The organism is Mycobacterium sp. E183 (genome assembly GCF_001667735.1).
Lineage (GTDB): Bacteria > Actinomycetota > Actinomycetes > Mycobacteriales > Mycobacteriaceae > Mycobacterium.
The window spans coordinates 1-57,671 of sequence record NZ_LZJN01000052.1; the positions used below are offsets into that span (position 1 = coordinate 1).

Sequence of the window (57,671 nt, forward strand, 5' to 3'; positions counted from 1 at the left end):
CGCAGACCGCCGCCACGCTCAACGGCACGCTGGGCACCACCCGGTGGCGGCGCCCCACCGTCCGCGGGCGGCGGGGCCTGCGGCGGCGCTCCGGCGTCCGCGGGTGGTGGCGCCTGGGGGGCCGGCGAGTTGGTCTCGGGCGCCTGGGGCGTCACCACCGGCTGCTGGCCCGGAAGGTGCTGATTGTTCGGCGGGATCTCCGGGGTGGGGCTGGCCTGGCTTTGCGGGGCCTGAGCCGGTACCTGGAGCGGTATCGGCGGGAGGGTGAGCCGCTCTTCGGGAATGTCGGGGGGCGGGACCGGCGCCTGCCCGTTGATCAGCAGCTGCCCCTTGGCGCTGTTGACCAGGGTGGCCCAGCCGCCGTTGCCCAACGTCGCGCCGATGCTGCAGGCGACCTCCCGGCTGCCGGCCGTCCAGCTGGCCAGCGGCACGGTGGGGTAGATCAGCGTCAGGGTGGTGGTGCGCAACTTGACCGGCGCCAGATAGGCGTCCGTCATCTTGGTGCACAGGTCCTTGATGTACCCGTCCTGGTCGGCCTCGGCCGGCAGCGCGCCGGGGAACTTCTCGGCCAGGTTGACCGTGCCGGTCACCTCCATCGCGTGCGGTGCCGCACACTCGACCGGAGCGTCGATCGGCTGATTGGTGGTCGGGTCGATGCCCAGGCAGGTGCCCGCCGGCCAGACCTTGGACTGGTCGACTTCGGCCACCTTGCCCTTGTAGGCCTGCTGCTGATTGTTGGGGCCGGGCAGTTGCAGGCCGCACAGCATGCGGCGCTCGCCGGACTGGCGCCAGGCCCGGTCACCGGGCCACAGCAGGCTGACGATGAACTTGCTGTTGGGATCGAACTTGGGGCCCAGGTAGTTCCGGGCGGCGGACTCGCACTGCTCCTGGGTGATCTGCTGGATCCGGGCGGGCGACGGCGGAGCGGCGTTGGGCCCGTATTCGGAACCGGGGAACGTCCGCATGTCGACGGACTCGGCGACTTCGAACTTGTGGTCGTCGGCGCAGCTGACGATCTTCGCCGACTCCGGGGTGGTGTCCGGCCACATCAGGCAATCACCGCTCGCGGCCTTGTTGAAGGCGGCGTCGCTCTTGTTCCCGGTGGTGGGCACCGGGTTGCCGTCGAGATAGCCGGACAATCGGCCGGGACCGGTGCCGCCGACCGGCAGCGCGGTGACAACCCCGGCGATCAGCAGGCCGCCCAGCGCGGTCAAGAGCAGGGCGCGCCGGGTGGCCTGGGCCTGCAGGCTGCGAGGCCACCGGAAGCCCGCCGGGAACCGTTGCGGCCTGGCGGCAGGGGCGTCGGCCTCCGGGGCTTCAGGGAGGTCCGTCTCGGGCGCTTGCGACATCGGCTCCCATTCTGACAGCAGCGCCTGTGCGGTGTGACAATCGTTACTGATGTGAGTCCTGGGGTGGTCATAGGTGGGATGCTCTGCCAGCCGACCGGAGCCGAAAAAGTAGTCTCAGGGCCGTGATCGACCTCAAATTGCTCCGGGAAGACCCTGACGCCGTGCGCCGCTCCCAACTCGACCGCGGCGAGGACCCGGCGCTGGTCGACGCCCTGCTGGCGGCCGACGCCGCCCGCCGGACCGCGATCTCGTCGGCCGATGCGCTGCGGGCGGAACAGAAGTCTGCCAGCAAGAGCGTGGGCGCGGCGTCCCCCGAGGAGCGGCCGGCCAGGTTGGCGCGCGCCAAGGAATTGGCCGAGCAGGTCAAGGCCGCCGAGACCGAGCAGGCCGAGGCCGAGGCGGCGTTCACCGCGGCGCACATGGCGATCTCCAACGTCGTGATCGAGGGGGTGCCCGCCGGCGGGGAAGACGACTACCGGGTCCTGGACCTGGTCGGCGAACCGGCTGCGCTCGAGAACCCGAAGGACCACCTGGAGCTTGGCGAGTCGCTGGGCCTCATCGACATGCAGCGCGGCGCGAAGGTGTCCGGCTCGCGCTTCTACTTTCTGACCGGGCGCGGCGCGCTGCTGCAGCTCGGGCTGCTGCAGCTGGCCCTGGGCCTGGCCGTCGAGAACGGCTTCATCCCGATGATCCCGCCGGTGCTGGTGCGCCCCGAGGTGATGGCCGGAACCGGATTCCTCGGCGCGCACGCCGACGAGATCTATCGGGTCGAAGCCGACGATCTCTATTTGGTCGGCACCTCCGAGGTGCCGCTGGCCGGCTATCACGCCGACGAGATCCTGGACCTGTCCGGCGGGCCCCTGCGGTACGCGGGCTGGTCGTCGTGTTTCCGCCGTGAGGCCGGCAGCTATGGCAAAGACACCCGCGGCATCATCCGGGTGCACCAGTTCGACAAGGTCGAGGGGTTCGTCTACTGCATGCCGGGCGACGCGGAGGCCGAACACCAGCGGCTGCTGGGCTGGCAGCGCGAGATGCTCGCCCGCATCGAGGTGCCGTATCGCGTAATCGACGTCGCCGCGGGTGATCTCGGGTCGTCGGCCGCTCGCAAATTCGACTGCGAGGCATGGGTTCCCACGCAGGGCGCCTACCGGGAACTGACGTCGACGTCGAACTGCACCACGTTTCAGGCGCGCCGCCTTTCCACGCGCTATCGCGACGACAACGGCAAGCCGCAGACCGCCGCCACGCTCAACGGCACGCTGGGCACCACCCGGTGGCTGGTGGCGATCCTGGAGAACCACCAGCGGCCCGACGGCAGCGTGCGGGTGCCCGACGCGCTGGTGCCCTTCGTGGGCACCGAGCTGCTCGAGCCCACCGGTTAACGGGTGCTGCGGTTCGCCACCATTTGCTAGGGCGCCTTCGCGATCGCCCGGCCCGGCGTGTGTCCGAAGGCCCGCCGGTAGGTGTCGATGAAGGCACTCGCTGTGGCCCAACCACATTCGGATGCCACCGATGTGACGTCACGGCGCTCGGCGAGCAACACCAGGGCGCGCTGCAGGCGGAGCTGGGTGCGCCATTGCAGGAAGGTCATCGAAAGCTCGTCGCGGAACAGGCGGCTCAGGGTGCGTTGGCTGATTCCGATCCGCCGGGCGAGCTGTTGCAACGTCAACGGCGCGGATAGGTTGGCGGCGATCAACGCGCACGCCTCGCGGAGCCGGGCGTCGACCGGTGTCGGAATCCACAGCGGCTCACCGGGACCGGCCGCCTGCACCTGGTCATGCAGCACCCCCAACATTCGATGGTGCTCGCCGGTGTCGGTTCCGGCGGCCCGTGAACACGCGATGATGAGTTCGCGCATCAAGGGGTTGACCGCCAGCACCGCCGGCCCCGCGGGACCACGACGGTAGCGGCGTGGGTCCAGCGCCACACCGTGAAATTGCGTGTGGTCGTGGAACGTATGTTCATGCCAGCAGCCCGCCGGTATCCAGATCGCCCGATTCGCCGGCGTGATCCAGGTGCCCGCCGGGGTGGTGACCGAGACCGCGCCCGAGGACGGGTAGACGATCTGGTGCAGGGGGTGTCGGTGCCGCTCGATGCGGGTCCCCGGCGCCAGCGCCTGCGACGAGGTCGCGGGCCCGTGGTGGCCGATTTCCGACATAACACGGCAGAATATCGGAAGCACGCAGTGTGTGCGACCGCCTAGCGTGGCCGTCATGGCGATGAATCTCTTGCACCGGCGGCGCTGCAGCTCGGTGGGCTGGGAGAAGGCGGTGGCCGATCAGCTGCTGCCGTGGGCGTTGGACGGCGTCGAATTGGGCTCTCGCACTTTGGAAATCGGCCCGGGATACGGCGCGACGACGCTCGCCCTGCTGGATAGGGCGAATTCGCTCACCGCCATCGAGGTCGATGCCGCAATGGCCGAGCGTTTGCAGCGCCGCTACGGCGACCGAGCCCGCATCATCCACGGCGACGGCACCGCCACCGGGCTTCCCGCCGACCACTTCAGCTCGGTGGTGTGCTTCACGATGCTGCACCACGTTCCCGGCATCGAATTGCAGGACCGGCTTTTCGCCGAAGCCTTCCGGGTGCTGCAGCCGGGCGGGACCTTCGCCGGTAGCGACGGCGTCCCGTCCCTGACCTTCCGGCTGCTCCACGTCGCCGACACCTACAACCCGATCGCGCCGAAGGATCTGCGCGCGCGGCTGCTCAAGGCGGGCTTCGCGGACGTGCAGGTCGACCCGTCGGGGCGGCGGCAACGGTGGCGCGCCAGCAAACCGACCTGAGCGCGGACTGCCGCTCGGGGACCGATCAGTCACCGATGCTGGCGAAGGTGGGGCTGCCCGGCTCGAGCGGCACCCGGGCGGCACGCGCGGTGAAGCTGATCGCGTGGTACCACCCGCACAGCATCGTGAGGTCGAGAATCTCGCACTCGTCGAACTCGCCGCGCAGCGCCGTCCACAGGGCGTCGTCGATGTCGCGACGGTCGCAGAGCGAGTCCACGGCCCGCACGAGAAGGCGATCTCGTTCGGCCGTCCAGCACGAATCGTCGGCGCCGCCCTGGGTCAAAGAGCGGACCTGCTCGCGATCGAGGCGCGCCTTCTCTGCGAAAAACGCGACGTGCACGCCCCATTCGTACTCACAGCCGCAGCGAGCGCAGGTGCGGTCGATCACGATTTCACGATCACGAAGGGACAGCGACAACGCGCGGCTGAGTTCGTAACCGCCCCAGAGCGTCATTGCCTCTGCCATGGGCATGTTGTGCACCAGGGTGCGAAACAGGGCGATCGGCGGCACGTTCGGCGGCATCATCTTCTGAAGTTGTGCCGCCACTGCGTCCTCGTACGGCGGGTCGAGGACACCGATGCGAGGCGTTACTATTTCCGTAACCATGGACAAGAAAGCTACGTTACGGAATCCGAAACGTCAATCGGTGGCTCGGCCGGGGCGGCCGGTGCGGGGGTCGACAACCGGGCGCCCGCTCATGGCGGCCCTGGATCTCCTGGGGCGGCGCTGGTCGTTGCGGATCCTGTGGGAGCTTCGCGACGGTCCGCTGGGAGCGCGGGCTTTGCGGGAGCGCTGCGACGGCATGTCCCCCAGCGTTTTGTATGACCGGCTCGGCGAACTGACGGACGCGGGCCTGGTGGTCCAGCGCGCCGACCAGTGTTACGAGCTCGGCGAGGCCGGCCTGTCGCTGGGCGAGGCCCTCGATCCGCTGGACCGGTGGGCCCGCCGCTGGGCGGAGGGGACCTAGGCGTCCACCGTCTCGCGGGCCTGCTCGTGCCGGCGCTGCCGCTCCATGGTGGCGAAGTAGAAGGCGAACGCGAACGCAAAGCTGGTGAACAGGCTGGAGACGAAGTACAGCCACGGGTGCTTGAACCCACGGCGATAGCCGTCCACGATCGTAAACAGCGGCAGCAGAACCACATTCGCGATCGTGTAGTCCTGGCTGGCGGAGGACGCGGCCGGGTTGGTGAACATCAGCCTGATGTACTCGGCCCAGCTGCCGTGCTCGCCCCACAGCGGGTTGGTGGACCCGTGCGAATACTGCGAGACGTAGGTGATGTTGAAGTACCAGCCCAGCGCGACCGACGCGATCCCGACCAGGTAGTAGACGCACTCCAGCGGGGAGAACAACGGACCCCCGGCCGGCCGGGCGAAGACCTTCGAGTTCGCGGCGACGATCCAGCCGATGACAGTGAGCCCGAGAACTGCATGCACAAGAAGCGAGACCATGGCCGCAGTCTCACCCGGCACCCAAAGTTTTGTCAATACTGACAAAAGGCGGTTTGGGGTAACTTACTTGCATGGTCAGGCCGGCACAGACGGCGCGCAGCGAACGCACTCGTGAGGCGTTGCGCCAGGCCGCCATGGTGCGCTTCCTGGCGCAGGGGGTCGAGGACACGTCGGCCGAACAGATCGCGGCCGACGCCGGAGTCTCCCTGCGCACCTTCTATCGGCACTTCAGCTCCAAGCACGATCTGCTGTTTGCCGACTACACCGGGCTGAACTGGTTTCGCGCGGCGCTGGACGCCAGACCCGCTGACGAACCGCTCATCGATTCCGTTCAGTCGGCTATCTTCGCGTTTCCCTATGACGTTGAGGCCGTGGCGAAGATCGCCGCGATGCGAGGCGGGGAGCTCGACCAGGACCGCATCCATCGCCACATTCGCGACGTCCAGGCCGACCTCGCCGACGCCATCGAGGCGCAACTGGATCGGCGTAGCTGCACGGCCCCGCGCAAGCCCGATGCGCGGCTGCGCATCACCGTGACGGCCCGCTGCATCGCCGCCGCGGTGTTCGGTGCGATGGAGGCCTGGATGGTTGGCGAGGAGCGGTCGCTCGGAGAGCTGGCGCGGATGTCGCACGTCGCGCTGGAATCGCTGAGGGAGGGTATCTCCGGTACCTGGGTCAGCACAGTTTCGTCATAATTGACAAAACTTTGACCGCATGCCAGCCTGCTGTGCGGGAGGTCAGGACATGTCTGATTACGACGCGATAGTTATCGGTGCCGGGCACAACGGCCTGGCGGCCGCGGTGCTGCTGCAGAAGGCGGGATTGCGCACGGTGTGCCTGGATTCCAAGCTGTACGCCGGTGGCATGGCGTCCACGGTGGAGCTCTTCGACGGGTACCGCTTCGAGATCGCCGGCTCGGTCCAGTTCCCCACCTCGACGGTGGTCGTCGAGGAGCTCGGCCTGGACACCCTGCCGACGATCGACCTCGACGTGATGTCGGTGGCGGTGCGCGGCGTCGGGGACGACCCGCTGATCCAGTACAGCGACCCGATCAAGTTGTTCACCCACCTCAACGAGGTGCACGGGGCGGACGCCGTCAACGGGATGGCGGGGATGATGGCCTGGGCTCAGGCCCCCACGCGGGCGCTGGGCAGGTTCGAGGCGGGAACCGAGCCCAAGACGTTCGACGAGATGTATGCCTGCGCCACAAACGAATTCGAGCGCTCAGCCATCGATGACATGCTCTTCGGTTCGGTCACCGACGTGCTGGACCGTTACCTTCCCGACCGCGAAAAGCACGGCGCGCTGCGCGGATCGATGACCGTGCTGGCCGTCAACACCTTGTATCGCGGGCCGGCCACCCCGGGCAGCGCGGCCGCGCTCGCCTTCGGCTTGGGTGTCCCGGACGGCGACACCATGCAGATGAAGAAACTGCGCGGCGGTATCGGGGCGCTCACCTCGCACCTGGGCGAGCTGCTGGAAAGCCACGGCGGGGAAGTCCGGCTGCGCTCCAAGGTGACCGAGATCCTGGTCGCCGACGGGCGGGTGCGCGGGGTGCGCACCGAGGCCGGCGAGGAGTTGACCGCCCCGATTGTCGTCTCCGGCATCGCGCCCGACGTCACCGTCAACGACCTGATCGACCCGGCCCTGCTGCCCGCCGACATTCGGGAGCGATTTGCCCGGACCGACCATCGGGGCAGCTACCTGCAGATGCACTTCGCGCTGGAGGAGGCGCCGGAGTTCGCCGCGCCCTACGAGGCGCTCAACGACCCGGCGATGCAGGCATCCATCGGCCTGTTCTGCACGCCGGAGGAGGTTCAGCAGCAGTGGGAGGACTGCCGCCGCGGAATCGTGCCGGCCGACCCCACCGTGGTGTTGCAGATTCCGACGCAGAACGACCCGGACCTGGCCCCCGAGGGCAAGCACGCCGCCTCGGCGTTCGCGCTGTGGTTCCCGATCGAGGGTGGCGCCGACTATGGCGACGCGAAGGTCGAGATGGGCCAGCGCGTGATCGACAAGATCACCCGATTGGCGCCGAACTTCGAGCGCAGCATCATCCGGCACACCACCTTCACCCCCAAGCACATGGGCGTGATGTTCGGCGCCCCGGGAGGCGATTACTGCCATGGACTGCTGAGCTCGGATCAGATCGGGCCGAACCGCCCCGGCCCCAAGGGCTTTCGCGGTCAGCCGATCCCCATCGAAGGGCTGTACCTGGGCAGCGCCGGCTGCCACGGGGGGCCGGGCATCACCTTCACGCCCGGCTACAACGCGGCGCGCCGGGCGCTCGAAGAGCGCACGGCCTGACCTTCGGGACGCCGGCCGGGCGGCACGTCGTTCCGAGCGGCGCACGGCAGCGGGGGCTACGCTACCGGGGAACCTCGGCACCACCGGTGTTTGGCGGATCCCCCGGGTGAGCAGTCACTGCCTTCTCCACGCACCGCCGTCGGTGCTACGTACGGGAGGCAGCGGTGCGGATCGGGCCATTGGAAGTCTCAACGGTCAAGGAATGGGCGCCCGCGCCCGGCGCATTGTTCGCGTGGCACCCGTCACCGTCTGCCCGCACCAAGGCCCTCGCGGCGCCGGTCAGCCCGGTGCCCCCCAGCTACGTCCAGGCCCGGCACCTTCGCAGCCTGCGCGAACAGGCCGCCCGCGGCCTGGATCACTCCCGGTTGCTGATCGCTTCGGTCGAGGTGTCGGGCCGCTGCGACCTGCGCGCCATGACCTACGTCATCAATGCGCACCTGCGCCGGCACGACACCTACCGCAGCTGGTTCGAGTACTTCGACGCCGACCACATCGTTCGGCACACCATCGCCGACCCGGTCGACATCGAGCTGGTGCTCACCGAACACGGCGACCTGACCAGCGCCCAGCTGCAGGACCATGTCGTGGCCACCCCCGACTCGCTGCAGTGGGATTGCTTCGGCTTCGGGGTGATTCAGCGCCCCGACCGCTTCACCTTCTACGCCAGCATCGACCACCTGCACGCCGACGGCCAATTCGTCGGAATGGGACTCATGGAATTCCAGACGATGTACGCGGAGCTCACCGGGGGCAACCCGCCGGTCGAACTTCCGCCGGCCGGCAGCTACGCCGACCACTGCGTCCGGCAGCGGGAGTACACCTCGGCGCTGACCGCCGGCTCCGCGGAGGTGCGCGCCTGGGTCGACTTCGCCGAACGCAACGACGGGACGTTCCCGGCGTTCCCGCTCCCCCTCGGCGATCAATCCGTGCCCTATGAAGGCGACTTAGGGGGCCTGACACTGCTGGATGAGGGACAAACCCATCGATTCGAGACCGCCTGCGTCGGTGCGGGCGCCCGTTTCGTCGGGGGGATGTTCGCGTGCCTCGCCCTGGCGAGTCACGAATTGACCAGCGCCGAAACCTATTTCGGCATCACCCCGAAGGACACGCGCAGCACGCAGGACGACTTCACGACGCAGGGCTGGTTCACCGGCCAGATCCCGATCGCCGTGCCCGTCGCCGGGCTGTCCTTCAACGACATCGCCCGGAGCGCGCAGGAGTCCTTCGACGCGGGGGCGGACCTCGCGCGGGTGCCCTTCGAGCGCGTCGTCGAACTGGTGCCGTCACTGCGCAGGCCGCCGCCGCTGTTCAACCTGGTGAATTTCTTTGACGCGCAAGCCAATCCGCTGTCGATGATGACAAAATTCTTCGAGGGACTGACCGTGGGTGCACACAGCGACGGCAGGGTCACCTACCCGTTGAGCACCATGGTGGGGCGGTTCGACGAGACCGCAGCCAGCGTGTTGTTCCCCGACCACCCGGTGGCCCGAAATTCCGTGACCCGATACCTCGATGCCCTAAAATCCGTGTGCGTCCGCATCGCCGACGGCGGGGCGGCCGAGCGTGCACGTAACGCTGCCCACCGGTATCGGCAGGCCGCGTACTAACGCCGGAAAGAATGCGGTTCTCGAATGTCACTAGCGAAGGCCGGCCGGGACGACTCCCCGGGCATCTTCCCCCGGCTCGGACGCCTGATAGTGCGCCGGCCGTGGCTGGTGATCGGCGTCTGGATCGCGATCGCGGGCGTCCTATCGCTGACCGCGCCGTCGCTGGAACAGATCTCTCAGCAACACCCGGTGGCCATCCTGCCCTCGGACGCCCCGGTGTTGGCCGCAACCCGAAACATGAACGCCGCGTTCGGGGAAGCCGGGTTGCAGAGCATCGCGGTGGTGGTGCTCAGCGACGGTAAGGGGCTGACCCCCGCCGACGAAGGCACCTACCGGAACCTCGTCGAGGCCCTCCGCCGGGACAGCCGAGACGTCGCGATGGTGCAGGATTTTCTGACCACCCCGCCGCTGCGTGAGCTGATGACCAGTAAGGACCACCAGGCGTGGATGCTGCCCGTCGGCCTGCCCGGCGACCTCGGCTCGCCGCAATCCAAACAGGCGTACGCGCGGGTGGCCGACACCGTGAAGCAGACCGTGGCCGGATCCACGCTGAGGGCCAACCTGACCGGGCCCGCGTCGACGGTCGCCGACCTGAACCTCACCGGCCAGCGCGACCGCGCGCGAATCGAATTAGCGATCGTCGTGCTGTTGTTCGTCATTCTGCTGGTGATCTACCGGAACCCGGTCACCATGGTGCTGCCGCTGTTGACGATCGGGACGTCCGCGGTGGTGGCCCAGCGGCTGGTGGCCGTCGTCGGATCGGCGGGCCTGGGCATCGCCAACCAGACCGTCATCTTCATGAGCGGGATGATGGTCGGCGCCGGAACCGATTACGCGGTGTTCCTGATCAGCCGATATCACGACTACGTGCGTCAGGGCGTGGCTTCGGATGAGGCGGTGGTCAAGGCGCTGGCGTCCATCGGCAAAGTGATCGCGGCGTCGGCCGCCACCGTCGCGATCACCTTCCTCGGGATGGTCTTCACCCGGTTGGGAATCTTGCGGACGGTCGGGCCGGTGCTCGGCATCTCGGTGGCCGTCGTGTTCTTTGCGGCGATCACCCTGCTGCCGGCACTGCTGGTGCTCGCCGGGCGCTGCGGCTGGATCGCGCCGCGCAGCGACCTCAGCCGGCGCTTCTGGCGGCGTTCGGGCATCAACATCGTGCGCCGGCCCAAGACCCACCTGCTGGCCAGCGCGCTGGTGCTGGTGATCCTGGCCGGGTGCGCGGGTCTGGCCCGCTACAACTACGACGACCGCAAGGCCCTGCCCGGCACCGTCGAAAGCTCGATCGGATACGCCGCGCTGGACAAGCACTTCTCGACCAACCTGATCATCCCCGAGTACCTGTTCATCTCCTCGCCGCAGGATCTGAGGACGGCGAGGGCCCTCGCCGACCTCGAACAGATGGCACAGCGAGTCAGCCAGGTGCCGGGCGTCGCGATGGTCCGGGGCATCACCCGGCCCACCGGGCAGTCCCTGGAGCAGGCCAAGACCTCATGGCAGGCCGGTGAAGTCGGCGACAAACTGGACGCGGGCTCCAAGCAAATCGTCGACCACACCGGTGATCTCGACCGGTTGGCGGGCGGCGCCAACACGATGGCGGGCAAGCTCGGCGACGTGCGCACCCAGGTGAATCAGGCGGTGTCCGCCGTCGGGGGCCTGGTCGACGCGCTGGCGACGCTGCAGAACGTCTTCGGCGGGAACCGGGCGCTGGCCGAACTCGAGGGCGCCGAACGGCTCGTCAACGGGATGCGTTCGCTCGGCGACGCCATCGGCGCCAACGCCAATTTCGTTGCGAACAACTCCGATTGGGCCAACCCAGTGCTGGGTGCACTGGACAACAGCCCGATGTGCAGCGCCGAGCCCGCCTGCGTGAACGCGCGCGAGGAACTGCAGCGGTTGGTGACCGCGCGCGACGACGGGACGCTGGGCAAGATATCGGAGTTGGCGCGCCAACTGCGGGCGACCGAGGCCGTACACACCCTCGCGGCAACGGTTTCCGGGTTGCGCCGGGCGCTGTCCACCGTCATCGGTGCGATGGGCTCCCTGGGGATGGGCAGCCCGGGCGGCATGCGGGCGAAGATCACCTTCCTGCAGCAGGGGACCAACACGCTGGCGGACGGCAGCAGGCAATTGGCCGACGGAGTGCAGCAACTGGTCGATCAGGTCAAGAAGATGGGTTTCGGGCTGGGGGAGGCGTCCGCGTTCCTGCTGTCGATGAAGAAGGAAGCCACGACGCCGGCGATGGCGGGCTTCTACATTCCCGCACAAGCCTTGTCGTACGCCACCGGTGAGGGCGGGAAGCCGGCCGAGTTGCCGGGCGGGGTGCAGGACCTGATGGGCGGAATGACGGCCGATCAGTTGAAACGACTTGCCGGCGCGTTCGTTTCACCCGACGGACACGCGATGCGGTACCTGATCCAGACCGATCTCGATCCGTTCAGCACCGCGGCGATGGATCAGGTCAACGCGATCGGGGCGGCTGCGCAGGGCGCCCAGCCGAACACCACGCTGGCCGACGCCAAGGTCTCGGTGGTGGGGCTGCCGGTGGTGCTCAAGGAGACGCGCGACTACTCCGATCACGATCTGCGGTTCATCATCGCGATGACGATCTGCGTGGTGCTGCTCATTCTCATTGCATTGCTGCGGGCGGTCGTTGCGCCGTTGTACCTGATCGGCACGGTGATCGTGTCGTACATGTCGGCCCTCGGCATCGGCGTCATCGTGTTCCAGTTCCTACTCGGCGCGCAAATGCATTGGAGCGTCCCGGGATTGACCTTCGTCATCTTGGTCGCGGTGGGCGCTGACTACAACATGCTGCTCATTTCCCGGCTACGGGACGAGTCGGCGTCGGGAATCCGAACCGGTGTCGTCCGAACCGTCTCCTCGACGGGCGGGGTGATCACCGCGGCGGGCCTGATCATGGCAGCGTCGATGTACGGCCTGGTATTCGCCAGCCTGTCGACGGTGATTCAGGCCGGCTTCGTCCTGGGGACGGGCCTGCTGCTGGATACGTTCCTGCTGCGGACGGTGACGGTGCCCGCCATCGCCGTGCTGGTCGGGCGGGCGAACTGGTGGTGGCCGTCGGGCTGGGCGTCCTTGAGCCGGCCGCTGGGGCGCCGTCGCCCGGTCGGACGTAAGCCGCTGCTGCCCGAAGAAGAGAAGTCACCGGCGCCGATAGCCGAACAGCTGATTGGCTTTTCGCCCCGCGACGGGCTGCGGCTCTAGCGGTTACTTCTTGGCTTTGACGACCGCGCGGACGACCTTGCGCACCACGCCGCCTTTGCCGAGCCCGGGACCCGGGGTGAGGATCCGGGCCAGGTTGGCGACGGCCAGGGAGTTGGTGGCCAGGTTGATCCCGGCGCGGGCGCCGCGGATGGGCCAGGAGACCGCAGAGAAAATCGTCGGGATGTGGGTGATGCCGTTGATGATCTGGACCGGGTTGTGCGCCGGGCCCGGGTCGTAGGCGCGGTCCACCATCGGGCGCAGCACCGCGTCGATCGGCCCCACCGCCTCGGGGGGCATCCCCGCCCCGTCGACCAGCGCCCGGGCCAGCGGCAGCTCGGAGTTCCGGATGAAATAGGTCGTCGACGTGCCGCCCAGGTCGTTGGTGGTCCTCCTGATGTCCCACGGTGCGACCCGCGACGGGTCCGAGAATGCGGTGGCGCTGTGACCGTAATACCCGCCCGCCGCAATCGCGTTCAGGTCGGCCAGCAGGTTTCCGGGATGGTTGGGCGGGTCGGAAAAGGGGTCGTACTGCCCCACGATGTTGACCGTGTCGTATTGGCTCTCCACCGGAGCGGGGACGGTGTAGTCGATGATCGGCACGTGCGTCCCGGGCCCGAACACCTTGTAGAGCAGGTTGTCGGGGTTACCGGCCTTGATGAAGGTGAGCTGACCGGGCGGCGGCGCCGTCGGGTCGTGTGCCAGGCGCGCCTGCTCGCGGTCCAGCGCCAGCGAACCCTGGGACAGTCCGGCCACCGAGATGGGTCCGTCGGTGTTGCGGATCGCGGCATCGAGATTGTTCGCCCCGGTGGTCACGGAGCTGTTGACGGTCGGCGAACTCAGCCCGGTGACCGGCCAGAAGCTGCCCGGGTAGGGCACCACGCGGCGCACGGCCGCCGGACTGTAGTAGTTCGCGTCGATCTGCGGCTGCATCGCGGGATCGAAGTGATACAGCGACCGCAGCGGCCCGTAGGGGGACGGGGCCGTGCCGGGCACTATCAAAGCGGTGTCGGCGGCGGCGCCACCGGAATCGAAAACTATTGCGCACGCCAATGTTCCAACGGTGATGGCCGAGGTGAGCAGTTTGTTCACGAACTCTCCTCACGGCCTACCGAAAGAGCTACAGCAGGGATGCTACCGCGCACTGATGCTGGTCAGCCCGAGGACGAGCATGAAACAACCCGCGAAGGCCAGCAATACCGCGATGTCGCGGTGACCGCGGGACAGCAACCAGTTCCGCAGCCCGGCCATGACGGCACGCGTCTTGCGCGGCGCCGTGAGATACCCGATCAGTGGGAGCTCCGCCACGGTGAAGGCCACCAGGTTGAAGGCCACCAGCGCCTGAACCTGCGCGAGGGGCGCGGCGTGCGAGGCGAGGATGGCGGCCATCGAGCCCAGGTAGTTCGCCGACGGCAAAGCGGCGCCCATACCGCTAACCGCTGCGACACAGAGCGAGTCGCCCCGCAAGAAGACGCGTGCGCGGTCAGCCAGTTGCCGGCGGCCGCTCGGTGCCGGCCGCTCCAGCAGCGCAACGCCGCCAGTTCCGACCCTGACGGGCGCCTCGGCGGGGCGGGCGCGGCTGCGCGCCGAATCGCGCGTGGCCACCACAACGGCGATCAGCAAAGCCACGAGCCCGGAAGCGATTTGCACTTGCGCCACACTGACGTGGCCGACCACCGGCGCGGTCCGTAGCAGGAATAGCACCGTCAGCCCCACGCCCACGCCCATCGCGAAGCCACCACACAGAAACGCGAGCAACTGCCTGAGCGGGCTCCGCCGGCTGAGCAGCAGGATCACCAGACCGAGCCGGATCGGTTCGAAAATCACCGAGCCGGCCAATACCAGCACGGTGATCCACATGCTGGGCAACGTACCGCACGCGGCCAGGTCCAGCGCCCAAACTCGCCCGCACAAGCCGGTCTCGGCTGATCATGCCAGGGGTAGCGAATTTCGTCAGGCTGGGTTCAGACGGGTGTAACCCAAACGTCACGCGCACACGGGATGTCGCGGGGCGGACCCCGCCCAAAGCGGATATGCTGGGGGCTCCCGCAGCACCACTTGCGGCTGGAGAAATCCTGGGGGCGGCTGGGCCTGCCGGTCCGGTGCCGTCATTGTTGGTGCCCACCAGAGGGTTTCGTGGAGCAGCGTGAAACACGCCTGGCCGCGGGATGGCTGCGGGTGCCCCGGCGGGCTCGGCTCCGCGGCGACAGCGCGGACGGCAGGTCGCCTGAGCATCGCCCGGCGGGCGCGCAGCTGCGCCCCGCCGAGCCCAATAGCGCGGAGGTGCAGGGTATTCAGTGTTCGGCATAACCACTCTTCAAGACTGGACACCGCAGGCGCGCTCCGTCATCTGTTGGCACGCCTCACCGGCGGCGAGGGCCAAAGCGGCAGCGGCGCCGCCCAGTCCGGTTCCCCCCAGCTACCAGCAAACCCAACACCTTCGGCGCTACAGCGATCACGCCGCGCGGGGCCTGGACATGTCGCGCCTGATGATCTTCACCTGGGAGGTCCCCGGCCGCTGCGACGTCCGCGCCATGAACTACGCGGTCAATGCGCACATCCGCCGGCATGACACCTACCACAGCTGGTTCGACTACCGCGACGCCCAACAGATCGTTCGCCACACCATCGCCGACCCCGATGACATCGAACTCGTCCCGGTCGAGCACGGGGGGCTCACGCCCACGGAGTTGCGCGAACACATATCGACCCCGCAGCCGCTGCAGTGGGATTGTTTTCTGTTCGGAGTGGTGCAAAGCGACAACCATTTCACCTTCTACGCGAGCATCGCCCACCTCTGCGTCGACCCCATGATCGTCGGCGTTCTCTTCACGGAGATCCACCTGATGTACGCCACCCTGGTCGGTGGCGGCGCGCCCGTCGAACTCCCGGAGGCCGGGCGTTACGGCGAGTACTGCGTTCGGCAGCGGGAGGAGATGGCCGCGTTGACGGCCGACTCCCCCAAGGTGCGCGCGTGGACCGCCTTCGCCGCCGAAAACGGGGGGACGCTACCGCACTTTCCGCTGCGACTCGGCGACCTCTCGGTGCCCTATGCCGGCAAGCTCGTCACCGAGACGCTGATGGACGAACGGCAGACGGAACGGTTCGAGCGGGCCTGCGTGGCTGCGGATGCCCGCTTCAGCGGCGGTGTGTTCGCCTGCGCGGGCCTCACGCACCGTGAATTGACCGGTGCGGAAACGTTTTCCGCGGTAACGACTACCGATACCCGCAGGACGCCAACGGAATTGATGACGACTGGCTGGTTCACCGGCCTGGTTCCGGTCACGGTCGACATCGACGCCGGGCTTTTCGGGGACGCGGCGCACTCCGCGCAGACGTCCTTCGATTCGGGCATCGACTTGGCCACCATTCCGTTCGACCGGGTGCTGGAGTTGGCGCCCCCGGGGGCGGGTTTGGCCAGGCCGCGGCCCGGCAACTTCGTGATGTCGTTCCTGGACGCCAGCATCGCCCCGCTGTCCTCGGTCGCGAACTCCGACTTGAACTTTCGGATCTACGACGAGGGCAGGGTGTCCCATCAAGTCTCGCTGTGGGTCATCCGGCTACAACACGAGACCAAGGTGACGGTGTTGTTTCCCGACAACCCGGTCGCCCGCGAATCGGTGCGCCGGTACATCGACGCCTTGAAGTCGGCGTATGTCCGGGTGGCCGACGGCAGGCGCAGCCAGGTGTTCGCGCACTCGCCCGCGCGGCTAACCGCGCTGACTTAGCAGCTCGTCCAGGAGTGCGGTGAACTCCTCGGGTCGCGCCGGCGTGAAGGCGGGGCTGGGCTGAATGCCCGGCACGTCAAGCGTGATCAGCGTCGACTTGAACGGCCGGCTCACGTCCAGCGGGAGCCAGCGGCGCAAGTCCGAGCTGCCCCAGATCCGGAATCGATGCGTCAGCAGGCCCAACCCCTCGGCCTTGTACCCACGAACCGCGCCGAGTGCGATCACTTTCGACGTGCCGGAGGGAAAGTGGTAGCGGCGCAGGGTGATCGCCGCGCGGTCCAGCTGGACCAGGCCGTCGTCGTAACACTGGCCGTGGGTGGCGCTCATGCCCGCGAACTTCTCAGTTCGTGACCCCGCGCGGTCAGGCAGCGACCGTCGTCCAATCGCCATTGCCAGCCATGCAGGTTGCAGGTCAGCGTGTTGCCCTCGACCACACCGAATTTCGACAGGTCGGCCTTCAGGTGTGGGCAGCGGCGCTGAATTTCCCAGCCGTCCAGCGTGACCGACGAAGAATCGTCATGAGTCTCGGCGAACCAGCCGTCGGCGTAGGCAATCCGCTCGTCGGTGAGGCATTTGAAGAAGGTGTACAGGTATTCGTTATAACCGCCGACACGCCACGCCCTGAACCGGGTGGACAAGAAGATGGTGTTGACCCAATCGGGCTCCCGGTCGCGCAATACGGTGCGCACCAACTCCGGCGCTATGACGAAACCGTAACGGACCTTCTCGTCGGGAATGCGTTCGCGCACAGTACGTTTCGGGAAGTCCAGGATGACGGTTTCCGGGCCGATCACGAGTTCGACGGGATAGCCGATGCCGTCACAGATCTCGTCGCTCTGCGACATGATCGGTTCGAACAGCGCACGCAGCTGCTCCAGCAGCGGCTCGCCCGTGGCGGGCGCCCATCGCGCCTTCTCGGCGGCCAGGACGGGCGCCATCCGCTCGGCGTAGTCGGCGATGTAGGCCTGCTTGCCGGTGGTGAAGATCGCCTCGACCTGGTCGTCGGGCATCGGGTGGCTCAGCGAGTTCAGGGCGGTGCCGGTGAAGTCCGCGGTCGAGCCGGGGATCATCAGCAGGCCGCCGTTGTTGCCGTGGGCCCGCATCTGGTCGAGGAACACGATTTGGTCGGGGAAGATGTTGGCCGGATCGCCGTGGTCGTCGTTGAGATGGCGCAGTTCGGTGTCCAGGAAGCACGGCGGACCGGCCGACGGGATGACCCATGTGGCGCCCACCTGGGCGATGTACTGGCGGGCACGGTCCATCTGCCGCTGCCGCTTCTGGACGCCGAAGGACTCCTTGGCACGGGCGGGCATGTCGTAGACCATCGGGTACCAGATGGCGCCGGAGTACTGCAGCATGTGCACGTCGATGTGGCCGAACGCCGACGCCAACACGTCGAGATCGACCGGCCGGGCGTCGTTCATGTTGAAAGCCGTTGTGACGCCGTCGGAAACCACCAGCGCCGAGTCACCGAGCGGCCCGTCGGCCGGCGCGCGCAGCGCGATGATCATCACGTCGAGCTCGCCCTTCGGACCGCTGACGCGGTGTTTGACCGAGTTGCCGGTCTCGAAGAACCGGTAGAAACCCAACTCCTGCAACGCATTTCGCAAGTCCGGGACCGGGAAGTCCGGCAGCAGCACCACCGCGTCCTTATTGACGTGCTCGGCCAGGTTCTTGGCGTCGAAGTGGTCCTTGTGCAGGTGCGACAGGTACAGGTAGTCGCAGTCACCCAACTTGTCCCAGTCCAGTTGGCTGTTGTCCGGGAAGGGGAACCAGGACGCGAAGTACGCGGGGTTGACCCACGGGTCGCACAGGATGCTGCCCGCTGGGGTCTCGATCAGAAATCCGGCGTGACCTACGCTGGTGACCTGCACAAACACCTTCCTGGGGGCCGTACTCGCCCACGGCCCGGTAACGGGTTTTCAGCCCCCGAGCTTAGCGCGAGGCGGCATCGTCGGCCTCCCACAGCCGTCGGTAGAAGTCGATGCGAGCGGCGTCGGGCTCGACGCCGTAGGCCGCGAAGAATTCTCCGTCCCACACCCGGTCGGGGAAATTCCAGCCCAACGACAGCGTCGCGACCGCGAGGTCGGCCCACCGGTCGGCCACACCGAGGTCGCCCAGGTCGACATGCCCGCGGTACCGGCCGCGCCCGTCGACCAGGGTGTTGGGCGAGCAGGCGTCGCCGTGGCACACCACCAGGCGGTCGATGGGCGGCGGGCTGCCCAGCCGTGCACGCGCGACGGGTGTCAGGGCCGCCAGCCGGCCCTCGACCGACCAGTCGAACGGGCAGGACGACACCGGTAGCCGGTCATGCAGCCTGCGCAGGCCGAGGGCGATCGCGCGCACGGCCACCTCGGGTGTGGCCCGCAGGCGCGGATGTACGGCCGAGACGCCGGGCAGTGCCCGGGTATGCAGCCAGGCGCAGCCCCCGTCGACGCCGGCGCCCAGCACCGGCGGCACCAGCACGTACCGGGCGGCCCAACGCAGGCGCTCCGCTTCACGGGCAAAGTCGGTCACGCCGGCTTCCGCGACCTTGATGAACTCGGCGCCGCCGGCGTCGGGGCCGATCCGGAAGGTCACCCCACCGATCTCGTTGACCCACACGGCGCGAACCACCCTGCCGCCGGCAAACCGGCGAACCACTTCGGGCGGCGGAACGGGTGCCGCGGGGAAGCTCAAGCGATGGCCTCCTTTTCGCCACCTCGGGTGACTCACAGCCAGGAGCATTAGGCTGATCAGCTGTGGAACCGGTATACGGGACTGTCATTCAACTTGCCCGCCTGGTTTGGCGCCTACAGGGCCTCAAGATCACCGTGGCGGGGGTCGAAAACCTGCCCAAAACCGGCGGTGCCGTGATCGCCATCAACCACACCGGCTACCTCGACTTCACGTTCGCGGGTCTGCCCGCCTACCAGCAGGGACTGGGACGCAAGGTGCGGTTCATGGCCAAGCAGGAGGTGTTCGACAACAAGATCACCGGCCCGATCATGCGCAGCCTGCGGCACATCTCGGTGAATCGGCAGGACGGCGCCGCCTCCTACGAGGAGGCGGTCAGGAACCTCAAGGACGGTGAGCTGGTCGGCGTCTACCCCGAAGCCACCATCAGCCGCAGCTTCGAGATCAAGGAATTCAAGTCGGGCGCCGCCCGGATGGCCGTCGAGGCCGGGGTGCCGATCGTTCCGGTGATCGTCTGGGGCGCGCAGCGCATCTGGACCAAGGGGCACCCGAAAAAGTTGATGCGGCCGAAGGTGCCCGTCACGGTGCTGGTCGGCGAGCCGATCGAACCGACGTTGGGCGTCGAGGAGCTCAAGGGGCTGTTGCACTCGCGGATGCAACACCTGCTGGAGCGGGCCCAGGAGATGTACGGGCCGCACCCGGCGGGTGAGTTCTGGGTGCCGCGGCGGTTGGGCGGCAGCGCCCCTTCGCTGGCCGAAGCCGCCCGGATGGACGCCGAGGAGGCCGCCGCTCGCGCTGCCCGCCGGGCCGGACCCACGGGAGCTCCGGAGTAGCGATCAATGGTGGAGCCCGTCTTCCGCACGCTCGAGATTCTGGCTCGGCTGGTGGTCGTCGCCACCAACACCGAGATCTCCTACGGAGGCGAGGAGCACATCCCCGACACCGGCGGCGCCGTGATCGCGATCAACCACACCAGCTATGTCGACTTCCTGCCCGCCGCGCTGGCCGTGCACCGGCGGAGACGGCGGCTCAGGTTCATGATCAAGGCCGAAATGCAGCAGGTGCGGATCGTCAACTTCCTGATCAAGCACACCCGGACTATTCCGGTGGACCGCGGCGCCGGGGCCGGCGCCTACGCCGTGGCCGTGCAACGGCTCCGCGAGGGCGAGCTGGTGGGGGTTTATCCGGAGGCCACCATCAGCCGCAGCTTCGAGCTCAAGGAATTCAAGACGGGCGCCGCGCGCATGGCCATCGAAGCCGACGTTCCCATCGTCCCGGTGATCGTCTGGGGCGCCCACCGGATCTGGACCAAAGACCACCCACGCAACCTGAGCCGCGCCAAGGTACCGATTAAAGTGCAGGCAGGCGCGCCAGTGCCGGCGGCCGAAGACATCGCGCAGACCGACGCCGCACTGCGCGAGTCGATGACCGCACTGCTGCACCGGGTCCAAGCGGACTATCCGCACGAGCCGGGGGCGTACTGGACGCCGCGCCGGCTGGGCGGTGGGGCACCGACCATGGCGGAGGCGGCCCGGATGGAGGCGGACGAGGCGGCGGCGCGGGCCGCGGGCCGAGGCGGACGGCCGTCCCGGTAGACGAAGGAGAAGACATGCCCGAGGGGTTCTACCGGTTGTGCGAGTGGGTCGTACCGCCGATGGTTGCGATGCAGGGAACCAAGTTCACCTATCGCGGGCTGGAAAACATCCCCGAGCGGGGCGGCGCGCTGCTGGCCCAGAACCACACCAGCTACCTGGACTGGTTGCCAACGCTGCTCGCGGTGCGCGAGCGCCACCGGCGGGCGTACTTCATGATCAAAGCCGAGATGGCCGACGTGAAGGCGGTCAACTATGTGATCAACCACGCCAGGCTGATCCCGGTGGACCGCACCAACGGGAACGGCGCGCTCGAGCTGGCCACGCAGCGCCTGCGGCAGGGCGAGCTCATCGGGATGCACCCCGAAGCCACGATCAGCCGCAGTTTCGAGCTGCGCGAGTTCAAGAGCGGTGCGGCCCGGATGGCGCTGGACGCCCAGGTGCCGATCGTTCCGGTGATCGTCTGGGGTGCCCATCGGATTTGGCCCAAGGACCATCCAAAGAAGGTGTGGCGCAACAAGGTTCCGATCACCGTCGCCGCAGGCCGGCCGCTGCCGCCGCACGGCACGCCCGAACAGCTCAACGCGGCGCTGCGCCAGTCGATGAATGCGTTGCTGTATCAGGTACAGGAGGAATACCCCCACCCGGAGGGTGAATTCTGGGTCCCGAGGCGGCTCGGCGGCGCCGCGCCCACCCAGGACGATTCCCGGGCGATCCGCTTGTCGGAGTTGCAGGCGCGGATGCAGAAATACGGCACGGACGGCGTGACCCGACCCGGACAGGACCAGAGCGGAGTGCATTGACCAGATGACGTCAACGTGACCCAGCCGGCGCTAATAGCCTGCGACGTCGACGGCACCCTGTTCGACGACAACGAAACCATCACCCCGCGTACCCGCGATGCCGTGCGCGCCGCCGTCGATGCCGGCGCGACGTTCGTCGTGGCGACCGGCCGGCCGCCACGGTGGATACGCCCCGTCGTCGACGCGCTGGGCTTCGCGCCAATCGCGGTGTGCGCCAACGGCGCCGTCGTCTACGACCCCGCCACGGACCGGGTGGTCTCGACGCGGACGCTGCCCGTCGACACGCTGGCCGAGCTTGCGGAGCTGGCGACGCGCGTCATCCCGGGCGCGGGCCTGGCCGTCGAGCGAATCGGCGAACGCGCCCACGACACGGCGACCCCCCAGTTCATCAGCTCACCGGGCTACGAGCACGCGTGGCTGAACCCGGACAACACCGAGGTGTCGATCGAGGACCTGCTCAGTGCGCCCGCGATCAAGCTGCTCATCCGCCGAAGCGGGGCACGCAGCGCCGATATGGCCGCCGAGCTGGCCAAGCACGTCGGCATCGAGGGCGATATCACCTACTCCACCAACAACGGTCTCGTGGAGATCGTGCCGCTGGGCACCAGCAAGGCCACCGGCGTGGACGAGATCGCCAGGCCCCTGCAGATCGGCAGCGAGGAGGTACTGGCGTTCGGCGACATGCCCAACGACTTGCCCATGCTGCGCTGGGCGGGTCATGGCGTGGCGATGGGCAACGCCCATCCCGACGTGCTGGCCGCCGCCGACGAGGTCACCGCTGTCAACAACGACGACGGGGTGGGGCGGGTGCTCGAGCGCTGGTGGCTCTAGCGACTGCCGGGACCGGCTAGGTGGCAGACGGGTGCGCCGGTAACGAGAAGTGTTCGGGCGGCACGGTGGGGCCGCTCGGTGATTGCGTCGAGAGCGGCGTGATGATCCCCTCCGCGACCTCGGTGACGTTGCCGGTGAGCCGCTCGTAGTTCAGCGTTCCGTGTTGGAAATTCTGCGTAATCTGCAGCGGCTCTTGAAGTTCGGCGCTGGTCGGCAACCCGAGCGGTCCGCGTTCGTAGCTCAGCGACGCCCAGGCGTCGTAAATCGCGCCGGTGACCGGCTGGGCGCCGGTTTCCGGCGACCAATACATCGCGCCCCGGGCGAAGGTGACGTACCGCGCGTCACCCTCCGCGCTGTCCTCGGGGGACGTGGGCGCGCCCAGTACGCTGTTCATGCCGCCCATCGCCTGCCAGTGGTCATAGATCGCGCCGCCCTGCAGGGCCTTGATCAGTTCCTCCGGCGGATCGTTGAAATGCGAAGCGACGTCGCGTACTTCGTCCATCAGCGCGTAGGCGGCGTTGCCCGGGCAATCGGTGTTGCCGACGTCGCGGTGCGTGAAGATCGTGGGCAGCGTCGCGACGGAACCGGCCGGGAAGGTGGTGTAGTGGCTACCCGCCGACTCCAGCGACACGGTGCCCTTGGGGTCGACGTTGTCCAGGCCCAGGCGCCAGCCCAGCAGCCGGCCCAGGGTGCGCAGCTGGATCGGCGTGGGGGGTACGTCGTCGAAGTTGCCGATCATCGCCACGCCCCAGGTGTTGCGGTTGAATCCGCCGGTGTGGAAGGCCTCGACCGCTTTGGTCAGCCCCCCGGCGCTGCCCTCGAACACCTGGCCGTACTTGTCGACCAGGGCGTTGTAGGCGATGTCGCACCAGCCCAAGGTCTTGCTGTGATAGGTGTAGATGGCCTTGACGATCCCGGCCGATTCCAGCGGCGAGTAGTCGTTGCTGCCCGCCGTGTGGTGTACGACGGCGGCACGAACGCCGTTGTCGTACTGCGGACTACCGCAACGCAGCGACTCGTCGGCACCCCATTCCGCCCGGCTGATGATGGCGGGGGCCTGGCCGGGCATCAGCACGCCCGAGGGTGGCGTCCACTGGGCTTTGGCCGGTGCTTGCGGCGGGGAGATGAGGATGGCGGAGATGTTCTGCCCGAAGGGTTGTTCCCGGGACGCCGGTTTGTAGCCCAGATCGGTCTCGCGGGGGGGCGCGGGTGATGGTCCCCCGCCGACGGGTGGGGCCCCCAGGGTCGGCGGCGCATCCATCGGACGCGTGACCGCGATCTCGACGGTGGTGGTGGTGCCGACGAACACCGGGTCGGTTCCGCGCGGCCCCTCGAGCGATCCGGCTGCCGTCGCCCCGTCGGGCGCCGCCGTCTCGTACTCGGTCTGGTACCAGGGCCCCCACGAACCGTCCGGCCGCCGCGCCCGCACCCTGGTCGAGGTGCCTGTCAGGTCGCCCGTGAGCGCGACGAGAGAGAACGGGGTGTCCTGGCTGATCTGGCGAACCGTGACACCGCCGCCCAACCCGACCAGCGGCTGTTCGGTCAGCTGGGTGTCGTGGGTCGGCGGCGGACTGGCAGTGCCGCGATCGCGCGTGGTGTCGGCCACCCAGGAGACGATGACGACGGTCGCCGCGATGGCGGTGAGCAATGTCGTCGGCCCACGACTAGGAGACACCAGCCGATGTTACTTGTGTTTCTAATGTTAATGATGAGACGACACGACCTGGGCGCGACGAAACTGCGCCAAATTCGACGGCACCGCAGAAGAATCTGCGGTGCCGTCTGGTTGGAGGGTTTCCTGAAGGTCTAGACGGGTGGCAGGACCGGTGCCGCGCCGGCGGCAGCCGGCAAAGCCCCGGCAGCGCCCGCGGCGGCCGGCAGGGCACCCGCGGCACCCGGGAGGGCGCCCGCGGCACCCGGCAGCGCACCGGCAGCGGCCGGCAAGGCGCCGGCGGCACCCGGGAGGGCGCCCGCGGCGCCCGGCAGCGCACCGGCGGCGCCCGGAAGCGCACCGGCTGCACCCGCCCCGCCGTGCAGACCCTGCGTGATCGCCGGCATGACCAAGCCCTTGAGCAGGTCGATCGCCTGACCGGCGCCGAGCTGGTTGGCGGCCTGCATCACGTCGTTGACCAGGCCACCGCCGCCGCTGCTGGAGCTTCCGCCGCCGCCGCCGAGGCCGGTGCCACCACCAATCGGTGAACCGTTACCGAAGGACGACGGGTCGCCCAGGATCGGGTAGGTACCGTCGGCGCCCGGGTCCAGGCTGGCCGGGGCCGTGATTGGCACCTCACCGGCAGCCGTCGGGCTCGTCAGCCCGGGCGTGACCCCGGCCGGGCTGGTCAGCCCGGGGTTGGACAGCGCGGGGTTGAGCCCCGCACCCGGGGTCGCCACTCCGGCGCCCGGGGTGGTCGGCAGCGCGCCGGGCGCGGTGAGACCCGGCGTCGCGGTCGGCGCCAGGCCCGGGCTGGTCAGAGCCGGGCTGGTCAAACCGGGGCTCGTCAAACCGGGGCTGGTCAGGCCGGGGCTGGTGAGGCCGGGGCTGGTCAGGCCCGGACTGGTCAGACCAGGGCTCGTGAGCCCTGGAGTCCCGAGGCCCGGAGTGCCCAGGCCGGGGCTGGCCAGGCCCGGAGTGCTGGTCGCGCCCCCGCTCAGCGCGGGCACCGGGGGCAGGTTGATCCCGAATTGCGACAGCCCCTGCGACAAGGCGCCCATCAGCTCGCCCGGCAGGTCGGTCATTACCGCCGCCTGCTTGAAGTCGTGGTGCTCGGCCGGTTTGTTGCCCGCCGTCGATTCGTAGACAAGGAAGTATGCGCAAGGACTCGCCACTGCCAGGGCGGCGACCGCGCTCATGGCTGTCGAAAGCTTGCGTCGGCGTCGGTTCGGCACGGAAGTCTCCTCAATCTGGACAACTCAATGTTCAACTGTGTTGTGTCAGTGCGGCCTTGCCGGTTTCTAGCCGCCGACAACCACACAGAGTCGATGGTACGAGTGAGAATGCTGTGACTAGAGTGGCGATATTGAATCGTGAGGTAATTGCGACCCGGACCGTGATCGCCGGGTTCGACAGTCCCGAATCGTCGCCACACGACCGATCGCGGACTCCCTGGCCTCGCCAAATGGGTTAGGCCGACGCCGTCGGATACCCTAAGCAACCGATGACCGCTCGCTTTGACCTCCTCGTCGTCGGCTCTGGATTCTTCGGCCTGACCATTGCCGAGCGCGTGGCTACCCAACTCGGGAAGCGCGTGCTCGTCGTGGAGCGCCGCCCGCACATCGGGGGGAACGCCTATTCGGAAGCCGAGCCGCAGACCGGTATCGAGGTCCACAAATACGGCGCCCACCTGTTCCACACCTCTAATAAGAGGGTCTGGGACTACGTGCGTCAGTTCACCGACTTCACCAACTATCAACACCGCGTGTTCGCCATGCACAACGGGCAGGCCTACCAATTCCCGATGGGTCTGGGCCTGGTGTCACAGTTCTTCGGCAGGTACTTCACCCCGGACGAAGCCCGCCGCCTGATCGCCGACCAGGCCGCCGAGATCAAGACCGAGGACGCGCAGAACCTCGAGGAGAAGGCGATCTCGCTGATCGGGCGCCCGCTGTACGAGGCGTTCGTCAAGGGCTACACCGCCAAGCAGTGGCAGACCGATCCCAAGGAATTGCCGGCCGCCAACATCACCCGGCTGCCCGTGCGCTACACCTTCGACAACCGATACTTCAGCGACACCTACGAGGGGCTGCCGGCCGACGGGTACACGGCGTGGCTGCAGAACATGGCCGCCGACGACCGCATCGAGGTCCGGCTGGACATCGACTGGTTCGACGTCCGCGACCAGTTGCGCGCGGACAGTCCCGATGCACCGGTCGTCTACACCGGCCCGCTGGACCGCTACTTCGACTACGCCGAAGGCCGGTTGGGCTGGCGCACCTTGGATTTCGAGCTCGAGGTGCTGACCGAGTGCGGCGACTTCCAAGGCACGCCGGTGATGAACTACAACGATCTCGAGATCCCCTACACTCGCATTCACGAGTTCCGCCACTTCCACCCCGAGCGTGACTATCCGACCGACAAGACGGTCATCATGCGGGAGTTCTCGAGGTTCGCCGAAGACGACGACGAGCCCTACTATCCGATCAACACCGAGGCCGACCGTGCGCTGCTGGCCGCCTACCGGGCGCGGGCGAAGGCCGAGACCGCGTCATCGAAGGTGCTGTTCGGTGGCCGGCTGGGGACCTACCAATACCTGGACATGCACATGGCGATCGCCAGCGCACTGAACATGTACGACAACGTCCTCGCGCCACACCTGCGCGACGGCACAGCACTAGTGGAGGAAGGCGCGGGGGGATGACCGCTGTAAGCCTGCTTTCCAGAATCATCCTGCCGCGTCCGGGTGAGCCCCTCGACGTGCGCAAGCTGTATCTGGAGGAATCGACCACCAACGCGCGGCGTGCCCACGCGACCAGCCGAACCTCGCTCGAGATCGGCAAAGAGTCCGAAGTGTCGTTCGCCACGTACTTCAACGCGTTCCCGGCCAGTTACTGGCGCCGCTGGTCGATCTGCACGTCGGTGGTGTTGCGAGTCGAGCTCACCGGAACCGGGCGCGTCGACCTGTACCGCACCAAGGCCACCGGGGTACGAATTTCCGTGGAGGGCCGCCAATTCGTCGGCACCGACGATCAACCGGCCGTCGTCGAGATCGAGGTGCCGCTCAAGCCGTTCGAGGACGGCGGCTGGATCTGGTTCGACATCACCACCGACACCGCGGTGAACCTGGTGAGCGGTGGCTGGTATGCGACCGAGCCCGCGCCGGGCACGGCCAACGTCGCCGTCGGCATCCCGACGTTCAACCGGCCCGCCGACTGCGTCAACGCGCTGGCCGACCTGACCGCAGATCCGTTGGTGGACGCGGTGATCGGGGCGGTGATCGTCCCCGACCAGGGCACCCGAAAGGTGCGCGACCACCCGGACTTCCCCGCCGCGGCCGCGGGGCTGGGCAATCGGCTGTCCATCCACAACCAGCCCAACCTCGGCGGCTCGGGCGGTTACAGCCGGGTGATGTACGAGGCGCTGAAAAACACGGACTGCCAACAGATTCTGTTCATGGACGACGACATCCGCATCGAGCCCGACTCGATCCTGCGGGTGTTGGCCCTGCACCGCTTCGCCAAGACGCCGATGCTGATCGGCGGTCAGATGCTCAACCTGCAGGAGCCCTCGCACCTGCACATCATGGGCGAGGTCGTCAACCAGTCGAACTTCATGTGGACCGCCGCCCCGCACGCCGAGTACGACCACGACTTCGCCGAATATCCGTTGAACGACAAGAATGTTCGAAGCGCCCTGCTGCACCGGCGCATCGACGTCGACTTCAACGGCTGGTGGACGTGCATGATCCCCCGGCAGGTCGCCGAGGAACTGGGCCAGCCGCTACCGCTGTTCATCAAATGGGACGACGCCGAATACGGTCTGCGCGCCGGCGAGCACGGGTACCCGACCGTCACCTTGCCCGGCGCGGCGATCTGGCACATGGCCTGGAGTGACAAGGACGACGCCATCGACTGGCAGGCCTACTACCACCTGCGCAATCGCCTGGTGGTCGCCGCGATGCACTGGGACGGCGACATCACCGGACTGGTCCGCAGCCACCTGAAGGCAACGCTGAAACACCTTGCCTGCCTTGAATATTCGACGGTAGCTATCCAGAACCGGGCCATCGACGACTTCCTCGCGGGCCCGGAGCACATCTTCTCGATCCTGGAATCCGCCCTGCCCGAGGTGCATCGGTTGCGCAAGGAGTACCCGGACGCGGTGGTGCTGCCGGCCGCGAGCCAACTCCCGGCGCCGTCGCACAAGACCAAGGCGATGAAGCCGCCAGTGAACCCGCTGTCGATCGGTTACCGGCTGGCCCGCGGCATCCTGCACAACGCGACCAAGGCCGACCCCGAGGCCCACCGGCGCCCCGAATTCAACGTGCCGACCCAGGACGCCCGCTGGTTCCGGCTGTGCACGGTCGACGGCGTCACCGTGACGACGGCCGACGGGTGCGGCGTCGTCTACCGGCAACGCGACCGGCGCAAGATGTTCCAACTGCTGTTCGCCTCGCTGCGCCGGCAGCGCCTCCTGGCGAGCCGCTTCGACGAGATGCGCAAAACGTACCGGGACGCGCTGCCGGTGCTGTCCAGCAAGCAGAAATGGGAGATGGCGCTGCTGCCCGCGCACGCCGAGCGAGAGCATGGCTGAATCGGCCACCCCGCGCGGCGAGGTCGCCGCTCTGGTGGCCGTGCAAGCCGCGCTCGCCGACCGCCCCGGTGCGTTGACGACGGCGCGCGGCCTGTCCCATTTCGGCGAGCACAGCCTCGGCTGGCTGGCCGTGGCGGCGGTCGGCGCGCTGCTGGCGCCGAGGCGGCGTCGGGACTGGCTGGTCGCCGGCGCGGGGGCGTTCGCCGCGCACGCCGCCGCCGTGCTGGTCAAGCGGGTGGTGCGGCGCCAGCGGCCGCACGATCCGGCCGTCGTCGTGAACGTCGGCACCCCCAGCCGGCTGAGTTTCCCCTCGGCCCACGCCACCTCGACCACGGCCGCGGCCATCCTGATGGGCCGGATCACCGGCCTGCCGCTGCCCGCCCTCCTGGTTCCCCCGATGGCATTGTCGCGGATGCTGCTCGGGGTGCACTATCCCAGCGACGTGGCCTGCGGCATCGTCCTCGGCGCCACCGTCGCGCGAATCACCGTTCGGCTAGAGGGCCGGGCGCGGAAGGTCTGGGCGAATGAGTGAGGACGTGGTGACCGGGCCCCCGGGCAACGTGGTGGTCGGGGTCGTCAAGGCGATCCGCCCGCGGCAGTGGGTGAAGAACGTCCTGGTGCTGGCGGCACCGGTGGCCGCGTTGGGCGGCCCGGTGCACTACAACTACGCCGACGTGCTGACCAAGGTCTCGGTGGCTTTCGTGGTGTTCTGCCTGGCGGCCTCGTCGATCTATCTGGTCAACGACGTGCGCGACGTCGACGCCGACCGCGAGCACCCCACCAAGAGATTCCGCCCGATCGCCGCGGGTGTGGTGCCGGAGTGGCTGGCGTACACCCTGGCGCTGGTTCTCGGGGCGGGCTCGCTGGGGCTCGCGTGGTGGCTGACGCCGGACCTGGCGGTCGTGATGGCCGTCTACCTCGGCATGCAGCTTGCCTATTGTTTCGGTCTGAAGCACCAAGCGGTGATGGACATCTGCATCGTGTCGTCGGCGTACCTGCTGCGCGCCATAGCCGGTGGCGCCGCCACCGGCATCCCGCTGTCGCAATGGTTCTTGCTGACCGCGGCGTTCGCGTCGCTGTTCATGGTGGCGGGCAAGCGGTACGCCGAGCTGCAGGTCGCCGAGCGCACCGGCGCCGCGATCCGCAAGTCCCTGGAGAGCTACACCAGCACCTATCTGCGGTTCGTCTGGACGATGTCGGCCACCGCCGTGGTGCTCTGCTACGGGTTGTGGGCGTTCGAGCGCGACCGCCACTCGGGATCGTGGTTCGCGGTGTCCATGGTGCCGTTCACCATCGCGATCCTGCGCTACGCCGTCGACGTCGACGGCGGGCTGGCCGGCGAGCCCGAAGACATCGCGCTGCGCGACCGGGTGTTGCAGCTGCTTTTCCTCGCGTGGATCGCGACGCTTGGAGCCGCCGTTGCCTTCGGTTAGCCCCGAACTGCAGGCCCTCAAAGCGCGCATGATGCGCAGCCGGCCGGCCATCAGGCGGTTGGGCTGGCCGGTGTTCCCTTACACGACCCTGGTGCGGGTCACCCTGTGGATCAGCGTGACGGTGGTCTCCGTCCTGTTCGCCTGCGGTGCTTGGCAGCGGCGCTGGATCGCCGACGACGGGCTCATCGTGTTGCGCACGGTGCGCAACCTGCTCGCCGGCAACGGGCCGGTCTTCAACCAGGGTGAGCGGGTGGAGGCCAACACCTCCACGGCCTGGACCTACCTGATGTACGCCGGCAGTTGGGTGGGCGGGCCGATGCGGATGGAATACGTGGCGCTCGCGCTGGCCCTGACGCTCTCGGTGCTGGGCGTCGCCCTGCTCATGCTGGGAGCCGCCCGGTTGTACGCACCCAGCCTGCGCGGCCGCAGGGCCGTCATGCTGCCCGCCGGCGCGTTGGTCTACGTCGCGCTTCCGCCCGCACGTGACTTCGCCACCTCCGGTCTGGAGAGCGGGCTGACGCTGGCTTACCTCGGGCTGCTGTGGTGGATGATGGTCTGCTGGGGCCAGCCGGTGCGGAACCGCCCGGATCACAAACTCTTCATCGGTGCGCTGGCGTTCGTGGCTGGTTTCAGCGTCTTGGTCCGGCCCGACCTGGCCCTGATGGGCGGGTTGGCCCTGATCATGATGCTGATCGCGGCGCGGACCTGGCGGCGCCGGGTGCTGATCGTGCTGGCCGGTGGGCTGCTGCCCGTCGGCTACGAGATCTTCCGGATGGGCTATTACGGCCTGCTGGTGCCCGGAACCGCGCTGGCCAAGGACGCGGCGGGCGACAAGTGGTCCCAGGGCATGATCTACCTGTCGAACTTCGACGCACCCTACGCGGTGTGGGTGCCGGTGGTGCTCCTCGTGCCGCTGGGGCTGCTGCTTCTCGCGGCGCGCCGCCGGCCGTCGTTTTTGCGGCCCGCCTTCGCCCCGAACTACGGGCGGGTGGCCCGGGCGGTTCAAAGCCCGCCCGCCGTCGTGGCTTTCGTTGTGGTGAGCGGCCTGCTGCAAGCGCTCTACTGGATCCGGCAGGGCGGCGACTTCATGCACGGGCGGGTGCTGTTGGCGCCGTTGTTCTGCTTGCTGGCCCCGGTCGCCGTGATCCCGCTGGCCATTCCGGATGGACAGGACTATTCGCGGGAGACGGGCTACTGGGTGGCCGGTGCGGCCGGCGCGCTCTGGCTGGGTGTGGCCGGTTGGTCGCTGTGGGCGGCGAATTCGCCGGGGATGGGCGACGACGCCACCCACGTCAGCTACTCCGGAATCGTCGACGAGCGGCGCTTCTACGCGCAGGCCACCGGGCACGCGCATCCGCTCACCGCCGCCGACTACCTGGGGTATCCCAGGATGGCGGCCATCCTGACGGCGCTCGAAAACACTCCCGACGGGGCGTTACTGCTGCCGTCGGGAAATTACATCCAGTGGGACCTCGTGCCGATGGCGCAACCGGGGCCCGACAAGCAACCCCAAAAACCGCAGCACGCAGTGTTTTTCACCAACCTCGGCATGGTCGGCATGAATGTCGGGCTCGATGTCAGGGTGATCGACCAGATCGGACTGGCGAATCCGCTTGCGCAACACACGGAACGGTTGCAGCACGGCCGCATCGGGCACGACAAGAACCTCTTCCCGGACTGGGTGATCGCCGACGGTCCGTGGGTGAAGTTGTATCCCGGCATTCCGGGTTATCTGGACCAGCAGTGGGTCGCCGAGGCGGTGACCGCCCTCAAATGTCCCGAGACCGAGGCGGTGCTGAGTTCGGTGCGCGCACCGATGACCCCGCACAGGTTCCTGTCGAACCTGCTGCATTCCTATGAATTCACCAAATACCGGATAGACCGTGTGCCGCGCTACGAGCTGGCCAGATGCGGGCTGCCGGTGCCCGAAGAGGCCCCGCCGCCACCTCGCGAGTAAGCCCAGGGCAGAAGAATTTTCGACCAATCTCAAAATTGTCTTCAAGCCGGCCCCGTGAAAAATTGCCAGCAACATCACATTTGGGCCGTTACCAGCTGGCAATAAGGCTCAAGCACATGCGAAAACCCGGATTCCGGGGCGGGCGTTTCGCCTGGAAAGCGCCGGGTAAAGCGGGCCCAGTGAGGCTTTCGGTGGCCGCCTCGATGCGACCGGGCGCCGGAAGGTGTGGTTGACTACACGAGCACTGCTGCGCGGAGATCGTATGCAGTACGACCCAAAACATGACGCGCCCGGTTGACGGGCGCGCCGAGAAGGATGAGGAAGCAAGGATGACGCTTGTCGACAGGTTTCGCGGCGCCGTGGCAGGTATGCCGCGGCGGCTCGTGGTGGCGGCCGCTGGCGCGGCGCTGCTCTCGGGCCTGATTGGCGCCGTGGGGGGCTCGGCGACCGCTGGTGCCTTCTCGCGCCCCGGTCTGCCGGTGGAATACCTGCAGGTTCCTTCCGCGGGGATGGGCCGCGATATCAAGGTTCAGTTCCAAAGCGGTGGGGCCAACTCGCCCGCGCTGTACCTGCTCGACGGTATGCGCGCGCAGGACGACTTCAACGGCTGGGACATCAACACCCCGGCGTTCGAGTGGTACAACCAGTCCGGAATCTCGGTCGTCATGCCCGTCGGTGGCCAGTCCAGCTTCTACTCCGACTGGTACAAGCCCGCCTGCGGCAAGGCCGGCTGCACCACCTACAAGTGGGAGACCTTCCTGACCAGCGAGCTGCCCGCGTACCTGTCGGCGCAGAAGCAGGTCAGGTCGACCAACAACGCCGCCGTCGGTCTGTCGATGGCCGGGTCGTCGGCGCTGATCCTCGCCGCCTACCACCCGAACCAGTTCACCTACGCCGGCTCGCTGTCCGCGCTCCTGGACCCGTCGCAGGGCATGGGCCCGTCGCTGATCGGCCTGGCCATGGGTGACGCCGGTGGTTACAAGGCAGCCGACATGTGGGGTCCCAAGGAGGACCCGGCCTGGGCCCGCAACGACCCGTCGCTCCAGGTCGGCAAGCTGGTCGCCAACAACACCCGCATCTGGGTGTACTGCGGTAACGGCAAGCCGTCGGACCTCGGTGGCGACAACCTGCCCGCCAAGTTCCTCGAGGGTTTCGTGCGGACTTCCAACCTGAAGTTCCAGGACGCCTACAAAGCCGCCGGCGGCAACAACGCGGTGTGGAACTTCGACGCCAACGGCACCCACGACTGGCCCTACTGGGGCGCGCAGCTGCAGGCGATGAAGCCTGACCTGCAGTCGGCGCTGGGCGCCACCCCGGGCGCCGGGCCGGCCACGGCCGCCGCGGCTGCCGGGAACGGAACGAACGGCCAGGGCACCTAAGCCCACGAACAACGCGACTAACGGCGGAAACCCTTCGGGGTTTCCGCCGTTAGTTGTTTTGGTGTGTGATTTGTTTCACTACCCCGTGGGCGGGGGAACTACGGCGCTGGCTAATGTGCTCGTCAGCGACTAGACGATGGAGGGTGACATGAGGGTCGTGCGGGGTGCGTCAGCGCTTCTTCGGGTGTTCTCCGTAGCCGCGCTGGCGATCGGGCTGATCGGTGTGACCGTGGCGGGCGGACCGGCCGGCAAGGCGAGGGCGGCCGGTTACGAGAGCCTGATGGTGCCGTCGGCGGCGATGGGCCGCGACATCCCGGTGGCCTTCCTGGCCGGCGGACCGCACGCGGTGTATCTGCTGGACGCGTTCAACGCGGCCCCCGACGTGAGCAACTGGGTCACCGCGGGCAACGCGATGAACACGCTTGGCGGCAAGGGCATCTCGGTGGTGGCGCCCGCGGGCGGGGCCTGGAGCATGTACACGAACTGGGAGCAGGACGGCAGCAAGCAGTGGGACACCTTCCTGTCCAGCGAGCTGCCCAACTGGCTGGCCGCCAACAAAGGCCTGGCGCCGGGCGGCCACGCGGCCGTCGGCGCCTCGCAGGGCGGCTACGGCGCGATGGCGCTCGCCGCCTTCCACCCCGACCGCTTCGGCTTCGCCGGTTCGCTGTCCGGGTTCCTGTACCCGTCGAGCACCAACTACAACGGCGCGATCCTGGCCGGCCTGCAACAGTTCGGCGGTGTGGACGGTAACGGGATGTGGGGGGCCCCGCAGCTGGGCCGGTGGAAGTGGCACGACCCATACGTCCACGCGTCGCTGCTGGCGCAGAACAACACCCGCGTGTGGGTCTACAGCCCGACGAACATGGGTGGCGACGACGCCGCCATGATCGGCCAGGCGGGGGCGGCCATGGGCAGCTCCCGCGAGTTCTACCAGCAGTACCGCAGCAACGGCGGGCACAACGGTCACTTCGACTTCCCGGGCGGCGGCGACAACGGCTGGGGCTCCTGGTCGGGGCAGCTGGGCGCGATGTCGGGCGACATCGTCGGCGCGATTCGCTAAGCGGGTCGGCGCCGGGAGACGCGGGTCGCCGCCCGGCTGAGGTGGCCCTGCGAGCCGGTACCGTGTAGGGGGTGCAGCCGGGGGTCGGGAGGACCGCTTGGCTGCGATCCACCGACCTGCTAGCGGGAGACCATGGCCACCAACGCGCGGCGTAAGCGCCACCGAGCCCTCGCCTGGACCGCCGCCTTGGCGATGGCAGGGGTGGTGTTGTTGGTCATCGTGCTAGTGGTCGTCATGCTACGAGGCCGCGAATCCGCGCCCAGCGCGGTGCCGCCGGGCGTCTTGCCGTCGCCGTCCACGACCACCCACCCGCACAAACCCCGGCCCGCTTCGCAAGATGCGTCGTGCCCCGACGTCCAGCTGGTCAACGTCCCCGGCACCTGGGAGTCCGCGCCGCAGGACGATCCGCTCAACCCGATGCAATTCCCCAACGCGCTGCTGCACAGGGTGACCACGGCGATCACCCAGCAGTTCCCCGCGTCCCGGGTGCAGGAGTACACCACCCCTTACACCGCGCAGTTCCACAACCCGCTCAGCGGCGACACTCAGATGTCGTACAACGAAAGCCGCGCCGAGGGCACCCGCGCCACGGTCCAGGCGATGACGGACATGAACGCGAAGTGCCCGCTGACCAGTTACGTGCTGATGGGCTTCTCGCAGGGCGCGGTGATCGCCGGTGACATCGCCAGCGACATCGGCAACGGCCGCGGACCCGTCGACGACGACCTGGTGCTCGGTGTGACGTTGATCGCTGACGGTCGCCGCCAGCCCGGCGTGGGCAACGACATCGGGCCCAATCCGCCCGGGCAGGGCGCCGAGGTCACGCTGCACGAAGTGCCCGTGCTCTCCGGGCTGGGCTTGACGATGACCGGCGCGCGGCCCGGCGGGTTCGGCGCGCTCAACGACAAGACCAACGAAATCTGCGCTCCGGGTGACCTCATCTGCGCCGCGCCGGACGAGGCGTTCAGCGTGGCCAACCTGCCCAATACCCTTAACACCCTGGCCGGCGGTGCCGGGCAGCCCATCCACGCGTTGTACGCGACCACGCAGTTCTGGAACCTGGACGGGCAGCCGGCCACCGATTGGACGTTGAACTGGGTTCAAGGACTGATCGCCAACGCGCCGCACCCCAAACATGGATGACCCGGCCGCGGGACACAGCCATCAGGAGCCCGTTGCCGGTGCAGATCAGCGGTACCTTGTGATTTGGTGTGCTGCGGCCCGCCCCTTAACATTAAGAGGAATTTAAGAGCTATAACACTTTGTTGCGGACCCGATCCTGGTGGAAGCCGGCCTGGGATGAACAGGGGGCCGGCGCCCGCGGCGCCGCGCGAGGACTGGCCCGCGTAGAAATGGAAGCCGTCGGCCTGGCCGACCGAAGGACAGCTAGCCGGCGTACCGCCGGCCTGAAACAGGTGTGACAGGAGAGCGGAATGCCGTACCACAACCCGTTCATCGTGAATGGAAAGATCAGGTTCCCGGACAACACCAACCTGGTCAAGCACGTTGAGAAGTGGGCGAGGGTGCGCGGCGACAAGCTGGCCTACCGTTTCATCGACTACTCCACCGAGCGCGACGGGGTGTATCGCGACATCGTCTGGAGCGACTTCAGCGCCCGCAACCGGGCGGTGGGCGCCCGGCTGCAGCAGGTCACCCAGCCCGGTGACCGCATCGCCATCCTGTGCCCCCAGAACCTGGACTACCTCATCGCCTTCTTCGGCGCGCTGTACGCCGGCCGGATCGCGGTGCCGCTGTTCGACCCGGGCGAGCCGGGCCACGTGGGCCGGCTGCACGCCGTGCTCGACGACTGCACGCCGTCGACCATCCTGACCACCACCGAGGCCGCGGAAGGCGTCCGCAAATTCATCCGCGCACGCGCCGCCAAGGAACGGCCCCGCGTGATCGCCGTCGACGCGGTGCCCAACGAGGTCGCGTCCACCTGGGTCGAGCCCGAGGCCGACGAGAACACGATCGCCTACCTGCAGTACACCTCCGGCTCCACCCGTACCCCGACCGGCGTGCAGATCACGCACCTGAACCTGCCCACCAACGTGCTGCAGGTGCTCAACGGCCTCGAAGGCAAGGAAGGGGACCGCGGCCTGTCCTGGCTGCCCTTCTTCCACGACATGGGCCTGATCACTGCGCTGCTGTCGCCGGTGCTCGGTTACAACTTCACGTTCATGACCCCGGCCGCGTTCGTGCGCCGGCCCGGCCGGTGGATCCGGGAGATGGCCCGCAAGCCCGAAGACGCCCCGGACAGCGAGGTCATCACCGTCGCGCCGAACTTCGCGTTCGAGCACGCCGCGGTGCGCGGCGTGCCCAAGGACGGCGAGCCGCCTCTGGACCTGAGCAACGTCAAGGCGATCCTCAACGGCAGCGAGCCGGTGTCCCCGGCGTCGATGCGCAAGTTCTACGACGCGTTCAAGCCTTATGGCCTGCGCGAGACCGCGATCAAGCCTTCCTACGGTCTGGCCGAGGCCACGCTGTTCGTGTCCACCACGCCTATGGACGAGGCGCCCACGGTCATCCACGTCGACCGCGACGAGCTGAACAAGCAGCGCTTCGTCGAGGTGGCCTCCGATTCGCCCAAGGCCGTCGCACAGGTTTCCGCCGGCATCATCGGCGTCGACGAGTGGGCCGTCATCGTCGATCCCGACACCGCCAGTGAGCTGCCCGACGGGCAGATCGGCGAGATCTGGTTGCACGGTAACAACATGGGCACCGGCTACTGGGGCAGGGAAGACGAGACCACCGAGACCTTCCGCAACATCCTCAAGTCGCGCATCAGCCAGTCGCACGCCGAGGGCGCCCCGGACGACGGCATGTGGGTGCGCACCGGCGATTACGGCACCTACCACAAGGGCCACCTCTATATCGCGGGCCGGATCAAGGACCTCGTCATCATCGACGGCCGCAACCACTACCCGCAGGACCTCGAGTACTCGGCCCAGGAGGCCAGCCGCGCCCTGCGCACCGGCTACGTGGCCGCGTTCTCCGTGCCGGCCAACCAGCTGCCGCAGGTGGTGTTCGACAACCCGCACACCGGCCTCAAGCACGACCCCGACGACAGCTCCGAGCAGCTGGTGATCGTGGCCGAGCGTGCCCCCGGCACGCACAAGCTGGACTACCAGCCGATCGCGGACGAAATCCGGGCGGCCATCGCCGTCCGCCACGGGGTCACCATCCGCGACCTGCTGCTGGTGCAGGCGGGAACGATCCCGCGTACCTCGAGCGGCAAGATCGGGCGCCGCGCGTGCCGCGCCGCCTACCTCGACGGCAGCCTGCGTAGCGGCGTCGGATCGCCGACGGCCTTCGCCGGGGCTAACGACTGAATTCAGGAACCATGGCTGACACAGACGAACCTCAGGAGAACTCGCCCGCCAAGAAGACCGAGCTCACAGTCCCCGAGATGCGCGCGTGGCTGCGCAACTGGGTGGGCCGGGCCGTCGGCAAGTCGCCGGACGACATCGACGAGTCGGTGCCCATGGTCGAGCTCGGCCTGTCGTCGCGCGACGCCGTAGCGATGGCCGCCGACATCGAGGACATGACCGGTGTCACCCTGTCGGTCGCGGTGGCCTTCCAGCACCCGACCATCGAGTCGCTGGCCACCCGGATCATCGAGGGCGAGCCGGAGCTCGACACCTCGGGTGACGACGTTTCCGACTGGACGCGCAACGGCCCGGCCGAGCGCGTCGACATCGCGATCGTGGGCCTGTCGACCCGGCTGCCGGGGGACATGAACAGCCCCGACGAGACGTGGCAGGCGCTCATGGAGGGCCGCGACGCCATCACCGACCTGCCGGAGGGCCGCTGGGCGGAGTTCCTCGAAGAGCCGCGGCTCGCCGAGCGGATGGCCAAGGCCCGCACCCGTGGCGGCTACCTGAAGGACATCAAGGGCTTCGACTCCGAGTTCTTCGCGGTGGCCAAGACCGAAGCCGACAACATCGACCCGCAGCAGCGGATGGCGCTGGAGCTGACCTGGGAAGCGCTCGAACACGCCCGCATCCCGGCGTCGAGCCTGCGCGGCGGGTCCGTCGGCGTGTACGTCGGTGTCTCCAACAACGACTACAGCTTCCTGGCGGTGTCCGACCCGACCGTCGCGCACCCCTACGCCATCACCGGCACCGCGACGTCGATCATCGCCAACCGGGTCTCCTACTTTTACGACTTCCGCGGTCCGTCCGTGGCCGTCGACACCGCCTGCTCGAGCTCGCTGGTGGCCGCCCACCAAGCGGTCCAGGCGCTGCGCAACGGCGAGTGCGACGTGGCCGTCGCCGGCGGCGTCAACGCGCTGATCACGCCGGTGGTCACCCTCGGCTTCGACGAGATCGGCCAGGTCCTTTCGCCCGACGGCCGGATCAAGTCGTTCTCCTCCGACGCCGACGGCTACACCCGGTCCGAGGGCGGCGGCATGCTGGTGCTCAAGCGCGTCGACGACGCCCGCCGCGACGGCGACCAGATCCTCGCCGTGATCGCGGGCAGCGCGGTCAACCACGACGGCCGGTCCAACGGCCTGATCGCCCCCAACCAGGACGCGCAGGCCGACGTGCTGCGCCGGGCCTACAAGGACGCCGGCATCGATCCCCGCAACGTCGACTACATCGAGGCGCACGGCACCGGCACCGTCCTCGGCGACCCGATCGAGGCCGAGGCGCTGGGCCGCGTCGTCGGCCGGGGCCGCCCCGCCGATCGCCCGGCGCTGCTGGGCGCGGTGAAAACCAATGTGGGCCACCTGGAGTCGGCGGCCGGCGCGGCCAGCATGGCAAAGGTGGTGCTGGCGCTGCAGCACGACAAGCTGCCGCCGTCGATCAACTTCGCCGGCCCCAGCCCCTACATCGACTTCGACGCGATGCGCCTGAAGGTGGTCGACCAGCCCACCGACTGGCCGCGCTACGGCGGCTACGCCCTGGCCGGGGTGTCCAGCTTCGGCTTCGGTGGCGCCAACGCCCACTTGGTGGTGCGCGAGGTCTTGCCCCGTGACGTCATCGAGCGGGAGCCGGAGCCGGCGCCCGAACCGCAGGCGGCCGCGGAAACCGCCGAGGCCCCCACCATGGAAAGCCACGCGCTGCGGTTCGACGATTTCGGCAACATCATCCCGGATGCCGAGGCGCCCGAGGAGGACGAGTACGAGCTGCCGGGCGTCACCGACGAGGCGCTGCGGCTCAAGGAGATCGCGCTCGAAGAGCTCGCGGCGAAAGAAGCGGCGGAGCCGACCAAGCCCCTGATCCCGCTCGCCGTGTCGGCGTTCCTGACCTCGCGCAAGAAGGCCGCGGCCGCCGAGCTCGCGGACTGGCTGGAAAGCCCGGAGGGCCAGGCGTCGTCCCTGGAATCGGTCGGCCGGGCGCTGTCGCGGCGCAACCACGGCCGTTCCCGCGCGGTCGTGCTGGCCCACGACCACGAGGAGGCCATCAAGGGTCTGCGCGCCGTCGCCGAGGGCAAGCAGCGGCCGGGCGTGTTCAGCGTCGACGGGCCCGTGACCAACGGACCGGTCTGGGCGATGGCCGGCTTCGGCGCGCAGCACCGCAAGATGGGGAAGAACCTCTACCTGCGCAACGAGGTCTTCGCGGAGTGGATCGAGAAGGTCGACGCGCTGATCCAGGATGAGCGCGGTTACTCGGTGCTCGAGCTGATCTTGGACGACTCGCACGAGTACGGCATCGAGACGTCCAATGTGGTGATCTTCGCGATCCAGATCGCGCTCGGCGAATTGCTCAAGCACCACGGTGCCAAGCCCGCCGCGGTGATCGGGCAGTCCCTCGGCGAACCCGCGTCCGCCTACTTCGCCGGCGGGCTGTCGCTGGCCGACGCCGCCCGGGTCATCGCGTCGCGCTCGCACCTGATGGGTGAGGGCGAGGCGATGCTGTTCGGCGAGTACATCCGGTTCATGGCGCTCGTCGAGTACTCCGCCGACGAGCTCAAGACGGTGTTCGCCGACTTCCCGGGCCTGGAGGTGTGCGTCTACGCGGCGCCCACCCAGACCGTCATCGGCGGCCCGCCCGAACAGATCGACGCGATTGTCGCCCGGGCCGAGGCCGAGGGCCGCTTCGCCCGCAAGCTGCAGACCAAGGGCGCCGGTCACACCTCGCAGATGGACCCGCTGCTCGGCGAGTTCTCCGCGGAGTTGCAGGGCATCGAGCCGATGACGCCCACCGTGGGGATCTTCTCGACGGTGCACGAGGGGACCTACGTCAAACCCGACGGCGAGCCGCTCCACGACGTCGCCTACTGGGTCAAGGGGATGCGGCACTCGGTGTACTTCACGCACGGCGTCCGCAACGCCGTGGACAGCGGGTTCACCACCTTTTTGGAGCTGGCGCCCAACCCGGTGGCGCTGATGCAGATCGGCTTGACCACCGCCGCGGCCGGGTTGCACGACGCGCAGCTGATCCCGACGCTGGCCAAGAAGCAGGACGACGTCGAGGCGATGATCGCGGCCATGGCCCAGCTCTACGTCTACGGCCACGACCTGGACATCTGGACGCTGTTCAGCCGGGCGTCCGGTCCCGAGGACTACGCCAACATTCCGCCGACCCGGTTCAAGCGCAAGGAGCACTGGCTGGACGTGCACTTCGCGCACGGCAGCAGCTCGGTGCTCATGCCGGGCAACCACGTCGCGCTGCCTGACGGCCGCCACGTCTGGGAGTACAACCCCCGCGGCCTGACGGACCTGCCCGCGTTGGTGAAAGCCGCTGCGGCAGAGGTCCTTCCGGACGCGCAGCTGGCGGCCGCCGAGCAGCGTGCGGTGCCCGGCGAGGGCGCCCGGCTGGTGACGACGCTGACCCGGCATCCGGGCGGCGCCTCGGTCCAGGTACACGCCCGCATCGACGAGTCCTTCACGCTGGTCTACGACGCGCTGGTGACCCGCGCCGGGGAGGCCGGTGTCGCCTTGCCGGCCGCGGTCGGCGCGGGCGCGGCCATCACGGCTGCGTCCAACGGGGCCGCCGTCGCGCCGGCGGAGTCCGGCGGTGAGGCCGAAGCCGAGACCCTGACCGACAGCCTGACCAACCGGTATTTCTCGGCGAGCATGGGCAAGTGGTCGCCGGACTCGGGCGAGACGGTCGCGGAGCGCCTGGGGCTGATCGTCGGCTCCGCCATGGGTTACGAGCCCGAGGACCTGCCGTGGGAGGTGCCCCTGATCGAGCTCGGGCTGGACTCGCTGATGGCGGTGCGGATCAAGAACCGCGTCGAGTACGACTTCGACCTGCCGCCGATCCAACTGACGGCCGTTCGGGACGCCAACCTCTACAACATCGAGGAGCTGATCAAGTACGCGGTCGAGCACCGCGACGAGGTCGAGCAGCTGCACGAGTACCAGCAGAGCCACTCGCCCGAGGAGATCGCCAAGGCCCAGGCGCAATTGATGAGCGGCGCCTCGCCCGCGACGATCGCCGCGCCCGCGCCCGACCCGCAGGCGGAGCCCGAGACCCAGCCGGCGCCGCCGCCGGCCTCGGACGTGCCGATCCCGCCGCCGCCCACCGACCCGACCGGGCCGAAGGCGAACGGCGGGCAGCCCGCACCCAACCTGGCCGGCGCCGCACAGGCGCTCAACCAGGAGGCGGTCACCAAGGCGCTGAACTCCGACGTGCCGCCGCGCGACGCCGCCGAACGGGTCACCTTCGCGACGTGGGCGATCGTCACGGGTAAGTCCCCGGGCGGCATCTTCAACCCGCTGCCCAAGCTGGACGACGCGCAGGCCGAGAAGATGGCGCAGCGCCTCTCCGAGCGGGCCGAAGGTCCGATCACCGCCGAGGACGTGGTGACGTCGGAGAACATCGAGGCCCTGGCCGAGAAGGTTCGCGGATACCTCGAGGCCGGTGAACTCGACGGATTCGTCCGCACCATCCGGGCGCCGCAAAACGATTCGCAGATACCGGTTTTCGTGTTCCACCCGGCCGGCGGTTCGACGGTGGTCTACGAGCCACTGCTCAACCGGTTGCCGCCGGACACCCCGATGTACGGGCTCGAGCGCGTCGAGGGCACCGTCCAGGAACGGGCCGCCCAATACGTGCCCAAACTGCTGGAGATGAACGGCGACAAGCCGTTCATCCTGGTCGGCTGGTCGCTGGGCGGTGCGTTGGCCTACGCCTGCGCGATCGGGCTCAAGCGGATGGGCGCCGACGTGGCGTTCGTCGGCATGATCGACACGGTCCGGGCCGGCGAAGAAATCCCGCAGACCAGGGAAGAGACCCGCAAGCGGTGGGACCGGTACGCGAGATTCGCCGAGCGCACCTTCAACGTCGAGATCCCCGCGATCCCCTACGAGCAGCTCGAGGAGCTCGACGACGAGGGTCAGGTCAAGTTCGTCTTGGAGATCGTCCAGCAGAGCGGTGTGCAGGTGCCGGGCGGGATCATCGAGCACCAGCGCACGTCGTACCTCGACAACCGCGCCTTGGAGACGGTCCAGATCGAGCCCTACGACGGCCACGTCACGCTCTACATGGCGGATCGCTACCATGACGACGTCATCGAGTTCGAGCCGCGGTATGCCATTCGCCAGCCGGATGGCGGCTGGGGCGAGTACGTGTCCGAGCTCGAGGTCGTGCCGATCGGCGGGGAGCACATCCAGGCCATCGACGAGCCGATCATCGCCAAGGTCGGCGCGCACATGACCGAGGCGCTGGAGAACATCGAGGCGGGGCGCCGCCGGAAGAGTGAGGTGGGCAACTAGTGACCGGTGCGGAGCCTTCTCGCGCTCACACGACAGCCGAAAAGCTGGCCGAGCTACACGTTCGCATGGAGCTGGCCAAGGAGCCCGGCGGTGAGAAGGCCGTCGCCAAGCGTGACAAGAAGGGCATCCCCAGCGCCCGGGCCCGCATCCACGCACTGGTCGACCCGGGCACCTTCCTCGAGGTCGGCGCGCTCGCCAAGACACCGAACGACCCGAACGCGCTCTACGGCGACGGGTGCGTCACCGGACACGCCACGATCGACGGCCGGCCCGTCGGGGTTTTCTCGCACGACCAGACGGTGTTCCAGGGCACGGTCGGCGAGATGTTCGGCCGAAAGGTCGCGCGGCTGATGGAGTGGTGCGCGATGATCGGCTGCCCGATCATCGGCATCCAGGACTCCGGCGGAGCCCGCATCCAGGACGCGGTCACCTCGCTGGCGTGGTACGCCGAGCTTGGCCGGCGCCACGAGGCGCTGTCGGGACTGGTGCCGCAGATCTCCCTCATCTTCGGCAAATGTGCCGGGGGAGCGGTGTATTCGCCGATCCAGGACGACCTGCTGGTCTCGGTGCGCGACCAGGGCTACTTCTTCGTGACGGGTCCCGACGTGATCCGGGAGGTCACCGGCGAGGAGGTCACCCTCGACGAGCTCGGCGGCTCGGACGCGCAGGCCCGCTACGGCAACATCCATCAGGTGGTGGATTCCGAGGCCGAGGCGTTCCAGTACGTGCGGGACTTCCTGTCGTTCCTGCCCTCGAACTGCTTCGACAGGCCGCCGATCGTCAACCCCGGGCTGGAGCCGGAGGTCACGCCGACCGATCTGGAGCTCGACTCGATCGTGCCGGACTCCGACAACATGGCCTACGACATGCACGAGATCCTGCTGCGCATCTTCGACGACGGTGACTTCCTCGAGGTGGCCGCGCAGCACGGGCCGGCCATCATCACCGGATACGCCCGCGTCGACGGGCACCCGGTGGGCGTGATCGCCAACCAGCCCATGTACCTGTCCGGGTCGATCGACAACGAGGCGTCCGACAAGGCGGCGCGGTTCATCCGGTTCTGCGACGCGTTCAACATCCCGCTGGTCTTCGTGGTGGACACCCCGGGGTTCCTGCCGGGCGCCGAGGAGGAGAAGCGGGGCATCATCAAGCGCGGTGGGCGGTTCCTCTACTCCGTCGTCGAAGCCGACGTGCCGAAGGTGACCATCACCGTCCGCAAGTCCTATGGCGGTGCCTACGCCGTGATGGGCTCCCGGCAGCTGACCGCCGACTTCAACTTCGCCTGGCCCACCGCGCGCATCGCGGTGATCGGCGCCGAGGGCGCAGCCCAGCTGCTGATGAAGCGGTTCCCCGACCCGACCACGCCCGAGGCGCAGCAGATCAAGAAGGACTTCATCGAGGGCTACAACCTCAACATGGCGATCCCGTGGACGGCCGCCGAGCGCGGCTTCATCGACGCGGTCATCGACCCGCACGACACCCGGCTGTTGCTGCGCAAGTCGATGAAGTTGTTGCGCGACAAGCAGTTGTGGTTCCGCACGGCACGCAAGCACGGGCTGATCCCGGTCTAGCGTCAGGCCGAACGGCCGGCCAGTCAGGGGGATCATGTCGGAGAATCTCGAGGCAGTCGATCCCGTCACGGCAGCAGTGCAGAAGTGGCAATCGGTGCATGCCGCGCTGGGGCCGCAACACGAATCAACTTTGGCCGCGCGACTGGCGCTGGCCGAGGCGCGGCAGAATGCCGGCGACACGCTAGGTGCTGTCGGTGACGCCGGTGCAGTCCTCGATACACGTCGCGAGGTACTCGGATCCGAACACCCGGATACTCTCGCGGTGGCCGGCGCGGTGGCACGGTGGCGCTTCCTCCTCGGTGACATCGGCGCGGTTGACCAACTGCGCGAACTGATTCCGGCGATGGTTGGGGTGCTGGGCGCCGAGCACCCCGACACGCTCCGTGCGAGTCATGTCGTGGCCTACGTCGAGTATCCCCATGAGGATGCGGCGACCAGGCTGGTTCGCTGGGTGCGGTTGTGCGGCGCCGAAACTCGCGTGTTCGGTGTCGAGCACGAGGTGACGCTGTCGGCGGCCTACATGGTGGCGCAGGCCCGCTACGACCTCGGTGACCCTTTCGGCGCCAGCTCAGATGCGGTGCCCGTGGTGACGTACCGCCGCCAACTACTGGGGGCGCATCATCCCGAGACTTTGGCCGCCCAACTGGCGCGGCTGGGTTGGCTCGGGGAAGCCACAGGCCCCACCAGCTTCGTTCTGAAGAGCCTCAACGAACTGATAACGACCGCCGAAAACGCGCTCGGCCACGACGACGAAATTACTTTGCGGGCGCGTTACGTTCGTGCGCTCTTGACGCCGAAAACCTCCGGTACCGAAGTGGACTGCATCTCCGAGTGGGACCTGCTGGCCGAGGACCTGACCCGCGGCCTCGGCGAGGCGCACCCGCTGAGCGTCGGTGCGCGCGAACAGCGTTCGGCGGCGTACGCCGAGTGGGAGCAGGACCTCAACGAGGTGCGCGACCTGGCCTTCCATTTGTTCGTCGACGTGGAATCCGAAGAACGCGACATCGACCAGCCTCCGGGACGCGACTGGCTGGACACCGGAGACCTCGACGAAGACGCGGTCGAGAAGGTGACCGAGGACGCCGACGACCAGCGCGCCGAGCGCGCCGCGTTGATGGAAAATGTTGTGGCGGCCAAGAAAGCGTTGTCCCGCAGCGCCCGCGCCGCGGGCAATGACGCCTACGAGACGTTGCTGTGGCGTTATTTCCTGGCCTGGCGGTTCTGGGAGGGGCACGAATTCGAGGCGGCCGGCGAGCGGACCCGGCGGCTGATCGACGATTGCGCGCGGCTGCTCGGCGACGACCATGAACTCACGGAGGCGTCGCGAACGATGTTGCACTTCATCGACACCCGCACCTGGAGCGGTCTGCCACTGTTCTGGGATGGCAGCGCGATGGTCTGACGGGATCCTGGTGTTTCACCACGATCACGAAATCAGTCATGGTTCCGCACCGAGCGAACGTGTGGGCTGATCGCGGTCCAGACCGGCTGCGGGGCAGTATCATTGGTCGCTTCGGCAGCGTCTCGACCCTCATATGCCGACCGTGATATCGCGAGCGATATCAAATCCGTGGATCGAGTGGTGTTTGTCGCACGACGCGACCGGCGGGTGATGATCGTTAGCCCGTGAACGCGCCATCGACCAGGTCGTCGAACCGCTCCAGCGCCTCGTCGGATTCGGCGTCGATGCCGCGCAGCGCCCCCCGATCCGCGAGGTACCGGTGCGCATACAGCCGGGCTACCAACGCCTTTCGCTCCCCGCCGCGGGCCTCGCGCTCCCAGGCGGCCTGCTCGGTGAGCAACGCCGCGGCATAGACGTCGCCCATGAATTGGGCCAGCGGGAACAGCCGCGCCTCGGCCATGTCGCGGTCCAGCTTGGACCACGCCGTGATGGCGGCGTCGAGATCCTCGATGCGCCCGGCGACCAGCCGTGTGGTGTCGTCGTCATCCGACACCGACACCGCGTCGCGCAGCCGCGCCAAAAACCGCTCGTGCGCGCGGGTCTGCTCGATGCCGCGCCGCACATCCAGGCACAGGATGTTGTCCGGCCCCTCCCAGATGGTGTTCACCTGCGCGTCGCGCAGCAGCCGGGCCACCGGCCAGGTCTCGATGTAGCCGTTGCCGCCGTGGATTTCGATCGCGTCGGACGCCGCGGTGATGCCGAGCCGGCACACTTTCAGTTTGGTCACCGGCACCGCGATGCGCTGCCGCATGGCCCGCGGCTGGCGATGATTGGTGGCGCCGGTGCCGTCGAAAACCATTGCCTGCGCGGCTTCCACGTCGACGATCAGCTCCGCGAGCTTGCGCCGCATCAGCGGCTTGTCGATCAGCGCGCCGCCGAACGCGTGCCGCTGCCGGGCATAGCACAACGACTCGACCAGGGCGCGGCGCGCGTTACCCAGGCCGAACAGGGCGATGCCCAGGCGCGCGGCGTTGGTCAACTCCATCATGCGGCCCAGGCCCTTCCCGTCCGATGGCCCGGCTTCGCCGCTGGGCTCTCCCGACAGCAGAAACGCTTCCGCGTCAACGAATTCCACCTCGCCGGAGGCCACCGAGCGGGTGCCGAGCTTGTCCTTCAGGCGGCGCACCCGCACCCCGTTGCGCGACCCGTCGCGGCGGGTGCGCAGCACCAGGAAGTTGGCGACGCCCCGCGTCGAGTCGGGTGCGCCCTCCGGCTTGGCCAGCACGACGAAGGCCTCGCCGGCGCAGTTGGAGGCAAACCACTTGAACCCGTTGAGGATCCAGGAATCCCCGGCCCGGGTCGCCGTGGTCTCCAGCGCGCCCAGGTCCGAGCCGCCGGTGCGTTCGGTCAGCAGCTGCGCCGTCTCCCCGGCCCACTCGCCCGAGGCGAACTTGGCCAGCACGTGCTCGCGCACGTCGGCAGGCGCGTAGGCGGCCACCAGCGAGGAGACCATGCCACCGCCGGTGCCCAACGCGCAGCCCATCCCGATGTCGGCCTGATTCAGCAGGTAGTTCGACGCGAACAGGCCCAGGCCTGAGCTCACCTTGGCGGCGCGGGCGTCGTTGCGCAGCGCCTGCTGGGCGTCCAGGACCGCGCGCTTGGACTGGGTGAAGGACGCCGGCATGACGACCTGGCTGACGTCGTGTCCCCACCGGTCGTAGCGTTCCAGCCGCGGCGGGTTGTGGTCGGTCTCCTCCGCCCATTTCGCGACCGCGCCGCCCATCAGCTCGCCCATGCGCACCAGGTGCGGCTCCACCACCGCCAGCTCGTCCGGCTGCAGGTAGTACGCCATGATGAACTGCAGGGTGGGGTCGGTCAGGTACCAGTTGAGACCGGCGGCCCCGCGATAGTCCTCGGTCCGGTAGCGCTGCGCTTTCTCCTCGGTGGAGAAGGGCAGCCTGTCCACCGCCTCCGCGGCGTAGTCGCTCATGGGTGAGACGCTACGCGCTGGTGAGGAAGACCAGACGGACCCTGCCGATTTGGATTTCGTCGCCGTTGGCCAGCACCGCCGAGTCGACCGGCTCCCGGTTGACGTAGGTCTGGTTCATGCTGCCCACGTCGACGACGCGGAATTGCTTTCCGTCGCTTCGGAATTCGGCGTGCCGGCGGCTGACGGTGATGTCGTCGAGATAGATGTCGCTCTCGGGATGGCGGCCGGCGGAGACCACGTCTGCGCTCAGGGAAAAACGCGAACCGGCGTTGGGGCCACGCTTGACGACGAGCAGCGCCGAGCCTGGGCGCAACCCGGCGGTGTCCTCGATCGCGGCATCGGCGGCGGTTGCCGGCGCGTCGAGCTCGGCGGGCATGGCGCTGCCGATGGCGCCGGTGCGGTCCTCCGGGTCTTCGCGCCGAGTTGGCCGGTGCGGCGTCGACCCCGTGTCGCTCACGCGGCTCGCGGCAGGTCCGGGTTGGCCGCCGTCGCCTGCGATGTCGGGCGCTGCGGCGCCGGCACCCAACCGACGTAGGTCAGGTACAGCCCGACCAGGGTGAAGACGACGCACGCCGTGATCCACCAGCCCTGCGCGCCGATCATGTCGTTGGCCAGCGCGGCGAAGAACCTGGGAAATGCCACCAGCAGCAATCCGCGCAACACGATCAGCCAGCCGACGAGGGAAACCGTGACCGCCGCGGCGCCGCGCCAGCTTTGGTGGGCCGCAACGATGGTCAGGCCGATCAGCAGGATGAAGGCTCCGGTCACGAAGGTCCACATCGAATTCGCCTCGAACTGCGACAGCAGCGACTGCATGTCCGAGGCGCGCGCCACCGCCGTCACATCGACGACGACGAGGAAGGGGCCGAGCACGCGGCAGAAGAAGCGTGTCGACTGTTGGGAAGCGTCCATTGCCGTACCTTTCATCCGACGCCGGTCACGCGGCGACCCCTTTATCGGAGCACTCGACCGCGGCGTCGTGATAGGGACTTAAGGCACTGCCCGCTCCCCAACGGCGTGGTTATACCGGGGCGACGAACTCTGATGTGTAGAACTCCGCCGGATTCTGCGAGTTAGCGTTGGTCCGTTCGATAATCACCCAAACTCCAGTCGTGCCGGGACGAATGGTGTCTTGGACGGTCGTTGTTCCGGTGCCCGCCGCATCGATATCCATGCCCGCGAAAGCGGTGCCGGGATCACCCGGACCGCAGGTGCTCGACGAGGGTCGGGGCATCTGGATCAGCCCGACGTCGAAGTGGGTGCCGGGCTCGGGCTCGTCGTACAGGTGCACCTCCGCGAGCGCTCTTGACCCGCTGGTACGGATCACCGCCGAGCCGGTGCCGAGCATCGGGCTCGGCACCTTCGGGGCCACGCCGACGCGGCTGAAATCGCAGCGCCGCAAATAGTTGTCCAGCACCACCGTGGTGCCGCCTTCGGCGTGGGCCTTGACGCCGAACGTCATCGCCCAGGTGATCGCCACCGCGATCAGCGCCGCACATGTTCGGATACGTCTAAGCGTGTACATGGGCCCACCTGTTTCTCCCGTGTGAACTGAATCACAGCGGTTAGGTATTAACCAGGGCCCGGCAAAATCAAACCTATTTCCGGCAATTACTCATTCGTTAATTTGTGCGGTTATTGGGCGGCTGACGAATTGCGGGAGAAAAGGCGTTTATTACGCCCTACGGTTTAATGCGGATCGGCCCGGGAGACCACCAGCCGCTACGGGTCGCGGTGCCCAGATCGAGCTGCGCGGGATGGGCATCGGCGACGGTGTCGAACTTGCGCAGCGATCCCCAGTCCCGGCCCCAGTCGTGCGACAGGTAGGTCGACATCACGTGGGCCCGCAGCAGCAGATCGGTGATGCCCAGCAGGCCGCCGTTGACGCCGTCCTGCCAGGTGTCGGTGTCCTGCTTCTTGGCGTTGTAGTCCGGGGTGATGCGGAACCTCGGGATCTCGGTGACACCGTTGACATGCAACATCGGCTGCTGGCACGGGAAGGCCAACCCGACCGCCCAGTCCATCAGCACCGGCTGCGTCGAGCCGACATACTCCTGCAACGAGCGCAGTTCCGGCACCCGCGGCGGGGTGACCGCGATCCAGTCGTCCGGCGTCAGCGACAGGTCTTCGGCGACGAGCCGCACGGCGACGGCGTCCGCCGGGATCTGCGAGCGCGCGAAGCGCAGGTTGCGCCACACCTTGGGTTGCTCGCCGTAGAGGTCGTAGGGCACCAGCCTGCCGCCCGGCTGCACGGAGCCGCCGGGACCGGGACGGCCGAACTCCAGCTCGACCGTCTGGCCGCTGGTGTGGTGATGCAAGATGCTGTTGCCGGCGATCGTGCCCGCCGCGGTGACGACTACCAGCGGGTGCCCGTCATCCGCCTTCGGCAGCTGATACCACGCGGAGGTGAGCCGGCTCTGCCGTTGCGCCCCGGTCGTGTAGCTCCCGGCCAGGGGGACCTGCTCGGCGTTGAGGCCGTACGGCAGCGGCACCGTCGATCCGTTGACGCCGGGCGTCGTCAGCTTCAGCGGCGCGTCCCAGTCGTAGTCGGTGCCCGGCTGCGGCACCGACGTCTCCTTGACCGACTCGGCCAGGGTGCGGTCCGGAACACCGTTGGGAGTGAATCCCGTCGGGTTCACGCCCCCGAGCGCCCCCAGCGGACCGTAATCGCCGGGCAGGGGCGCCATGAAGCCGGCGTTGCTGTCCGGTTCGACGAGCACGTCGTCGGCCAGGCCGCAGCCTCCGCTGAACTCGCGCAGGTTGTCCCAGGCATTGGAGTAGGTGGGGTATTGACGCACGATGCCGGCCACCATCGACGCCACGAACACCAGCGCCATGAAGCCGGCCGCCAGCGGGATCGGCGCGGCGGTCAGCGCTCGCGCCAGGCGGCCCTCGCCGTGGCTGGTGTCGGCGAAATGCAACCAGGCCGCATACACCGCGGCAATCACGAACAGCGCGAAAAAGATTGTGCTGATCGAGATTCCGCCGACCCTGGGCATGCTGCTGTTGAACGGCACGCCGTAGCTGGAGACGTACCACCAGCCGTTGGTGGTGGCGAAGCACAGCGCCAGAATGAACAGCACCGCCGCGAGGAACGCCATCCGGTTGCGCGACCAGCGCAGCACCTTCGGCGACACCAGCACCGTCGTCAGCGCGGCCATCGCCGCGCCCACCGCGGCGAACAGCCCGAAGTGGTGCACCCACTTGGTGGGGGTGAACATCAGGAAGAACATGGTGCCGAAGATGACACCCATCAGGCGCCACGCCGGCCCGCGGGCCACGCCCGGAACTCGCTTGCGCCGCAACATGATGAACATGGCGGTGAACAGGCACAGCGCGGTGATCAGGAAGCCGAAGCGGCGCGAGAGTGAACCGTCGACGGTGGGCAGAATCAGGTAGTAATAGCGCAGGTTTTCGGTGTACCAGGCCTGGCTGGGCCCGATCGCGGTCCGAATCCTGGTGGCTTCCAACACCGTTGACAGCGTCTGATCGGCGAACACCACGGTCAGGATGACCGTTCCGGCGGCCAGCATCGGCGCCACCAGCGGCAAGGTGCCGACCAGCCGATGCCGGCGGACCAGGATACGCAGGATCGGACGGCCACCGGCGACCAGTGCGGCCACGGCGATCAATCCGGTGGGCTGGACGCCGAGGGTGAACGCCGCGGTGATGACCGCCAGCGCGGCGGGAGTCAACCGGCTGTAACGCATGGAGCGCTCGATGAGCACGTAGGTGATCAGCGAACCGACGGCGATGATCGGCTCCGGGCGCAGGCCGTTGTCGAACGGCATCCACGCGGTGAGCAGGACCAGGCCCGCCGCCCAGTTCGCCGCCTTGCTGCCGGCGACCGCGGGCCCGAGACGGGGCAGCACCTCACGCGAAAGCAGCAGCCAGCAGACGATTCCCGCGATCAGGTCCGGCAGGCGCATCCACAGGCTGGCGTCGCTGACGTGGGTCATCAACGCCAGCAGGTTGTAGTACCACCCGAACGGGTCCTCCGGACTGCCGAACCAGCGGAAGTAGTTCGACATGTAACCGGCGTGGTCGGCGACCCGGGCCATGCCCAGGATGTAGCCGTCATCGGACGAGTTCGCCCCGATCACGTGCCACAGCAGGAACCCGAAGATGACCGTGACGTCGGCCAGCGTGAAGGTGCGCCAGTTCGCCGGAATGAGCCGGCGCATCCGGTGGCCGTCCAGCTGGTCCAGGCGCCACAACGCGATCAACGCGACGATCGTGGACACGATGGCCAGCACCATCGCGGTCAGCTTCAAAGTCGTTGGGGTGGTGGAGAACCGGGTGTCGATGGTGGCCGACAGTTTCAGGCCCGGCGGGGCCGGGCCGGTGAGGTCGGTGAACACCCCGACGATCTGCGGCCGCAGGTTCGGGTCGGGGAAACCGCCCCCGATCGGCCTGCCGGCCGAATCCTTCAGCCCGACGAAGGTGGCGAAGGCGCCGGCTTTCGTCGAGGTGATCTCGATGCGCTGGCATTGCGGGCCGGCCACCTGGTCTCGAGACGCGCTGGCGATCACCACATTGCGGTCGGTGACGTCGACGCGTTTGGCGTTGACGACGACGAACAGCGCGTTCAGCGCGGCGTCCTTGCCCTTCTTGGGCGCCGTGCTCAGGACGACCCCGCCGTCCGACGGCAACGCGCTCACCACCGAGCACGGCACGGTTGCGGTCACGTCCACCGGCGTCAGTGAAATCAACGGCGCGGTAACGCTGTTCAGCTGGCCGCCCTGGGGCCAGCTGAGGGTGGCGGTGGTCTGCACGACGGGCAGCAACGGCGTGGCGACCGACAGGACGAAGCCGATCAAGCCGGCGATCGTCGCGACCCAGCGCGTCGCGCGCACGTTTTGACCGGCGGTCGCCTTGTCTTCGCGGTTGTTCACGGTCGTGATGCTCATGGAAGCGCCCGAATCGGTCCCTGTCGGCTCCAGCCGTGCACTGTCATCACACCCTGTTCGATTGCGGCGTCGGGCGCCTGGTCAGCCGGCACCAGCCGGAAGTACTGCTCCACGGAGCCCCAGTCGCGATACCAGTCGCCGCGAAGATAGGTGGAGACCGTCGAGGTGCGCAGCATCGCCTGAGTGACCAGGAACGGGCCGCCGGCCTCGCTGGCCTGCCACCCATTCGACGACGACGCCGTCTGCTTGTGATCGGGCAGGATGCGGTACTGCGGAAGTTCGGCCACGCCAAGGTGTTCGGAGAACGGGTGCTGGCATGGGAAGTTCGCGGCGGTCGCGATGTCCATCAGCACCGGCGTGCGCGACCCGATCAGCTGCTGCAGGGTTTGCAGCACCGGCACCCGCGGCGGGGTGAACGCGAACCACTGATCCGAGCTCAGGTTCGGGTCGTAGGCGACGATGCGCGCCACGTTGGCCTCGGGCGGCGCCCAGGTGAGGGGGAAGCGCAGGTTGCGCCACGCCGGCTCGGGGCCGATGTCGATCGGCTGCACCTCGGCCAACGGCTGGGTGGTGCCGTCGGGGCGGGTGACTCCCCACTGCAACTTCAGCGACTGCCCGTAGGTGAAGGTGCCGTCCTCCTTGTACGACCAGATCGCGCCGGTCGCCGACACCACGACGATCGGCCGGTCCGGGGTGCGGGGTGGTAGCTGGTACCACGCCGAGGTCGCCGTGGCGGCCAGCGAATTCTCGCCGTAGCTGCCCATCACCGGGGTGCGGGCCGGGTCGAGTCCGAACGGGAGCGCCGCATGGGAGCCGTTGACGCCGACGGGGCCCTTCCCGCCGGCCGTGCCCGCCGAGTCGCTCATGGCGGCGTTGGGCTTGTTGGGCGACGCATCCGAATTCACCACGCCGGGCTTGGTCACCACCGGGTACGACCGCAGGTCGTCGCCGACGCCGTCGGGCTTGAAGCCGACCGGGTTGACCCCGCCGAGCGGGCCGTCGGGCCCGAAGACCTGCCCGGGCGCCGGCGCCAGCATGCCCGCGTTGGGGTCGGGCTCGGCAAGCACGTCATCGGCCATGGCACAGCTCGTCGGGGACAGGCCGGAAGCGATGGCGGCGAGGTTGGCCTTGCCGGTGGTGTAGAGCGGGTAGCGGAACACCGCGCCTTTGGTCAGTGAGGCGACTTCGCCGACCACCATGATGCTCGCGACCACCAGCAGCGGGGTCGACGCCAGCACCCGGTTGCGCCGGTTGTCTTTGACTTCGGTGTGGCCGGCATAGTCCATGCGGAAGTGCTGCCACGCGGCCAGCAGCCCGGTGAGGATCGACAGCGTCAGGAACATCGACGTCACCGGGTGGCTCGCGATCACGGGCTGGATGTCGTACCACGGCACCCCGTAGTTGCCGACGTAGAACCAGCCGTTGACGCCGGAGGTGGCCACCGCGACAACGAACAGCAGCGCCGTGACGTAGAGCGTCAGGTTGCGGCGGTTGTGCAGGCCGATCCGCGAAAGCGCGAACGCGGTGACCGCGCCCAGCGCCCCGGCAAGTCCGGCGAAGGCGCCGAACTGGACCGCCCACTTCGTCGGGGTGAACGTGAGGAGCAGGAGGCCGATGGCGGTCGTGCCGATCAGCCGCCAGGCCGGGCCGCTGGCCAGCCCGGGCACTCGCCCCCGGCGCAGCAGGATGACCAGCATCCCGAACAGGCACAGCAGCAGCACCAGCACCGCGAAACGCCTCGCCATGGACCCATCGGGGTTCGACTCCACCGTGAGGAAGTAGTAGCGAAGCCAGTCCTGGTACCACGCGATCGTCGGCCCGACCTTGTACTTGATCCGCGCCGACTCGGCGACGTTGGCCAGTGTCTGACCGTGGAACACCACAACGGTGATCAGCGACAGCGACGCCGCGAGCACCGACAGCGGCGCGAGCAGGCCGTCGGTCGCCCGGCGTCGCCGGATCGTCCGGGCGATGGCCCGCGAACCGGTCAGCAACGCGGCGACGGCGATCAGGCCCTGCGGCGCCAGTGTCACGGTGAGCATCGCGACGAAGGTCGCGACCGCGGCCGGGGCCAGGCGTTGCAGCGCGATCGCCCGCTCCACCAGCATCCAGGTGACCAGCACACCCAGGGCGATCAGCGGCTCGGGCCGCAGCCCGTTGTTGAACGGCAACCAGGCGGCCAGGAACACCGCGCCCGCGGTGAACACCGCCACCCGGTTCGCCGCCAGGCCGCCCCTGCCGGGGCCCAACCTGCGCAGGATCCAGTGGCTGATCACGAGCCAGCACGCGATCCCGGCCAGCGTGGCGGGCAACCGCATCCACACCCCGGCGGTGCTCACGGCCGCCAGCTTGGACAGCACCCCCAGATACCAGTCGAACGGCGCGTCCGTCGTACCGAAGTAGCGGTAGTAATCGACGATGTAGCCGGCCTTCGGGGAGACGCGGGCGATGGTCAGGTTGTAGCCGTCGTCGGACGAGGTGGCGCCGATGACGTGCCAGACCAGGAGCGTCGCGATCACCCCGACGTCGGCGATCCAGGTTGCGAGCCCGACGCGGCGCCAGGAACTCCATCGCGCCCGGGGCCGGTACCGGGAGAGCCAGGCGATCGGCGATTGCCAATTGACCAGCGTGCCGCCTCCGCGGCTGCGACGGTCGAGCGCGGCGAGCGCGATGACGGCGGTCAGCACGGCCAGGGCACCGACGGCCATCGCGAGTTGCTTGAGGGCGGTTGGGGCGGTGATGAAGCGGGTGTCGATGTCGATGCGGGCCGATAGTCCCGGCTGGGCCGGCACCTTCAGGTCCGTGAAGATGCCGCCGACTTGGGGCTTCTTGTCTGAGGACAGGGTGCCCGAGGCGCCGGGCATGCCCACGAAGTCGGCGCCCGCCGCGCCCGCGCCGGCCCAGGCGTGCAGCACGCTGCAGGCCCCGCCGGCGACCGCCGCCCGCGGCGCGGCCGCGGCAACGGTGTCGCGGAACGCGACGACCACCAGGTCTTTGTCGGCCCGCACGAACAGCCCGTCCTTGCCGGCGTCGACGCCGCCGGCGGGCAGCGTCGAGACCACCAGGCCTCCGCTGGCGGGCAGGGTCGCGATCGCCGCGCACGGGATGGAGATGTCGAGCGCGCGCGGCGCCCCGGACACCAGCGGCGCGGTGATCTGGGTGACGTGTCCGTCCGCGACGCCCTGCGGCCACAGCACCGTCGCGGTGGTCTGCCTGACTGGAAGCAGCGGGACGAGCGCGCACAACAGCAGTCCGACGATGCCGGCGACGGCGGCGACGAACCGCGGGATCCGCTGCGATCGCTGATTACCGTCGTGGGGCACGAGGCTCGATCGTAAGCGAAGCCGCTTTGTCCGCTGAGGACGCGGGGCCGCGCGGGGCCGCGCGGCGTCAGCGGGGGAGCCGGGCCGCCAGGGTGTTCAGGCCCGGGCCGTCGAGGTCGTCGAGCGCCGCCGGGCGGCCCGACATCGCCATCAGCAAAGCCTCGCCGGGGCCGGTGACTTCCGGCCCGCGGCCGTGTGCCCAGTCGAGGTCGGTGGCGCGCAGGCGCAGCCCCCGGATCCGGCGGCCGGCCCCGAGCCTCGGGTTGCCCGGCACCAGCTGCAGGACGCGCTCGAGCCGATCGGCGGGGACGATGCGAGGCCGGTCGAGGGCGCGGCGGATGTCCTGGTGATGGATCGTGCCGTCGACGAGCGCGATCATTCCGCCGAAACCCGCTGTCAGCCCACGCGGCTGGAGATGGGCTCGCAGAAAGTCGAGCAGTTGTTCCGGACCCAGGCCGGCGAACTCGTCGACGCCCACCTGGTTGGCGCGGACGATCCAGCCCTTCGCGAAGCGCCCCGCCAGACCTAACGGGCCGAGCTCTTCGTAGCTGATCGTATGCGCGACAACGTCTTTGACCGTCCAGTGCGTGCAGAGGCTGGGCGCCTCCCACTGCTCGGGCGTCAGGGTGGCCAGGAACTCGGCCAGGTCGGCCCGTTCGTCGCGGGCCATGCTCATCAGGCTTGCCGTCATTGCCGGCCCCCTCGCTAGCTCTTACGCAGCGGCGCGGGGCTCCACAGGCCGCTGCGGGTGACCGTCCCCAGCTGCAGGCGGGCGGGCTGCGCCCCGGCGTAGTAGGGCGTCAGCCGTTGCAGGGAACCCCAGTCGCGCGACCAGTCGTCCTTCAGATAGGTCGCCATGGTGGTGGCCTTCAGCAGCAGCTCGGTGACGCCCAGCGGGCCGCCACCGTTGTTGTCCATCACCGGTGAGTTGGCTTCTGCGCCGAAACGGTCAGGCAGGATGCGCCATTTCGGCGTTTCATCGACGCCGTTTTGGTGGCCGAACGGACGCTGGCAGGGGAACGCCAGGCCGACGAGCCAATCCAGGAACACCGGGTCCTTCGAGCCGACGACGTCCTGCAGCGTGCGCAGCTGCGGGATGCGCGGCGGGGTGAGCGCGATCCAGTGCTGCGGCGCCAGGTCTTCGTCGTCGGCGACCAATCGGATCTGGGTGGCGTTGGCGGGGATGGCCGACAGCGGCAACCGCAGGTTCCGCCAGGCTGGGGAGGCGCCCACGTCGGATAACTGCAACGACCCGCCGGGGTGTCCGCCGGCCGCTTGGTCGTCGGTCGCCCACTGGACCTGCACCTCGCGGGGATCGAAGCGGCCGGCCGCGCTCACCACCAGCAGCGGCCGGGCGCTGTCGCGGGTGGGCAGCCGGTACCA

Annotated in this window: 43 protein-coding genes (1 of these 43 running past the window's edge); 24 read left to right on the plus strand and 19 right to left on the minus strand. The window is 68.4% G+C overall.

The features are described 5' to 3' along the window. The coding region (locus A5691_RS04585; RefSeq protein ID WP_068266444.1) for a septum formation family protein at positions 1 to 1,349 on the minus strand (1,349 nt) is incomplete at its 3' end. 122 nt (positions 1,350 to 1,471) lie between these two features. Between A5691_RS04585 and serS the strand changes: the two genes are divergently transcribed. After that, entirely contained in the window at positions 1,472 to 2,731 is a 1,260-nt protein-coding gene (serS, locus tag A5691_RS04590; RefSeq protein ID WP_067779951.1) for a serine--tRNA ligase, read from the plus strand. A 26-nt stretch (positions 2,732 to 2,757) separates the two neighbouring features. On the opposite strand, the gene A5691_RS04595 is transcribed toward serS, so the two are convergent. Next, positions 2,758 to 3,507, minus strand: coding sequence for a helix-turn-helix domain-containing protein (locus A5691_RS04595; RefSeq protein WP_067890556.1), 750 nt, complete (start codon positions 3,505 to 3,507; stop codon positions 2,758 to 2,760). Between the two features lie 55 nt (positions 3,508 to 3,562). Between A5691_RS04595 and A5691_RS04600 the strand changes: the two genes are divergently transcribed. Further along, the gene (locus A5691_RS04600) at positions 3,563 to 4,132 is read left to right on the plus strand and encodes a class I SAM-dependent methyltransferase (RefSeq protein WP_067779960.1); all 570 of its coding nucleotides are present in this window, start codon (positions 3,563 to 3,565) and stop codon (positions 4,130 to 4,132) included. A 25-nt stretch (positions 4,133 to 4,157) separates the two neighbouring features. Here the strand turns inward: A5691_RS04600 and A5691_RS04605 are convergent, their stop codons facing one another. Next, positions 4,158 to 4,643 carry a carboxymuconolactone decarboxylase family protein gene (locus tag A5691_RS04605; protein WP_197508511.1) on the minus strand — a complete coding sequence of 162 codons (486 nt, stop codon included), beginning with the start codon at positions 4,641 to 4,643 and terminating at the stop codon, positions 4,158 to 4,160. Positions 4,644 to 4,830: 187 nt separating this feature from the next. On the opposite strand from A5691_RS04605, the gene A5691_RS04610 reads away from it, so the two are divergent. Continuing rightward, positions 4,831 to 5,100, plus strand: coding sequence for a helix-turn-helix domain-containing protein (locus A5691_RS04610; protein ID WP_067760272.1), 270 nt, complete (start codon positions 4,831 to 4,833; stop codon positions 5,098 to 5,100). On the opposite strand, the gene A5691_RS04615 is transcribed toward A5691_RS04610, so the two are convergent. Further along, entirely contained in the window at positions 5,097 to 5,582 is a 486-nt protein-coding gene (locus A5691_RS04615; protein WP_067779945.1) for a DUF2834 domain-containing protein, read from the minus strand. The two genes, A5691_RS04610 and A5691_RS04615, sit on opposite strands and share 4 nt — an antisense overlap. A gap of 71 nt (positions 5,583 to 5,653) precedes the next feature. Between A5691_RS04615 and A5691_RS04620 the strand changes: the two genes are divergently transcribed. The 4 genes from A5691_RS04620 to A5691_RS04635 all read left to right on the plus strand — a co-directional run bounded on the left by A5691_RS04620 (position 5,654) and on the right by A5691_RS04635 (position 12,721). Beyond that, complete coding sequence (locus tag A5691_RS04620; RefSeq protein ID WP_067890550.1) at positions 5,654 to 6,277, plus strand: TetR/AcrR family transcriptional regulator; 624 nt, start codon at positions 5,654 to 5,656, stop codon at positions 6,275 to 6,277. Positions 6,278 to 6,326: 49 nt separating this feature from the next. Next, positions 6,327 to 7,889 (plus strand): NAD(P)/FAD-dependent oxidoreductase, encoded by a 1,563-nt coding sequence (locus A5691_RS04625; RefSeq protein ID WP_067779942.1) that lies wholly within the window; start codon positions 6,327 to 6,329, stop codon positions 7,887 to 7,889. A 164-nt stretch (positions 7,890 to 8,053) separates the two neighbouring features. Beyond that, the gene (locus A5691_RS04630) at positions 8,054 to 9,496 is read left to right on the plus strand and encodes a condensation domain-containing protein (protein ID WP_067890546.1); all 1,443 of its coding nucleotides are present in this window, start codon (positions 8,054 to 8,056) and stop codon (positions 9,494 to 9,496) included. A 24-nt stretch (positions 9,497 to 9,520) separates the two neighbouring features. Next, positions 9,521 to 12,721 (plus strand): RND family transporter, encoded by a 3,201-nt coding sequence (locus A5691_RS04635; RefSeq protein ID WP_082950139.1) that lies wholly within the window; start codon positions 9,521 to 9,523, stop codon positions 12,719 to 12,721. Positions 12,722 to 12,724: 3 nt separating this feature from the next. Here the strand turns inward: A5691_RS04635 and A5691_RS04640 are convergent, their stop codons facing one another. Both A5691_RS04640 and A5691_RS04645 read right to left on the minus strand, forming a co-directional pair. Continuing rightward, positions 12,725 to 13,810, minus strand: coding sequence for a PE-PPE domain-containing protein (locus tag A5691_RS04640; RefSeq protein WP_068015419.1), 1,086 nt, complete (start codon positions 13,808 to 13,810; stop codon positions 12,725 to 12,727). Between the two features lie 42 nt (positions 13,811 to 13,852). Further along, a complete protein-coding gene (locus A5691_RS04645; RefSeq protein WP_067779932.1) occupies positions 13,853 to 14,578 on the minus strand; it encodes a GAP family protein in 726 nt (241 codons plus the stop codon). A gap of 437 nt (positions 14,579 to 15,015) precedes the next feature. Between A5691_RS04645 and A5691_RS04650 the strand changes: the two genes are divergently transcribed. Further along, complete coding sequence (locus A5691_RS04650) at positions 15,016 to 16,446, plus strand: condensation domain-containing protein (RefSeq protein ID WP_067779929.1); 1,431 nt, start codon at positions 15,016 to 15,018, stop codon at positions 16,444 to 16,446. Here A5691_RS04650 and A5691_RS04655 read toward each other — a convergent pair. From A5691_RS04655 to A5691_RS04665, 3 genes are all read right to left on the minus strand, one after another. Continuing rightward, on the minus strand, positions 16,429 to 16,773 hold the full coding sequence (locus A5691_RS04655; protein WP_067760258.1) for a hypothetical protein: 345 nt from the start codon (positions 16,771 to 16,773) through the stop codon (positions 16,429 to 16,431). The genes A5691_RS04650 and A5691_RS04655 overlap by 18 nt on opposite strands. Beyond that, positions 16,770 to 18,320, minus strand: coding sequence for an MBL fold metallo-hydrolase (locus A5691_RS04660; protein WP_067779954.1), 1,551 nt, complete (start codon positions 18,318 to 18,320; stop codon positions 16,770 to 16,772). Before A5691_RS04660 ends, A5691_RS04655 begins: the two co-directional genes overlap by 4 nt. Positions 18,321 to 18,381: 61 nt before the next feature. After that, positions 18,382 to 19,125 (minus strand): phosphotransferase, encoded by a 744-nt coding sequence (locus A5691_RS04665; RefSeq protein ID WP_067779926.1) that lies wholly within the window; start codon positions 19,123 to 19,125, stop codon positions 18,382 to 18,384. A 62-nt stretch (positions 19,126 to 19,187) separates the two neighbouring features. Between A5691_RS04665 and A5691_RS04670 the strand changes: the two genes are divergently transcribed. Genes A5691_RS04670 through A5691_RS04685 form a run of 4 tightly spaced genes read left to right on the plus strand, consistent with a single transcriptional unit; the run spans position 19,188 to position 22,348 of the window. Then, positions 19,188 to 19,955, plus strand: a complete 768-nt coding sequence (locus tag A5691_RS04670) for a 1-acyl-sn-glycerol-3-phosphate acyltransferase (protein WP_067760254.1) — start codon at positions 19,188 to 19,190, stop codon at positions 19,953 to 19,955. Between the two features lie 6 nt (positions 19,956 to 19,961). Then, the gene (locus tag A5691_RS04675) at positions 19,962 to 20,717 is read left to right on the plus strand and encodes a 1-acyl-sn-glycerol-3-phosphate acyltransferase (RefSeq protein ID WP_067760251.1); all 756 of its coding nucleotides are present in this window, start codon (positions 19,962 to 19,964) and stop codon (positions 20,715 to 20,717) included. 14 nt (positions 20,718 to 20,731) lie between these two features. Then, positions 20,732 to 21,517 (plus strand): 1-acyl-sn-glycerol-3-phosphate acyltransferase, encoded by a 786-nt coding sequence (locus A5691_RS04680; protein WP_067891566.1) that lies wholly within the window; start codon positions 20,732 to 20,734, stop codon positions 21,515 to 21,517. Positions 21,518 to 21,532: 15 nt separating this feature from the next. After that, positions 21,533 to 22,348: a Cof-type HAD-IIB family hydrolase gene (locus tag A5691_RS04685; RefSeq protein WP_067760248.1), complete on the plus strand. Its 816-nt coding sequence runs from the start codon at positions 21,533 to 21,535 to the stop codon at positions 22,346 to 22,348. A 16-nt stretch (positions 22,349 to 22,364) separates the two neighbouring features. Here the strand turns inward: A5691_RS04685 and A5691_RS04690 are convergent, their stop codons facing one another. Together A5691_RS04690 and A5691_RS04695 are read right to left on the minus strand one after the other, a co-directional pair. Beyond that, positions 22,365 to 24,023: an LGFP repeat-containing protein gene (locus tag A5691_RS04690; RefSeq protein WP_197694376.1), complete on the minus strand. Its 1,659-nt coding sequence runs from the start codon at positions 24,021 to 24,023 to the stop codon at positions 22,365 to 22,367. 131 nt (positions 24,024 to 24,154) lie between these two features. Next, positions 24,155 to 25,234, minus strand: a complete 1,080-nt coding sequence (locus tag A5691_RS04695) for a PirG (protein WP_197694377.1) — start codon at positions 25,232 to 25,234, stop codon at positions 24,155 to 24,157. 269 nt (positions 25,235 to 25,503) lie between these two features. On the opposite strand from A5691_RS04695, the gene glf reads away from it, so the two are divergent. The 12 genes from glf (at position 25,504) to A5691_RS04755 (ending at position 46,065) form a co-directional block, all read left to right on the plus strand. Further along, on the plus strand, positions 25,504 to 26,703 hold the full coding sequence (gene glf / locus A5691_RS04700; protein WP_068015433.1) for a UDP-galactopyranose mutase: 1,200 nt from the start codon (positions 25,504 to 25,506) through the stop codon (positions 26,701 to 26,703). Next, complete coding sequence (locus tag A5691_RS04705; RefSeq protein WP_067760242.1) at positions 26,700 to 28,595, plus strand: glycosyltransferase; 1,896 nt, start codon at positions 26,700 to 26,702, stop codon at positions 28,593 to 28,595. Before glf ends, A5691_RS04705 begins: the two co-directional genes overlap by 4 nt. Continuing rightward, the gene (locus A5691_RS04710) at positions 28,588 to 29,127 is read left to right on the plus strand and encodes a phosphatase PAP2 family protein (protein ID WP_068015436.1); all 540 of its coding nucleotides are present in this window, start codon (positions 28,588 to 28,590) and stop codon (positions 29,125 to 29,127) included. The genes A5691_RS04705 and A5691_RS04710 overlap by 8 nt, the downstream gene beginning before the upstream one ends. Further along, positions 29,120 to 30,028 carry a decaprenyl-phosphate phosphoribosyltransferase gene (locus A5691_RS04715; RefSeq protein ID WP_067760237.1) on the plus strand — a complete coding sequence of 303 codons (909 nt, stop codon included), beginning with the start codon at positions 29,120 to 29,122 and terminating at the stop codon, positions 30,026 to 30,028. Before A5691_RS04710 ends, A5691_RS04715 begins: the two co-directional genes overlap by 8 nt. Continuing rightward, complete coding sequence (gene aftB, locus A5691_RS04720) at positions 30,015 to 31,985, plus strand: terminal beta-(1->2)-arabinofuranosyltransferase (RefSeq protein WP_304528522.1); 1,971 nt, start codon at positions 30,015 to 30,017, stop codon at positions 31,983 to 31,985. The genes A5691_RS04715 and aftB overlap by 14 nt, the downstream gene beginning before the upstream one ends. A 329-nt stretch (positions 31,986 to 32,314) precedes the next feature. Next, positions 32,315 to 33,364 (plus strand): diacylglycerol acyltransferase/mycolyltransferase Ag85A, encoded by a 1,050-nt coding sequence (gene ag85A / locus A5691_RS04725; RefSeq protein WP_067760233.1) that lies wholly within the window; start codon positions 32,315 to 32,317, stop codon positions 33,362 to 33,364. 157 nt (positions 33,365 to 33,521) lie between these two features. After that, positions 33,522 to 34,424 (plus strand): esterase family protein, encoded by a 903-nt coding sequence (locus A5691_RS04730; protein WP_067760282.1) that lies wholly within the window; start codon positions 33,522 to 33,524, stop codon positions 34,422 to 34,424. Positions 34,425 to 34,556: 132 nt separating this feature from the next. Then, positions 34,557 to 35,567 (plus strand): cutinase family protein, encoded by a 1,011-nt coding sequence (locus A5691_RS04735; protein WP_068015441.1) that lies wholly within the window; start codon positions 34,557 to 34,559, stop codon positions 35,565 to 35,567. Positions 35,568 to 35,857: 290 nt separating this feature from the next. Continuing rightward, complete coding sequence (fadD32, locus tag A5691_RS04740; protein ID WP_067891549.1) at positions 35,858 to 37,756, plus strand: long-chain-fatty-acid--AMP ligase FadD32; 1,899 nt, start codon at positions 35,858 to 35,860, stop codon at positions 37,754 to 37,756. An 11-nt stretch (positions 37,757 to 37,767) separates the two neighbouring features. Next, the gene (gene pks13, locus A5691_RS04745) at positions 37,768 to 43,092 is read left to right on the plus strand and encodes a polyketide synthase Pks13 (protein ID WP_068015444.1); all 5,325 of its coding nucleotides are present in this window, start codon (positions 37,768 to 37,770) and stop codon (positions 43,090 to 43,092) included. A 65-nt stretch (positions 43,093 to 43,157) separates the two neighbouring features. Continuing rightward, positions 43,158 to 44,663 carry an acyl-CoA carboxylase subunit beta gene (locus A5691_RS04750; protein WP_231968752.1) on the plus strand — a complete coding sequence of 502 codons (1,506 nt, stop codon included), beginning with the start codon at positions 43,158 to 43,160 and terminating at the stop codon, positions 44,661 to 44,663. 34 nt (positions 44,664 to 44,697) lie between these two features. After that, the gene (locus tag A5691_RS04755) at positions 44,698 to 46,065 is read left to right on the plus strand and encodes a tetratricopeptide repeat protein (protein ID WP_067760220.1); all 1,368 of its coding nucleotides are present in this window, start codon (positions 44,698 to 44,700) and stop codon (positions 46,063 to 46,065) included. Positions 46,066 to 46,282: 217 nt separating this feature from the next. Here the strand turns inward: A5691_RS04755 and A5691_RS04760 are convergent, their stop codons facing one another. The 8 genes from A5691_RS04760 to A5691_RS04795 all read right to left on the minus strand — a co-directional run. Next, a complete protein-coding gene (locus A5691_RS04760) occupies positions 46,283 to 48,055 on the minus strand; it encodes an acyl-CoA dehydrogenase family protein (RefSeq protein ID WP_068015446.1) in 1,773 nt (590 codons plus the stop codon). A 10-nt stretch (positions 48,056 to 48,065) separates the two neighbouring features. Then, the gene (locus A5691_RS04765; protein WP_369827042.1) at positions 48,066 to 48,443 is read right to left on the minus strand and encodes an FHA domain-containing protein; all 378 of its coding nucleotides are present in this window, start codon (positions 48,441 to 48,443) and stop codon (positions 48,066 to 48,068) included. Between the two features lie 65 nt (positions 48,444 to 48,508). Continuing rightward, positions 48,509 to 48,967, minus strand: a complete 459-nt coding sequence (locus A5691_RS04770) for a hypothetical protein (RefSeq protein WP_156675531.1) — start codon at positions 48,965 to 48,967, stop codon at positions 48,509 to 48,511. Positions 48,968 to 49,076: 109 nt separating this feature from the next. Beyond that, on the minus strand, positions 49,077 to 49,580 hold the full coding sequence (locus tag A5691_RS04775; protein WP_067778992.1) for a hypothetical protein: 504 nt from the start codon (positions 49,578 to 49,580) through the stop codon (positions 49,077 to 49,079). 157 nt (positions 49,581 to 49,737) lie between these two features. Beyond that, a complete protein-coding gene (locus tag A5691_RS04780; protein ID WP_068015452.1) occupies positions 49,738 to 52,965 on the minus strand; it encodes an arabinosyltransferase domain-containing protein in 3,228 nt (1,075 codons plus the stop codon). Beyond that, a complete protein-coding gene (locus A5691_RS04785; protein WP_068015455.1) occupies positions 52,962 to 56,288 on the minus strand; it encodes an arabinosyltransferase domain-containing protein in 3,327 nt (1,108 codons plus the stop codon). The genes A5691_RS04780 and A5691_RS04785 overlap by 4 nt, the downstream gene beginning before the upstream one ends. 67 nt (positions 56,289 to 56,355) lie before the next feature. Beyond that, complete coding sequence (locus A5691_RS04790) at positions 56,356 to 56,979, minus strand: maleylpyruvate isomerase family mycothiol-dependent enzyme (protein ID WP_068266447.1); 624 nt, start codon at positions 56,977 to 56,979, stop codon at positions 56,356 to 56,358. Positions 56,980 to 56,993: 14 nt separating this feature from the next. Beyond that, a protein-coding gene (locus A5691_RS04795; RefSeq protein WP_082950140.1) for an arabinosyltransferase domain-containing protein crosses the window boundary here: on the minus strand, positions 56,994 to 57,671 show its 3' portion. 2,601 nt of this gene lie beyond the right edge of the window; 678 of the gene's 3,279 nt are visible here — the last part of the coding sequence; the start codon falls outside the window, past its right edge; the stop codon is at positions 56,994 to 56,996.

Excerpts from the sequence above, each read along its gene's own strand:
- A5691_RS04595 (WP_067890556.1), bottom strand. The coding sequence starts at position 3,507 with ATGTCGGAAATCGGCCACCACGGGCCCGCGACCTCGTCGCAGGCGCTG.
- A5691_RS04600 (WP_067779960.1), top strand. The coding sequence starts at position 3,563 with ATGGCGATGAATCTCTTGCACCGGCGGCGCTGCAGCTCGGTGGGCTGG.
- A5691_RS04610 (WP_067760272.1), top strand. The coding sequence starts at position 4,831 with ATGGCGGCCCTGGATCTCCTGGGGCGGCGCTGGTCGTTGCGGATCCTG.
- A5691_RS04615 (WP_067779945.1), bottom strand. The coding sequence starts at position 5,582 with ATGGTCTCGCTTCTTGTGCATGCAGTTCTCGGGCTCACTGTCATCGGC.
- A5691_RS04620 (WP_067890550.1), top strand. The coding sequence starts at position 5,654 with ATGGTCAGGCCGGCACAGACGGCGCGCAGCGAACGCACTCGTGAGGCG.
- A5691_RS04625 (WP_067779942.1), top strand. The coding sequence starts at position 6,327 with ATGTCTGATTACGACGCGATAGTTATCGGTGCCGGGCACAACGGCCTG.
- A5691_RS04635 (WP_082950139.1), top strand. The coding sequence starts at position 9,521 with ATGTCACTAGCGAAGGCCGGCCGGGACGACTCCCCGGGCATCTTCCCC.
- A5691_RS04645 (WP_067779932.1), bottom strand. The coding sequence starts at position 14,578 with ATGTGGATCACCGTGCTGGTATTGGCCGGCTCGGTGATTTTCGAACCG.
- A5691_RS04655 (WP_067760258.1), bottom strand. The coding sequence starts at position 16,773 with ATGAGCGCCACCCACGGCCAGTGTTACGACGACGGCCTGGTCCAGCTG.
- A5691_RS04675 (WP_067760251.1), top strand. The coding sequence starts at position 19,962 with ATGGTGGAGCCCGTCTTCCGCACGCTCGAGATTCTGGCTCGGCTGGTG.
- A5691_RS04680 (WP_067891566.1), top strand. The coding sequence starts at position 20,732 with ATGCCCGAGGGGTTCTACCGGTTGTGCGAGTGGGTCGTACCGCCGATG.
- glf (WP_068015433.1), top strand. The coding sequence starts at position 25,504 with ATGACCGCTCGCTTTGACCTCCTCGTCGTCGGCTCTGGATTCTTCGGC.
- A5691_RS04705 (WP_067760242.1), top strand. The coding sequence starts at position 26,700 with ATGACCGCTGTAAGCCTGCTTTCCAGAATCATCCTGCCGCGTCCGGGT.
- A5691_RS04710 (WP_068015436.1), top strand. The coding sequence starts at position 28,588 with ATGGCTGAATCGGCCACCCCGCGCGGCGAGGTCGCCGCTCTGGTGGCC.
- A5691_RS04715 (WP_067760237.1), top strand. The coding sequence starts at position 29,120 with ATGAGTGAGGACGTGGTGACCGGGCCCCCGGGCAACGTGGTGGTCGGG.
- ag85A (WP_067760233.1), top strand. The coding sequence starts at position 32,315 with ATGACGCTTGTCGACAGGTTTCGCGGCGCCGTGGCAGGTATGCCGCGG.
- A5691_RS04735 (WP_068015441.1), top strand. The coding sequence starts at position 34,557 with ATGGCCACCAACGCGCGGCGTAAGCGCCACCGAGCCCTCGCCTGGACC.
- fadD32 (WP_067891549.1), top strand. The coding sequence starts at position 35,858 with ATGCCGTACCACAACCCGTTCATCGTGAATGGAAAGATCAGGTTCCCG.
- pks13 (WP_068015444.1), top strand. The coding sequence starts at position 37,768 with ATGGCTGACACAGACGAACCTCAGGAGAACTCGCCCGCCAAGAAGACC.
- A5691_RS04750 (WP_231968752.1), top strand. The coding sequence starts at position 43,158 with ATGGAGCTGGCCAAGGAGCCCGGCGGTGAGAAGGCCGTCGCCAAGCGT.
- A5691_RS04755 (WP_067760220.1), top strand. The coding sequence starts at position 44,698 with ATGTCGGAGAATCTCGAGGCAGTCGATCCCGTCACGGCAGCAGTGCAG.
- A5691_RS04760 (WP_068015446.1), bottom strand. The coding sequence starts at position 48,055 with ATGAGCGACTACGCCGCGGAGGCGGTGGACAGGCTGCCCTTCTCCACC.
- A5691_RS04770 (WP_156675531.1), bottom strand. The coding sequence starts at position 48,967 with ATGGACGCTTCCCAACAGTCGACACGCTTCTTCTGCCGCGTGCTCGGC.
- A5691_RS04775 (WP_067778992.1), bottom strand. The coding sequence starts at position 49,580 with ATGTACACGCTTAGACGTATCCGAACATGTGCGGCGCTGATCGCGGTG.
- A5691_RS04780 (WP_068015452.1), bottom strand. The coding sequence starts at position 52,965 with ATGAGCATCACGACCGTGAACAACCGCGAAGACAAGGCGACCGCCGGT.
- A5691_RS04790 (WP_068266447.1), bottom strand. The coding sequence starts at position 56,979 with ATGACGGCAAGCCTGATGAGCATGGCCCGCGACGAACGGGCCGACCTG.